This window comes from Streptomyces sp. NPDC013317 (assembly GCF_055563155.1).
The window spans coordinates 172,103-228,025 of record NZ_JBVHDX010000006.1 but is presented as its reverse complement, the minus strand read 5'-3'; the positions used below and the strand labels follow the sequence as shown (position 1 = coordinate 228,025).

The following is a 55,923-nucleotide window of genomic DNA, read 5'->3' as shown; positions in this document are numbered from 1 at the left end:
CCGTACTCCAGGACACCAGAGCGGCGACGAGCGGGCCGGCACCCTCGTACGACGCGGAGCAGTACCGCCCGGGCCGGCCGATCACCGACTGGGAGCCGGAGAACGAGCTCTTCTGGAAGTCGATCGGGAAGCGCGTCGCGAGCCGCAATCTGTGGATCGCGGTCCCGGCGCTCCTGGTGGCCTTCGTCGTCTGGCAGGTGTGGAGCGTCACCGCCACCAACCTGCAGGACGTCGGCTTCGGCTTCTCCACCTCGCAGCTGTTCTGGCTGACCGCCGTTCCCGGTCTGACGGGCGGCACCGCCCGGATCCTCTACACCTTCCTCGGCCCGAGGATCGGTCAGCGCCGCTTCACGGCGCTGTCGACCGTCGTGCTGATCGTGCCGCTGATCTGGCTGGGCGTCGCGATCCAGGACCCGACGACCCCGTACGTCGTCATGGTGGCCATCGCGGCCCTGTGCGGCATCGGCGGCGCGAACTTCGCCTCCTCGCTCGCGAACATCGGCTTCTTCTTCCCGAAGGCGAAGAAGGGCAGCGCGACCGGTATCAACGGGGGCCTGGGCAACCTGGGCGTCTCGGCGGTGCAGCTGCTGACGCCGATCGTCATCACCTGGTCGACGATCGCGATCGGCTCGGCCCAGCACAGGGCCGACGGAACCACGGTCCACCTGCAGAACGCCGCCTTCATCTGGGTCCCCGTGCTGCTCGTCCTCGCGGCGGTGGCCTGGTTCGGCCAGAACGACCTGAAGGTCGCCTCCACCCCCTTCAGCCGGCAGAAGATCATCTTCAAGCGCAAGCACAACTGGCTGATGACCTGGCTGTACGTCGGCACCTTCGGCTCCTTCATCGGCTTCGCGGCCGCCCTGCCGATGCTGATCAAGACCACGTTCCCGGACTACTCCGTCGCCACCTACGCCTGGATGGGCCCGGCCGTGGGCGCCCTGGCCCGGTGGGCGGGCGGCTGGATCGCGGACAAGCTGGGCGGCGCACGGGTGACGATCCTGTCCTTCGTGGGCATGGCGGCCTCGATCATCGGCGTCATCTCCTTCCTCCCGTCGGGGTCGGACACGGGCGGGTTCTACGGTTTCTTCTTCTGCTTCCTGGCGGCGTTCTTCTTCTCGGGCATCGGCAACGGCTCGACCTTCCGCCAGATCCCGGTGATCTTCCGCGCCACCCATCTGACGGGGCTGACGGAGGGCACCCCGGAGTACGCACGCGCGCTGAAGCAGTCGGAGATGGAGTCCGGTGCGGTCACCGGCTTCACCTCGGCGATCGCCGCCTACGGCTTCTTCTTCATCCCGGCCCTCTTCGGCTCGGTGGCCGTGACCAGCGCGATGTGGGGATTCGTCGCCTTCTACGCCAGCTGCACGGTCGTGACCTGGTGGTTCTACGCCCGCAAGGGCGCGGAGGCGCCCAGCTGACCGGCGTACCGACCGTGCTGTCCCGCACGGTCACCGCGCTCTCCGACAGGTCACCGAGCTCCCGGAAGACCCCGCTCCGGCGGGGTCTTTCCGCATGCCCGGAACGGGACCAAAGACCGTCGACCGGTGACCATCGCCGACCCGGGCGGCCGGTCGGGAGGAGTGCAATGGAGACAGGCAACGACGCGATCGAACGAATCGAAGAAGGCGGTGCGGGCCATGACGGCGACCCCTGCTGAGGCAACGGTGAACGAGCGGGCCTGGAAGGGCTTCCGGGGCGGACTCTGGCGCGACGCCGTCGACGTCCGCGACTTCATCCAGCAGAACTACACGCCGTACGAGGGCGACGGCTCCTTCCTCACCGGTCCCACCGAGCGCACCACCTCGGTGTGGAAGGCCGTCACCGACCGCTTCCCCGAGGAGCGCGCCAGGGGCGTCCTCGACGTCGCGTACGACATCCCCTCCAGCATCACCGCCCACGCCCCGGGCTGGATCGACCGCGACAAGGACCTGATCGTCGGCCTCCAGACCGACGCCCCGCTGAAGCGCGCGATCATGCCGTACGGCGGCTGGCGCATGGTCGCCGGCGCCCTGGAGACCTACGGCTACCCGGTCTCGGCCGAGCTGGAGAAGGTCTTCACCGAGTACCGCAAGACCCACAACGCCGGTGTCTTCGACGCCTACACCCCCGAGATCCGCGCCGCCCGCAAGGCCGGCGTCGTCACCGGGCTCCCCGACGCGTACGGCCGCGGCCGCATCATCGGCGACTACCGCCGTGTCGCCCTCTACGGGGTCGACCGGTTGATCGCGGTCAAGCGGGAGGAGAGGGCGGAGCTCGACTCCCTCCCCGCCGGCGGCCGTTCGCTGGAGGAGACGATCCGACTGCGGGAGGAGCTGGCCGAGCAGATCCGCGCGCTCGGCGAGCTGAAGGCGATGGCGCGCTCCTACGGCCACGACGTCTCGGGCCCCGCGACGACCGGCCGCGAGGCCGTCCAGTGGGTGTACTTCGCCTATCTCGCCGCCGTGAAGGAGCAGAACGGCGCCGCGATGTCGCTGGGGCGGACCTCCACCTTCCTGGACGTCTATCTCCAGCGCGACATCGAGGCCGGACTTCTCACCGAGGAGCAGGCGCAGGAGCTCGTCGACGACTTCATCATCAAGCTCCGCATCGTCCGCTTCCTGCGCACCCCCGAGTACGACGAGCTGTTCTCCGGAGACCCGACCTGGGTCACCGAGTCCATCGCCGGCAGGGGCGAGGACGGCCGTCCGCTGGTCACCAGGACCTCCTTCCGCTATCTCCAGACCCTCTACAACCTCGGCCCGGCGCCCGAGCCCAACATGACCGTCTTCTGGTCGCCCCGCCTTCCCCAGGGCTTCAAGGAGTTCTGCGCGAAGGTCTCCATCGACACCTCGTCCGTGCAGTACGAGTCGGACGAGCTGATGCGGCCCCGCTTCGGGGACGACACCGCCATCGCCTGCTGCGTCTCGGCGATGCCCGTCGGCCGGCAGATGCAGTTCTTCGGTGCCCGGGTGAACCTCGCCAAGACCCTCCTCTACGCGATCAACGGCGGTCGCGACGAGAGGTCCGGCGTCCAGGTCGGCCCGGCCACCGGGGCGATCACCTCCGACGTCCTGGACTACGACGAGGTGATGGCCCGGTTCGACGAGCAGATGGAGTGGCTCGCCGCCACCTACGTCCACGCGCTGAACGTCATCCACTACATGCACGACAAGTACGCCTACGAGCGCGTCGAGATGGCGCTCCACGACCGCGACGTGCGCCGCACCATGGCCTGCGGGATCGCCGGCCTGGCGGTCGCCGTCGACTCGCTGGCCGCCGTCAAGTACGCCAAGGTCACCCCGGTGCGGGACGAGACCGGCCTCGCGACCGACTACCTGATCGAGGGCGCCTACCCGGCGTACGGCAACAACGACGACCGTGCCGACGAGATCGCGGTCCGGCTGGTCGAGGAGTTCATGCGGAAGGTGCGCAGGCACCCGACCTACCGCGACGCCGAGCACACCCAGTCCGTCCTGACCATCACCTCCAACGTCGTCTACGGGAAGAAGACCGGCAACACCCCCGACGGGCGCCGGGCCGGCGAGCCGTTCTCCCCAGGCGCCAACCCGATGAACGGCCGCGACACCCATGGCTGGGTGGCCTCGGCGCTGTCGGTCGCCAAGCTGCCGTACGAGGATGCCGAGGACGGCATCTCGCTGACCAGCACCGTCACCCCCGACGGTCTGGGCCGGACCCCGGAGGAGCGGATCAGGAACCTGGCCGGTGTCCTCGACGGCTACATGACGAGCGACGGCTTCCACATGAACGTCAACGTGCTCGACAGGGAGGTGCTGATGGACGCCATGGAGCACCCGGAGAACCACCCGCAGCTGACCATCCGGGTCTCCGGATACGCGGTCAACTTCGTCCGACTCACCCGCGACCAGCAGCTGGACGTCCTCAACCGCACCTTCCACGGCTCGCTGTAGGAGCCCCGGACGGAGAGGTCCCGCCATGACCACGATCATGCCCGCGCCCGTGACACCGGCCGCCGCGGTCACCCGCCGCCCCTCGGAGGGCTCGGTGCACTCCTGGGACCTGTCGACCGGCGTCGACGGCCCCGGCACCCGCTTCGTCACCTTCCTCTCCGGCTGCCCGCTGACCTGCCTCTACTGCCACAACCCCGACACCTGGCGGATGCGGAGCGGCACGCGCACCTCCGCCGACGACGTGATCGCCGAAGCGCGGAAGTACACCCGCTTCATCTCCGCCGCCGGAGGCGGGGCCACCGTCTCCGGCGGCGAACCCCTCCTCCAGCCCGTCTTTACCGGGGAGCTGCTCCACCGGATGAAGCACGAGCTCGGACTCCACACCGCGCTCGACACCTCCGGCTTCCTGGGCGCCCGCGCCACCGACGCCCTGCTGCGCGACACCGACCTCGTCCTCCTCGACATCAAGGCCTGGGAGCCGGAGACGTACAGGAAGGTCACCGGCCGCCCGCTGCGGCCGACCCTGGACTTCGCCCGCCGCCTCGCCGACCTCGGCCAGGAGGTCCACGTCCGCTTCGTGCTCGTCCCCGGTCTGACCGACGACCCCGCCGACATCGAGGGAGTCGCCTCCTTCGCCGCCGGGCTGGGCAATGTCTCGCGCGTCGACATCCTCCCCTTCCACCGGCTCGGCGAAGCGAAGTGGCAAGCACTCGCCATGCCCTTCACGCTCCACGAGACCCCCTCGCCGACAGCGCATCAGCTCGACGAGGCCCGTGCCGTCTTCCGCGCCCACGGCCTGAACGCCATCTGAGCGACACGCTCACCCGCCCGGCCCGCAAAACAGGTTGAATTCCGGCATATCGCCCTAGCGTGTGCGCGTGACCGAGCCACCCGTGACCGAGCAACCGCAGGGCCCCGCGCCCGTCGTCCAGACACCCGCCGACGTACGCCGCCGCGCCGCGCTCGCCGGCACCGCGGTCTCCGTGCTGCTGATCGTCGCGATCGTCCTCGGCAGCCGGCTGCTGCGCGACTTCGACTCGGCGCTCCTCCCGTACGCCGTCGCCACCGTCTTCCTGGCCTTCGGCGTGGCCTACCGCTACACGGTCTGGATCTCCGCGCCCGGTGCGCGCCGTCTCTTCAAGCAGGGCTGGCGCTCGTTCTTCTCGGCCGCCAACTTCCGCAGGGCGCCCACCGCGCTGCCGAAGATGATCGCCACCTACCTCGGCTTCCAGAAGTTCCTCGGCGCCCGGTCCCACGCCCGCTGGGCGGCACACCAGCTGATCTTCTGGGGCTGCGTCCTGGCCGCCCTGATCACCTTCCCGCTCACCTGGGGCTGGTTCACCTTCACCTCGTCCACCGGGTCCGGGCCCGGCTACGAGATGCGCATCTGGGGCTTCAAGGTCCTCGGCTTCGACTCCCTGAACATCGTCGGCTGGCTGATGTTCCACGGGCTCGACATCGCCGCCGCCCTCGTCATCCCCGGCGCCTCCTACTTCCTCTGGCGCCGGATGAAGGACCGCGGGGCCATCACCGGCCAGCGCTTCGCCTACGACCTCGTCCCGTTGATCGCCCTCATCGTCATCTCCGTGACCGGGCTCCTGCTCACCTTCTCGTCGATCTTCCTGCACGGCGGCGGTTACGAGTTCCTGGCGATCCTGCACATGGTGTCGGTGGTCTTCACCCTCATCTACATCCCGTTCGGGAAGTTCTTCCACATCGTGCAGCGGCCCGCCGCCGTCGGCATGCAGCTCTTCAAGTACACCTCCCGGCGCAAGGACGGCGACGAGGTCCTCGCCTGCCGCCGCTGCGAGGAGCCCATCGACACCGCCCCCTACGTCGAGAACCTCCAGGGCACCATGCGCGACCTCAGGCTCGGCTTCGACCAGGGGCCCGAGTACTGCCCCCGCTGCAAGCGCGTGATGCGCGGCAACGCCTACCTGACCCACGTCAAGAAGGGCTTCAAGTGACCCAGCAGCACGTGGGCCGCGACCACCAGCTTCCGCTCGACCCCTCGATCGCCCCGCCCGGCACCCGTAACTTCCGCGACGCCGGCGGCATCCCCGCCGACCGCTGGCACGCCGACCAGAACGGCGAGACGCTCGTCCCCACCCACTGCTGCTTCTGCGGCGTCCAGTGCGGCATGTACCTGCGCGTCGACCAGGCGGGCAAGGTCTTCGGCGTCGAACCCCGCAACCACGACATCAACCGGATGCGGCTCTGCCCCAAGGGCATCAACGCCTACCAGCAGGTCAACCACCCCGACCGGCTCACCGCCCCGCTCATGCGCCGCAGCCGCGACGAGGAGTTCCGCGAGGTGAGCTGGGAGGAGGCGCTCGACCACACCGTCGCCGAGATCCGCCGCATCCAGGCCGAGCACGGCCACGACTCCTTCGGCCTGCTCGGCGGGGCCAGCCTCTACTCCGAGAAGACCTACCTCGTCGGCAAGTTCGCCCGCGTGGCCCTGAAGTCCCGGCACGTCGACTACAACGGGCGCCTGTGCATGGTCTCCGCCGCCGGAGCCAACAAGCTGGCCTTCGGCATCGACCGGGCCGGCAACCCGTTCTCCGACATCCTCCTCACCGACTGCCTCCTCATCGCCGGCTCCAACGTCGGCGAGTGCTTCCCCGTGATGACCCAGTACCTGTGGGGAGCCCGGGACCGCGGCGCGTCCCTGATCGTCGTCGACCCCCGCGAGACGGCCATCGCCCGCACCGCCGACCTGCATGTCGCCCTCAAGCCCGGCACCGACTCGGCGTTCTTCAACGCCGTCCTGCACGTGGTCGTCGCCGAGGGCCTCACCGACGAGGCCTATCTCGCCGCACACACCACCGGCTGGGACGAGGTCAGGAGGACCGTCCAGGAGTACCCGCCGTCCCGCTCCGCCGAGATCTGCGGCGTGCCCGAGGAACAGATCGTGCGCACGGCCCGGATGTTCGCCGGCGCCGAGCGGGCCATGGCCTGGCACGCCCGCGGCGTCGAGCACCACTCCCAGGGCGTCGAGAACTGCCTGACCATCATCAACCTGTGCACCGCCACCGGGAACATCGGCAGGCCGGGCGCCGGCTACGGCACCATCACCGGCCAGGGCAACGGTCAGGGCGGCCGGGAGCACGGCCAGAAGTCCGACCTGCTGCCCGGCGGCCGCTCCATCACCCACCCCGAGCACCGCCGTCAGATCTGCGAGATCTGGGGCATCGACGAGTCCGAACTCCCGCCCGCCGGAACCTCCATGATGGAGATGGTCTGGCAGATGCAGCGCGAGGAGATCCGCGGACTGATCGGCATCTGCAACAACCCCTTCGTCTCCCTCCCCAACTACGCGACCGTCAAGAACGGCTACGACACCCTCCAGTTCCACGCCCAGTTCGACTTCTTCCTGTCGGAGACCGCCGCCAACGCGCACGTGGTCTTCCCGGTCACCGTCTGGGCCGAGGACGAAGGCGTGATGGCCAACGCCGAGGCCCGGGTCGTCAAGCACAACAAGGCGCAGGAGCCGCCCGCCGGGGTCCGCACCGACACCTGGGTGATCTGCGAACTCGCCAGGCGCCTCGGCGCCGGGGACAAGTTCGACTTCCCCGACTCCCGGTCCGTGTTCGAGGAGCTCCGCGTCGCGTCCGCCGGAACGGTCAACGACTACTACGGCATCACCTACGAACGCCTGGAGGAGACCGGCGGCATCGCGTGGCCCTGCCCCTCCACCGACCACCCGGGCACCCCCCGCCTCTTCGAGGACGGCAGGACCTACCACCCGGACGGCAAGATCCACATGCAGGTCGTCGAATGGCACCCGCCCATGGACCCGTACAGCGAGGAGTACCCCCTCTCGCTCACCACCGGCCGCACCGTCGCCCACTTCCTCTCCGGCAACCAGACCCGGCGCCTGGGCGCCCTCGTCGAACAGACCCCGAGGCCCTGGGTCGAGGTCCACCCCTCGCACGGCTTCCGCAACGGCGAACCCGTCCGCGTCGTCACCCGCCGCGGCAGCGAGGTCTTCCCCGCCCTGGTCACCGAGGCGATCCGCCCGGACACCGTCTTCGTGCCGTACCACTGGCCGGTCCCCACCGCCGCCAACGCCCTCACCGTCGACGCCCTCGACCCCCGCTCCAAGATCCCCGAGTACAAGGTCTGCGCGGCACGCATCGAGGCCGCGGAACGGATCGACGAGGTGCCCGAACCCCCGACCGCCCCCGGGCAGCACGCCTACCCCGAGACGCAGGTCTCCCGTACCGATCCCCTGCCGCCCACGTCCCCGCAGGGCCGTGGCACCGCGGAGAGGAGCTGACGCCGCTCATGATGGGCCGCACGATCTTCATCGACCCCGGGCGCTGCATCGGCTGCCAGGCGTGCGTCTCGGCCTGCCGCGAGTGCGACTCGCACCGCGGCAAGTCGATGATCCACCTCGACTACCCCGACGAGGGGCACTCCGTCGCCTCCCTTCCCACGGTCTGCATGCACTGCGAGGACCCGGTCGCGCCCTGCGCCGAGGTCTGCCCGGCCGACGCCATCCTCGTCACCGCCGACGGTGTGGTGCAGCAGGCCGACACCACCCGTTGCATCGGCTGCGCCAACTGCGTCAACGCCTGCCCCTTCGGCGTCCCGAAGATCGACCTCCAGGCGAAGCTGCAGATGAAGTGCAACCTCTGCTACGACCGCACCGCCTACGGACTCGCCCCGATGTGCGCCACGGTCTGCCCCACCGGCGCCCTCTTCTACGGAACCCTCGAGGAGCTCCAGAGCGAACGCCCCGGCGTCCAGGTCGCCGACTCCTTCACCTTCGGCTCGACGACCGTCTCCACCGGAGTGGCGATGGTCGTCCCCGCCGACAAGGTCCAGTGGCCGGTCCCCGGCGGGCTCCCCGTCGTGGAGATCAACGGGAAGGCGGTCCGATGAGCGTCACCGAGCAGCCGCCCGCCGACGGCCAGGACGCGGCCGACGCCGCCCAGGAGGCGCTGCACGACCGGATCGCCGCCGACTCGCTCACCACCCGGCGCGACTACCTCCGGATCGTCGCCACCGTCTCCGGCGGCCTGGCCATCGGCGGCATCGGCGTCGCCTCCGGGATCCTGCACCGCCACGGCGACACCGACGGGACACCCGAGCCGAAGAAGATCGCCGACCAGCTGCTGCCCGGCGAGTCCCTCGCCTTCCGCTACCCCGAGCAGGCGGACCGCGCGGTCGCCGTCCGCCTGGAGGACGGCACCCTCGTCGGCTACTCGGCCGTCTGCACCCACCTCGCCTGCGCCGTGCTCTGGCGGCAGGACCGCGGCACCGAGGGTGAGCTGTACTGCCCCTGCCACGAGGGGGTCTTCGACGCCCGTACGGGAGAGGTGACCGCGGGCCCGCCGCCGCGGGCGCTGCCGAAGGTCCTCCTGGTGGAGGAGGCCGACGGCAGCGTCTGGGCCGTCGGCACCACCCGCTCCGGCGAGAGCGTCCAGGAGAGCCTGTGCCGGCAGCTCGGCGCCGAGCGCCCCGACCTGGCCGAGCGCCTCAACTGCCCGGGCGCCTCCGCGGGCGGGGCCGTCACGAGGAGCGAGCGCACATGACCGACGCACCCTTCCCCCGGGACCCCGAGGTCCCCGGCCGGGCCCCGGGCGCCCCCGACGGGAGTCCCGCCCCGCCGCCCGAGGCGCCGCCGCGCCCCGCCTACACCGCGGGGAGCGCGCAGCCCCGGCTGAACCGGCCGGTGCACGAGCGCTACCCGCAGATCCGGCCCACCAGCGGCTACGGCGACCCCCGGGTCCGCCACACGGGCCCGGGCCCCGGTGCCGGTACGGAGCAGGAGCCCGAACGCTCGTCGAAGCTGAGCGCGCGCCTGGCCCTGGCCCTCACGGTCGTCATCGGGCAGCTCTGGGGGCTGACGATCGTGGTCGACGAGTGGATGGCCGGGGACACCGGCACGGCCTGGTGGGGGGCCGGCTTCCTCGTCCTGTCGTTCCTCGTCGTCCTGGGCCTGTGGCTGCTCGACCCGAAGGACCGCTGACGTCCCGCACCCGGCGTAGGCTGGTGGGATGAGCACCGCCCCCGCCCACGGACCGCGAGACCCGAAGCAGCCCGGCAGTCAGTCGATCCCCGAGAACACCACGAAGCCGAAGCTGATCTTCGATGATCCGCTGGACCAGCAGTCCGCGGACGATACGGACCGCGGGTGGGGAGAGCGGCCTCAGAGTGGCGGCGACAGTGCCGCCGATCTTGCGCGCTTCCTCGAAGAGAAGCCGCCGCACCACCTCTGACGCCGGTGCGAGTCGCCGGCTAGGGGGTGGGGTGCGACCCGGTACCGCCCGTACCGCTCCCGCCGGAGCCCGCACCCGGGCCCGTACCGCTTCCCGTACCCGTACCGCTTCCCGTGCTCGGCCCGCGCTGGGCGACGAGCAGGTCCCGGATCTCCTTCAGGACCTCCAGCTCGCTGATCTCCAGCGTCTCCTGGACGCTCTCCTTCGCCTTGTCGTGGGCGGCCCGCCTGGCCAGGTACTTCGCCATGGGAAGCACCATCAGGAAATAGACGACGGCCGCCGTGATCAGGAAGCTGAGGACGGCGCTGAGCACCAGGCCCCACATGATCGGGATGCCGGAGACCGCGTTCCCCGCGTCGTCGACGACACACGGACCCTTGAGGCAGGACCGGTAGCTCTCCAGGTCCTTCGTACCGAAGGCGCCGACCAGCGGGTTGATGACACCCTTCACCACGGAGTTCACGATGTTGGTGAACGCGGCACCGATGACGACCGCCACCGCGAGGTCGATCACGTTGCCTCGCATGAGGAAGGCCTTGAAGCCCGCCATCACGCTTTCCTTCTTCGGGGTCACCCGGTCGCCTTTCGTCGCTGGTGCACGTAGCGCTGCCATTAGGCCGCGAACGGCGCAGAGGCGTCCAATCCGTACACACGGAACGGTTACTTGACAGGCAGTCCGTGCGAATCAGCACAGGATCACCGCCAGTTGGGACGTGACACCCGCGCCCGCCAGAGCCGTCGCCGTCGACCGTGGAACGGAGAGTACGAGCAACGCCCCGCCGTCCGCACGAGTCTCACCCGTGCGCGGCACCTCGTCCACTCGGGCGCCCTCGGCCACCAGGCGCGGCTCACCACCCCCGCCCATCGACGCGTGGGGCGCGGCGATCACATCGACCCGGTCACCGGGCCGCAGCAGCCGTACCGCGCCGGCGTCGGCGATCCGTACCGGCGCGGACACCATGCGCACCACGGGCGCCCGCGGGGACTCCCGGGCCGCCGCGGGTGTCGGCGGCTCCGCGGAGACCTCGCCCCCGCCGGCCACCGCGACCGCCAGCGCGGCCGCGCTCATGGCGAGGATCGCCGCCGGGGCCCGGCGCCGGCGCCGCAGCGCCCGTCGCAGCCGCTGCCGCCCTCCCCGCACCCGCAACGGTTCGAACGGCGGGACCGTGCACGGCGCGGGCACGGGGGAGTGGCCGGGGTACGGAAGAGAGTCCGAGGTGGGTGAGGCAGAAAGGGAGGGAGTCGAGGCAGATGAAGTCGGGGTCGTCATGGCGGCACCGCCTGTCCGGAGGGGAGTAGGGAGTCGTACCGTCCTCCGGCCGTCCGGAGAACCGCTCCCACCATCCCGCCTCCGCGAACTTCCCGCCGAAGCCTGTGGATCACCCGTCGCCTGTGGACAACTCCCTCACCCGTCAGGGGGATTCACACCGCGGCTTCAGGGAAGCTCGATCCCCAGGTCCCAGCCGTCGTGCGCGTGCGTGCACAGGCAGTCCCGGTCCGCCGTGTCCGGCAGCGCGCCCACCGCGTCGAAGAGCACCTCCCGCAGCCGCCCCACGTTCGCGCGGAACACCTGGAGGACCTCGGTGTGGGTGACGCCCTCGCCCGTCTCCGCGCCCGCGTCCAGGTCGGTGACGAGGGCGAGCGAGGTGTAGCAGAGGCCCAGTTCGCGGGCGAGGATCGCCTCCGGGTGCCCGGTCATGCCCACGACCGACCAGCCGGCCGCCGCGTGCCAGCGCGACTCCGCGCGCGTGGAGAACCGAGGCCCTTCGACGACGACCATCGTTCCGCCGTCCACCGGCTCCCAGCCGTGCGCCCGCGCAGCCTTCAGGGCCACCCGCCGCCCGTCCGGGCAGTAGGGGTCGGCGAAGGTCGTGTGCACGACGTTCGGCACCGCCCCGCCCCAGGCCTCAGGCAGCGGCTCCCCGTCGAAGTACGTCTGAGTCCGCGACTTCGTACGGTCGACCAGCTGGTCCGGTACGACGAGGGTGCCGGGCCCGTACTCCTCCCGCAGGCCGCCCACCGCGCACGGCCCGAGCACCTGCCGTACACCCACCGAGCGCAGCGCCCACAGGTTGGCGCGGTAGTTGATCCGGTGCGGTGGCAGCGTATGGCTCCGGCCGTGCCGGGGCAGGAACGCGACCCGCCGTCCCGCGACCTCGCCGAGGAAGAGGCGGTCGCTGGGGCTGCCGTACGGGGTGTCGACGGACACCTCCGTCACGTCCTCCAGGAAGGAGTAGAAGCCCGAGCCGCCGATCACACCGATGTCCGCAAAAGCGTTGGTCGCCATGCCGGTCACATTATCGGCCCGAGAAACGGCGGAAGCCCCACCGCGCACAGCGGTGAGGCTTCCGTGAGAACAAGGGTCGGGAGACCCGGATCAGGCGGCCGAGGTGGAGCTCGACGCGCTCGACGCCGAGGACGTCGACGAGCTCGACGAAGCCGCCGGCTTCGCGTCCGAGGACGCCGACGACGAGGAGGCCGACGACGAAGCGGACTTCGACGACGACGCGGGCGAGCTGGAGCTCGACGAGCCGCGGCTGTCGTTCCGGTAGAAGCCGGAACCCTTGAAGACGATGCCGACCGCCGAGAACACCTTCTTCAGGCGTCCCTCGCAGCTCGGGCACTCGGTCAGCGCGTCATCGGTGAACTTCTGCACCGCCTCGAGGCCCTCGCCGCACTCGGTGCACTGGTACTGGTAGGTCGGCACTTGTCTTCCTCCTGGCACTCACACTCATCGAGTGCTAACGACGATCCATAGTGACGTATTCCGCGGGATCAGTCCACCGTCACCGGCACTCGGTGACCGATACCACGTGCGCGGACCCGGCCCGACGCCCGGGGGGTCAGCCGCGAGCGCAGCGCCAGGAGCGTGGCCAGCGCGAGCGCCGTGCCCGCCAGCGGCACCAGGAATCCGGTGCTCGCGCCGTGCTCGTCGGCGAGGCGGCCGGCGACCGTCACGGCCGCCGCCTGCCCCAGCGCCACGGCGCCGGTGAGCCAGGTGAAGGCCTCGGTCCTGGCGGAGGCCGGGACCAGGGTCTCGACGATGGTGTAGCCGGTGATCAGGGCCGGGGCGATGCACAGACCCACGATCAGGCCGAGCGCGCCGAGCAGCACCACGGAGTGCGCCGACCAGAGCAGCGAGGCCGCCACGGTCAGTCCGGCGTAGCCCAGGATCAGACGCTTGCGCGGGCCGATCTTCCAGGCGATCGCGCCGCACGCGATGCCCGCGAGCATGTTGCCCGCGGCGAAGATCCCGTACAGCAGACCGTTGGCGCCGGGGTTGCCGATCTCCTCGGAGAACGCGGTCAGCGAGACCTGCATACCGCCGAAGACCGAGCCGATGCCCAGGAAGGCGACGGCCAGAACCCGTACGCCGGGGATCGACAGGGCCGAGACGCGCGCCTCACCGCCGGCGGCGGCGGCGACGAGGCCGTGGGCGGGCTGGGTGCTGCGCTGGGCGGCGAAGAACAGGCCGCCGAAGAGCGTGAGCGCCGCCTCGGCGATCAGACCGGCAGCGGGGTGCACGCCGGTGCAGAGCGCGGTGGCGAGGACGGGACCGACGACGAAGGTGAACTCGTCCGTGACCGACTCGAAGGCCGCGGCCGTCGGCATCAGCGGGGAGTTCTCCAGCTTCGCCGCCCAGCGGGCACGGACCATGGGCCCGACCTGCGGGACGGAGGCGCCGGCCGGTACGGCGGCGAGGAAGAGGGCCCACATCGGGGCGCCCGCCAGGGCGAGCACCACGAGCAGGGAGACGGCGGTGGAGTGGACCAGCACCCCGGGGACCAGGACGGCGCGCTGGCCGAAGCGGTCGGCGAGCTTGCCGCTCTGCGGGGCGAACAGCGCCATCGAGACGCCGGTGACGGCGGCGACGGCGCCGGCGCTGCCGTACGAGCCGGTGGTGTGCTGGACGAGCAGGACGATGCCGATCGTCAGCATCGCGAAGGGCTGCCGGGCGGCGAACCCGGGGAGCAGGAAGGACAGCGCTCCGGGGGTGCGGAGGAGCTGTCCGTACCCGGCGCGCTTGGCGGCGGCCTTCCCGGCCGCCTTGCCCGGCTCCGTGACGGACGCGCCGGCCGTGCGGGATGCGCCGGCCGTACGGGACGTTCCCGAGGTGCGGTGCGAGCCCGAAGCGCCGGTCGTGCCGGCCGTACGAGGCGTGCCCGAGGTGCCGAGCGTGCCCGAGGTGCCGGGCGCCGTAGGCGTGTCAGAAGTGACCGTGGACACCACGGTCCTTGCCTTTCTGCCGCCTGGTAGCGCGCCCCTGCACGGTGGTGCGGGCGCTGCCGAGAGCTGTCCTCATGCGCGGAACTGCGGTAGATACCGGGCCTCACTGCGGAGGGCGTCTCGGCCGCCATACGGTCGCGCCAGCTCTGCGTCAGGCAGAGTTGGTTCGATCAAGTGTGCCTTCATGGTACAGGGAAGGGCGTCCTCCCGCCTGGGAAAACGCCCTTCCGTTCGAAACTACGCCTGTGATTAACCGGACGTTCTCTTTCCGAACGGAATGTGCGGCAGCGCCCGCTGCCGATGGCCCCGCTCGGAGACGGCCGTCGAGCCCGCCGTACCCAGCCAGCCGGCCAGTTTTCCGCCCTGTCCGACGGCCCGCAGCCGCCGCTCGGTGGCGTCCCGCACCGGGTCGGTCGCGACGACGAGGAGCTCGTCCTTGTACCGCAGCACGGTCGCCGGGCCCGGTACGAAGCTCTTCTCGTCGCGTACGACGAGGGTGACGGCGGCCCCGGGCGGCAGGCGCAGCTCCGCGACCTCCACGCCGTGCATCCTGGAGCCCTCCGGGATGGCGATGGAGAGCAGATGTCCGCGCAGCCGCTCCAGCGGCGCCGACTCGACGCCCAGGTCGGCGGCCTCGTCGGAGCCGCCCAGTCGCAGCGCCTTCGCCAGCCAGGGCAGCGTCGGACCCTGGACGAGGGTGTAGACGACCACGAGCACGAAGACGATGTTGAAGACCCGCTCGCTGCCCTCGATCCCGGACACCATCGGGATCGTGGCGAGAATGATGGGGACGGCTCCGCGCAGGCCGGCCCAGGACATCAGGGCCTTCTCCTGCCAGGGGATGCGGAACGGCAGCAGGCTGACCCAGACCTCCATGGGCCGCGCCACCACCGTCAGGACGAGGCCGATGACGACGGCGGGCCAGAAGTCGTCGCCCAGCTTGGTCGGGGTGACCAGCAGGCCGAGCAGGACGAACATGCCGATCTGGGCGATCCAGCCGAGCCCCTCGGCGAAGCCGCGGTTGGCGGGGGCGTGCGGCAGCTTCGCGTTGCCGAGGACCATCGCGGCCAGATAGACGGCGAGGAAGCCGGAGCCGTGGGCCAGGGCGCCCGCCGCGTACGCCGTGACGGCGATGGCCATGACGGCGATCGGGTACAGGCCGGAGGCGGGCAGGGCGATGTGGCGCAGCCCGAAGGCGCCGAGGAAGCCGACGCCGAGGCCGACGGCGGCGCCGATGGCCAGCTCCATGGCGATCGTGCCGACCAGGACGTACCAGCTGTCGATCGGACCGACCGTGGAGAAGGCGACGACGAGGATGACGACCGGGGCGTCGTTGAAGCCGGACTCGGCCTCCAGGACACCGGTCACGCGCGAGGGCAGCGGCACCTTGCGCAGCACGGAGAAGACGGCGGCGGCGTCGGTCGAGGAGACGACCGCGCCGATGATCAGCGCCTGGCGCCAGTCCAGGCCGACCAGGTAGTGGGCGGCCGCGGCCGTGACGCCCACGCTCACCGCGACGCCGACGGTCGACAGCACGACCGCCGCGGGCAACGCGGGTTTGATCTCCTTCCACTTGGTGCCCAGGCCACCCTCGGCCAGGATCACCACAAGTGCGGCATAGCCGATCACCTGGGTCAGCTCGGCGTTGTCGAAGGCGACGTTGCCGATCCCGTCCTGCCCGATCGCGACGCCGATCCCGAGATACAGCAGCAGGCTGGGGAGCCCGCTCCGGGACGAGATCCGCACCGCCGCGACAGCGATGAGCAGCACGAGCGAGCAGATGAGCAGGAGTTCATTGAGCTCGTGGACAGTCAGTGGCCGATCCTTCCCCTCGCGTGCGGCCGGATCGTTCCTCCAGCAGCCGGTACTTCGTTACCTTACCTAATCTTTAACGCTTTCTTGACGCGCTTCCCGCTTGTCCTCGATCGTCAGTGCGATCTTGGGTGGCCTTCTTGGTGACACCGCGTCCGGGCCGTCCGGACGCTGCGCCTAAGGTTGCTCCCGTACTCCAGGACCACCCTGCCCCTCGAAGGACAGCGATGCCCTCCAACACGACCGCGCCTCCCGCCAAGAAGAAGGGGCGGCGCGCCCGCCTGATCGTCCTCGTCCTGGCCCTCGCACTGGTCGCGGGCGTCGGCTTCGGCGGGTACTGGGGCGTCAGCACCGTCCGCGCCTCCTTCCCGCAGACGACGGGCGAACTCCGGCTCGACGGCCTCTCCGGCGAGGTCGAGGTCAAGCGTGACGCCTACGGGGTGCCGCAGATCTACGCCGACACCGAGGCCGACCTCTTCCGGGCGCAGGGCTTCGTCCAGGCGCAGGACCGCTTCTACGAGATGGACGTGCGCCGTCACATGACGGCCGGCCGCCTCTCGGAGATGTTCGGCAAGAGCCAGGTCGACACCGACGCGTTCCTGCGCACCCTGGGCTGGCGTCAGGTCGCGCAGGACGAGTACGACAAGGTCCTGTCGGCGGAGACGAAGAAGAACCTCCAGGCCTACGCCGAGGGCGTCAACGCCTACCTCAAGGGCAAGGACTCCGCCGACGTCTCCGTCGAGTACGCGGCGCTCGCCTTCTCCAACGACTACGCGATCGAGCCCTGGACCCCCGTCGACTCGGTGGCCTGGCTCAAGGCCATGGCCTGGGACCTGCGCGGCAACATGCAGGACGAGATCGACCGTTCCCTGCTGACGAGCCGGCTCAGCGCGCGGCAGATCCAGGACCTCTACCCGGGGTACCCGTACGAGCTGCACCAGCCGATCGTGCAGAACGGCGCGGTCGACAAGGCGACCGACGTGTTCGACCCGAAGGGCAAGGCGAAGAAGAACGACGACGGCACCGGGACCACGCCGGGCGGCGCCCTGGAGGGCATGCAGTCCCAGCTGGGCGCGCTCTCCGACTCCCTCGACGACATCCCCGCGCTGCTCGGCCCCAACGGCAACGGCATCGGATCGAACTCGTGGGTCGTCTCCGGCCGCTACACGACCTCCGGCAAGCCGCTCCTCGCCAACGACCCGCACCTCGCCCCGATGCTGCCGTCCCTCTGGTACCAGATGGGCCTGCACTGCCGCTCCGTCTCGGCGACCTGCCGCTACGACGTCGCCGGCTACACCTTCTCCGGCATGCCGGGCGTGATCATCGGCCACAACGACAACATCGCCTGGGGCTTCACCAACCTGGGCGCCGACGTCACCGACCTGTACCTGGAGAAGGTCGGGGACGACGGCTACGTCGTGGACGGCAGGACCAAGCCGTTCACGACCCGCGAGGAGACCATCAAGGTCGCGGGCGGCGGCAGCCGGAAGATCACGGTCCGCTCGACCGAGCACGGCCCGCTGGTCTCCGACCGCTCCTCCGAGCTGGAGAAGGTCGGCCAGAAGGCACCCGTCGGCAACGTCGCTCCGGACCGGGGCACCGGCTACGGCGTCTCCCTCCAGTGGACCGCCCTGCAGCCCGGCAAGTCCATGGACGCCGTCTTCCGGCTCAACCGCGCGAAGAACTTCAAGGAGTTCCGCGCCGCGGCCGAGGACTTCACGGTCCCCTCGCAGAACCTGATCTACGCGGACGCGGAGAACATCGGCTACCAGGCGCCGGGCAAGATCCCGCGGCGCGCCAAGGGCGACGGCACCGTCCCGGCGCCCGGCTGGGACTCCTCGTACCGGTGGAAGGGCTACATCCCGTACGACGAGCTGCCGTACGAGCAGAACCCCGACCGCGGCTACATCGTCACCGCCAACCAGGCCGTCGTCGACGCCGCCAAGTACCCCTACCTCCTGACGGAGGACTGGGGCTACGGCTCGCGGAGCCAGCGGATAAACGACCTCATCGAGTCGAAGCTCAAGGACGGCGGGAAGATCTCGCCCGACGACATGCGGACCATGCAGATGGACAACCGCAGCGAGATCGCGACCCTGCTCAACCCGCTCCTGCTGAAGATCGACATCTCGGACCCGTACGTCCGCGAGGCGCAGAAGCTCCTGGAGGGCTGGGACTACACCCAGGAGCCCGACTCGGCCGCCGCCGCGTACTTCAACGCGGTCTGGCGCAACGTCCTCAAGCTCGCCTTCGGCGACAAGCTGCCCAAGGAGCTGCGGGCCGAGGGCGACTGCATCAGCGTCCGCCCGGCCGACTCCACCGGCCTCCCGGTCGACGAGCAGAACAAGCGCGTACGGGAGTGCGGCGAGCGCGACGGGGACACGGCGCAGCCGGACGGCGGCGACCGCTGGTACGAGGTGGTCCGCCCGCTGCTGAAGCAGGAGGACAGCGCGTGGTGGAAGACCGAGGCCAACCGCACCGACCAGGCCACCGAGAACCGTGACCAGCTCCTCGCCCGCGCCATGGAGGACGCCCGCTGGGAGCTGACCGCCGAGCTCGGCAAGGACGTCTCCACCTGGAGCTGGGGCCGGCTGCACCAGCTGACCCTGCAGAACCAGACGCTCGGCACGGCCGGACCCGGCTTCGTCCAGTCCATGCTCAACCGCGGCCCGTGGAACCTGGGCGGCGGCGAGGCCGCGGTCAACGCGACCGGCTGGAACGCGGCCGGCGGCTACGAGGTCGTCTGGGTGCCGTCGATGCGGATGGTCGTCAACGTCGGCGACTGGGACAGGTCCCGCTGGATCAACCTGTCCGGCGCCTCGGGGCACGCGTACCACGACCACTACACCGACCAGACCGACAAGTGGGTCAAGGGCGAGCTGCTCGACTGGTCCTTCGGCAAGGCGGCGGTCGACGCCTCGACGAAGGAGACCCTGACCCTCAAGCCGTAGAAGGCTCCTGAGGGCGCTCGAAGCGCCTGACCCCCTCGGGGGTCACCACCGCGTGCACGGGGTGGTCGTGCGGTTCCTCCGGGACCCGCGCGACCACCTCGTTCGCGTACAGGAGCACCACGAGAGCAGGGTCAGCGCCGGCGCGCGCGAGCCGCGCGAGGACCCGGTCGTACGAGCCGCCGCCGCGCCCGAGCCGCATACCGCGGCCGTCGACCGCGAGGCCCGGCAGCAGGACCGCGTCCGCCGCGCACACGGCATCGGGACCGAGCCGCCGGCCTGTCGGCTCCAGGAGGCCCCGGCCGGCCTTCGCCAGGTGCTCCGCGCCCTCGTAGGCCGCCCAGTCGAGATCGTTGTCGGGCAGCAGGACGGGGAGCAGGACACGGGTGCCGCCCGCGCGCAGGGTGTCCAGCAACGCGCGCGTGCCCGGCTCGCGGCCCACCGACACGTACGCGGCGACGGTCGAGGCCTCCGCCAGCTCGGCCAGCTCCCGCGCACCCCGCGCGAGCAGCTCGCCCGCGGTTTCGACATCATGGCTGGTCAGCCGGGCGCGAGCGGCGAGTAGTTGGCTGCGCAGCGCCGCCTTGTCGGACATGTCGTCGGTCATCGGGACATCATGGGGGCGTACCAACCCTCTCGTACCAGTCGTTATGCACAGGAAGTTAATCGGAGCCCCATCTTCCTCTCATTCCGAGCGGCTATGGTGCTCCGCATGACTCAGTCGCCTTCCAGGATCACCAAGGCTGTCATCCCGGCCGCCGGTCTCGGCACGCGCTTCCTCCCGGCCACCAAGGCCACCCCGAAGGAAATGCTGCCGGTCGTCGACAAGCCCGCGATCCAGTACGTCGTCGAGGAGGCCGTAGCGGCCGGACTCTCCGACGTCCTCATGATCACCGGTCGGAACAAGCGTCCCCTGGAGGACCACTTCGACCGGAACTATGAGCTGGAGGAGGCGCTCGCCCGCAAGGGAGACGAGGACCGCCTCTCCAAGGTCCAGGAGTCCAGCGACCTCGCCACCATGCACTACGTGCGTCAGGGCGCTCCCCGCGGCCTCGGGCACGCCGTGCTCTGCGCCGCCCCGCACGTCGGTGACCAGCCCTTCGCCGTGCTGCTCGGCGACGACCTGATCGACCCGCGCGACCCGCTGCTCGCCCGGATGGTGGACGTCCAGGAGCATGAGGGCGGCAGCGTCATCGCGCTCATGGAGGTCGAGCCCGAACAGATCCATCTCTACGGCTGCGCGGCGGTGGAGGCGACGGCCGACTCCGACGTCGTGAAGGTGACGGACCTCGTCGAGAAGCCGGACGCGCACGAGGCGCCCAGCAACTACGCGATCATCGGCCGCTATGTACTGGATCCGGCCATCTTCGCCATACTGCGTGAGACCGAGCCGGGGCGCGGTGGTGAGATCCAGCTGACCGACGCCCTCCAGAAGCTGGCCAAGACGTACCAGTCGGCGCCGAGCGGCGAGGGGAAGATCGGGGGTCCGGTCCACGGCGTGGTCTTCAAGGGCCGGCGCTATGACACCGGCGACCGCGGGGACTATCTGCGTGCCATTGTCAGACTGGCGTGCGAACGTGAAGACCTGGGCCCGGACTTCCGGACCTGGCTCCGCAGTTACGTCAGCGAGGAGATGTAGCACCTTGAGCAGCAGCACGGGCACGGCACCGGTGTCAGGCGATCCGGCCGACGGCGGGTCCGGCGATCCGGCCGGCGGCGGGTCCGGCGACCCCTGCGCGGGTCCTTCGCGTGGCCTGTGGTCGGTGGACGAGCACCTGGAGGACGTCCTCGGGGCGATCACCCCGCTCGAACCCATCGAGCTGCAACTGCCCGACGCCCAGGGCTGCGTCCTCGTCGAGGACGTCACGGTGCCGGTCGCGCTGCCCCCGTTCGACAACAGCTCCATGGACGGCTACGCGGTCCGCGTCGCCGATGTCGCCGGTGCCACGGAGGAGTTCCCCGCCGTCCTGACCGTGATCGGCGACGTGGCCGCGGGCGCCGGCGGCCTGCCGGTCGTCGGCCCCGGCCAGGCCGCCCGGATCATGACCGGCGCCCCGCTGCCGCCCGGCGCCGAGGCCGTCGTCCCGGTCGAATGGACCGACGGCGGTACGGGCGAGGGCGCGGCGAGCGGGATGCGCGCCGCCAGCGCCGACCCCGAGGGCGCGGGCGGCGAGGTCCGCGTCCACCGGGCCGCCGAGGCCCGCGCGCACGTCCGCGCCCGGGGCAGCGACGTCCAGGCCGGCGACCTGGCCCTGGAGGCGGGCACGGTCCTCGGGCCGCCGCAGATCGGACTGCTCGCCGCGATCGGCCGGGCCACCGTCCGCGTCCGCCCCCGACCGCGGGTCGTCGTGATCTCCACCGGCAGCGAACTGACCCAGCCCGGCGAGGAGTTGGGTGAGGGCCAGATCTACGACTCCAACAGCTTCGCGCTCGCGGCCGCCGCGCGCGACGCCGGCGCCATCGCCTACCGGGTCGGCGCCGTCACCGACGAGGCGGACACCCTCCGGGCCACCATCGAGGACCAGCTGATCCGCGCCGACCTCCTCGTCACCACGGGCGGGGTGAGCGTCGGTGCGTACGACGTGGTCAAGGAGGCGCTGACGACGGACGGACAGTTCGAGGGCCAGGTCGACTTCCGCAAGCTGGCCATGCAGCCCGGGAAGCCGCAGGGCTTCGGCACGATCGGACCCGACCACACCCCGCTGCTCGCCCTGCCGGGCAACCCGGTCTCCTCGTACGTCTCCTTCGAGCTCTTCGTACGGCCCGCGATCCGGGCCCTGATGGGCCTCGCCGACCTCCACCGGCCGAAGGTCCGGGCCGCGCTCGCCGCCGACAAGCCGCTGCGCTCCCCGTCGGGCCGCCGCCAGTTCCTGCGCGGGACGTACGACGCCGAGTCCGGCACCGTCACTCCTGTGGGCGGCGCGGGCTCCCACCTGATCGCGGCGCTCGCGCACGCCGACGCGCTGCTCGTCGTGCCGGAGGAGACGATGGAGGTGGCGCCCGGCGCCGAGCTGGACGTGGTCCTCCTCGGCTGAAGAGGGCCTGGTGGCGGTACCGTGGCGTCCCACACAGCGACCGGGAGTGTCACGGCCATGAGCACGCAGCAAGGACTCACCCACATCGACGAGGCGGGGGCGGCCCGCATGGTCGACGTCTCCGCGAAGGACGTCACGGCGCGGACCGCGCGCGCCAGTGGCCGCGTCCTGGTCTCGCCGCGCGTGATCGAGCTGCTGCGGGGCGAGGGCGTACCGAAGGGCGACGCGCTCGCCACCGCCCGGATCGCCGGGATCATGGGGGCCAAGAGAACCCCGGACCTGATCCCGCTCTGCCACCCGCTGGCGGTCTCGGGCGTCAAGCTGGACCTCACGGTCGCGGACGACGCGGTGGAGATCCTGGCGACCGTCAAGACGACGGACCGCACGGGCGTCGAGATGGAGGCCCTGACGGCGGTCTCGGTCGCGGCGCTGACGGTGGTCGACATGATCAAGGCGGTCGACAAGGGCGCGGTCATCTCCGACGTGCGGGTGGAGGAGAAGACGGGCGGCAAGTCGGGCGACTGGAACCGGGAAGGGGCCGGGTCGTGACGCGCGGCGGCCGGGTGACCGGGGTGCACGGGCACGGGGACCACGGCACGGCGGACGGCGCGGGCGACGGCGCGGCCGCCGGGGCGCCCGCTGTGGCGGACGACGGAGCTCTTACCTCCCCCTACTCCGCCCTCGTCGTCACCGCCTCCAACCGGGCCGCGGCCGGGGTGTACGAGGACAAGGGCGGTCCGCTGATCGCCGAGGGCCTGTCCCGGATGGGCTTCGCGGTCGACGGCCCGCAGGTCGTGCCGGACGGCGCACCCGTCGAGGCGGCGCTGCGGGCCGCGATCGCGGCCGGATACGACGTCGTCCTCACCACCGGCGGCACGGGCATCTCGCCCACCGACGCCACACCGGAGGCCACCCGCAAGCTCCTCGACCACGAGATCCCCGGCATCCCCGAGGCGATCCGCGCGTACGGCCGGGAGAAGGTGCCCACGGCGGCGCTCTCCCGTGGGCTCGCCGGGGTCGCGGGAGGGACGCTGATCGTGAACCTGCCGGGTTCGGCGGGCGGGGTCCGTGACGGCCTCGCCGTCCTGGAGCCGCTCCTCGTGCACGCGGTCGACCAGATCCGCGGCGGCGACCATCCGAGACCGTCATGATCCCGACCTGGCCCGTGGTCCTCGCCGACGGCGACGTCGTGCTGCGGCCCATAAAGATGCGCGACCAGCGGGTCTGGCGTGAGGTGAACCGGCGCAACCGGGACTGGCTGCGGCCCTGGGAGGCGACGATTCCGCCCCCGGCGCCCGGCGGCCCGGTCGCGCAGCGGCCGACGTACCGCCAGATGGTCCGCCATCTGCGAGCCGAGGCGAACGCGGGCCGGATGCTCCCGTTCGTGATCGAGTACCGCGGGGAGCTGGTGGGCCAGCTGACGGTGGCGGGGATCACCTGGGGCTCGATGTGCTCGGGGCACGTCGGGTACTGGGTGGACAGCGCGGTCGCGGGCCGGGGTGTGATGCCGACGGCGGTCGCGCTCGTGGTCGACCACTGCTTCCGTACGGTCGGGATGCACCGGATGGAGGTCTGCATTCGGCCGGAGAACGGCCCCTCGCGCCGGGTCGTGGAGAAATTGGGATTCCGGGAGGAGGGGCTGCGGCCGCGCTACCTCCACATCGACGGGGCGTGGCGGGACCATCTCGTCTTCGCCCTCACGGCGGAGGAAGTCCCCGACGGACTGCTGAACCGCTGGCACCAGGCACGTCCCGCCCACCCCGCCCAATGAAATAAATGTTCGAATTCAATCAGCAGTTGATCGCCAATCGATCTGAACAATCACAAAAAAGTTCAGTGATATCAGCCAGATCGTGCGACACACCGGGCCAATTGGCCGATCCCCGGAACGGAACCCCTCTACGGTGTGAGGCGTGAGCAGCAGCGGCCTCATCTACGCAGTCATCGTCGGGGCCTGGGCCGCCTACTTGGTGCCGATGTGGCTCCGCAGGCAGGACGAGCTCAACGAGGCCCGCCCGACGGAACGCTTCAGCACCGCCATCCGGCTGCTGTCCGGACGGGCGGGAATGGAGCGCCGGTACGCCAAGGAGCTGAAGGACCGGGAGCCCGACGCGGACCCGGACGTGGAGACCGAGCATCTCAGCTCGGTCGACGTCCGGGCCTTCTCCGCGCCCGCGGCCAGGACGGAAGCCCGCCTGGAGGTCCCGGAACCGGACCCCGAACCGGATCGCAAGCGTGAACCGGCTCCCGCGCGGCGCCCCTCGAAGGCGGCCGCCGAGCGCGCCCGCCGGGGGAAGGTCCTCGCCCGGCGCCGCCGGACGACGGTCGTCCTCTTCCTCGCCTTCACCCTCGGCGCGGTCGTCGCCGCCGTCGGAGGCCTGGCGTTCCTGTGGGCGCCGGGCGTTCCCGCGGTGCTGCTGAGCGCGTACATCGTGCATCTGCGGACGACGGAGCGTCGGCGCTTCGTGTACGTGATGGACCGCCGGCGCGCCGAGGCCGCGGCGGCGCGGCTGCGCGAGAGCCGCCCGCGCCGCCCGGCGGCGCCCGCCGAGCCGGAAGAGGAGCAGCCGGCCCGACCCGAACCCGAGCCGGCCCCCACGGTCTCCCCCCAGGAAGCCGGCCGCCGCGCACTCGTCGAGCAGACGGACCACGCGGAGTGGGTGGACCAGCAGCGCGAGCGCGGCCCGGCCCGCGGCGACAGCTGGGAACCGGTCCCGGTCCCGCTCCCCACGTACGTCACCGCCCCGGTCGCCCCGCGCGCCACGAGCGGCATCGACATCACGGACCCGGAGACATGGAGTTCGGCACGCTCGTCCACGGCGGCCACCGAGTCGGCACCGCCCGCCGCCCCGGACCCGGCGCCGCGCCAGCGCACGGCCCCGCCCCGCGGCGCCCGCCGCGACCACGGCCGCACGCCGCTCTTCGACCAGTACGCGGACGACGACCGCCCGCGCGCGGCCAACGAGTGACCCCCGGCCGGGTGCTCTCCGGAGCCCTCGGCTGACCTGCGGGGGAACGGATTTCCTTGCACCCCGATCGGGATGCTAATGTTTCACACGTCGCAAGGGCCTGTGGCGCAGTCTGGTAGCGCACCTCGTTCGCATCGAGGGGGTCTGGGGTTCAAATCCCCACAGGTCCACAAACGACAGTTCTTGAGTAGCTCTCAGGAATGTTGACGAGATCCCGTCCGATCGCAAGATCGGGCGGGATCTCGTCGTTTCAAGGAGTGTCTGTGATCAGCACGTCCGAGTACGCGAGGCTGTCCGCGCTGGATATCGCTCGGCTGGTGGGGAATGGCCGACGGACGGCCGTCGATGTCGTCGGTGCCGCGCTCGGCAGTATCGGGGAGCGTGATGCCGGCGTGCGGGCGTTCACCGAGGTGTGGGGCGAGCGGGCCCTCGCCCAGGCCGCCTGGGTGGATGCGCGAGTCGCTCAGGGCGTACGGCTGCCGCTCGCGGGGGTGCCGATCGGGGTCAAGGCCGGGGAAGGGCCCGGCTCGTACCAGAACACCCGCCTGGCGGCCGCCGGATGCGTGCCGGTCGGTGCCACGTCGATGCCGCGCGGCGGGCCCGGCTGGCAGACCTACGGGCACACCGACCGGGGGCCCACGCTCAACCCGTTCAACCCGGCGTGGTCTCCCGGGGGTTCCTCCGCCGGTTCGGCGGCCGCGGTCGCCGCGGGCATGGTGCCCCTCGCGAGCGGGTCCGACGGCGCCGGGTCGGTACGCATCCCCGCCGCCTGGTGCGGTGTCGTCGGGTTCAAGCCCACCAACGGTCTTCTGCCCGCCAGGGACCGCGCGGGGCTGAACTCGCCCGGCGTCCTGGCCCGCACCGTCTCCGACGCCCGCGCCTACCTCGACGCCGTCGTGGACGGAGCGCCCCGGGTGGCCGTCTCCGGCCCGGTGGCACCGCCCGTCGCGGTCTGGTCGGCCACTCTGGGCCACGCGGACACCGACCGCGCCGTCGTCGCCGTCGCCCGCCGCGCCGCGGACAGACTCGCCGAGGACGGGCTGATCACCCTGGACGAGGGCGTCCACGTGGACCTCGTCGACGTGGCGCCGGCGTGGACGGCCCTGCGCGCAGGGTCCGCCGACGCCGAAGGCATCGAGGCCGTCACCGCCGTCAACGACGCACGGCTCGCCGACTGCTTCGAGCGGGCCGCCGTGATCCTCACGCCCACCACGCCGTATCCACCGCACGGCCACGACGGCCCGGGCGCGCGGATGAACGTGGCGCTGACCTGGGCGTTCAACATCAGCGGGCATCCCGCCCTCAGCGTTCCGGCCGGAACCACCCGCCAGGGGCAGCCCGTCGGCCTCCAACTCGTGGCCCGGCCCCACCGCGAAAGGGAACTCCTGGACCTCGCAGAGCTCGCCGACCTCGCCGTCCGCGCCAACCGGTCCGCTCCGTGAGCGACAGTCGCTGCCGGTAGCCTTGCCCCGCCTGGATCCAGCGCGCGACGGGCAGGCCACTCCCCATCTCCGTACACGCACCACGAGGACGCCCATGTTCAAGGTCAACGAATACTTCGACGGCGCGGTCAAGTCGATCACCTTCGCCCAGGAGGAAGGCCCGGCGAGCATCGGCGTCATGGCGCCCGGCGCGTACGAGTTCGGCACCGCGGCCCCGGAGGTCATGCACGTGATCAGCGGCGCCCTGACCGTCAGGCTTCCCGGCGCCGACGACTGGCAGACCTTCTCCGCCGGCACCCGGTTCGACGTGCCGGGCGACAGCACGTTCCAGCTCGAGGTCGCGGTCGAGACCGCGTACCTCTGCGAGTACCGCTGACGCTCGCGGCCGCAGGCGCGTCTCCCTGACCGCTGGTCGACCCCGCCCGTGCGCACGAAGGCCCCGCCCGGGCGGGAGGTGCCGGGCGGGGCTTCGTGGGTGTCAGGACGCCTGGGCCCGGTCGTACAGTGCCTTGGCGTCGTTGCCGAAGTACGGGCCGAACATGCGGTTGGGCAGGAACGTGTAGCCGAAGCTGTTCACCGAGACCTGGAGGCCCGTGCCTGTGGCCTCGCTGAAGCCGGAGAACCACGGGCCGCCGCTGGAGCCGCCCGTCATGTTGCAGCCGAGGCTGTGGTCCTGGGAGAACAGCCAGTCCTTCGAGGAGTTGCCCGCGCAGTGGACGAGCTTCGAGCCGTCGTACGGGGACGCCGCCGGGAAGCCGAAGGCGTACATCGGCTTGTTGTAGCCGCCGTTGAACTGGATGCCCTGGGCACCGGTGACCGAGGTGAGGGTGCGGCCGTTCAGCGGGGCCACGACCGCCGCGCCCACGTCGTAGTTGATGTCCTCGCTCGCCTCCCACTGCGGGGTGGTGAGCGTCTTCGTCGCCGTCCACTGGCCGTACGGCGCGTTGCCGTTGTCGTACGCCGGGACGAAGACCCAGTTCGTGTGCCACGCGCCCTGGTACTTCACGCAGTGGCCGGCCGTGATCACCGTGCTCTGGTTCTGGCTGGTGACGGCGTTGCCGGAGCAGGAGGCCGTACGGCCCTGGAAGGTGAAGAAGACCCGGCCGGAGGTCTTCACGACCGCGCCGCCGCCCGTCCAGGGGCCGCCCGGCTGCGGGAAGGCCGTGGGGGCGATCGTGGTGGGGGTGGCCGAGCCGGCGACCCGCTTGAGGGTCTTGAGGGCTCCCGGGGTGACCTCCAGGTCCAGCGGGACCGCCGAGCGCATCCGCTCAGCGGTCCAGAAGGGGGGCTTCTCCGCGGCTTGTGCCGTGGTCGCGGTCAGTGCTCCGGTCAGCAGGGCTCCGACGGACAACAGGACCGCTGCGACTGTGCGATGGCGTCTCACGCATGTCTCCTTCTGCCGAGGCAGGTGGGGGATGAGAACGGTGCGGATCGACGTGCGTGGGCAGCGTGCCAGACGGTGCGGAGAATGTCAGGGGCGCGTCAGAGATTTTCGGTCAGCGGCTTCGCGAAGCAACGGCTGCTGTCGTAGTCCCGGTAGTAGCCGAACTTCGGGCAGAGCTCGTAACCGCTGGAGGCGTACAGCGCCATCGCCTCGGGCTGCGCCGTGCCCGTCTCCAGGACCATCCGCGTCCGCCCGGCCGCCCGCGCGTCCTCCTCGAGGGCCGCCAGGATGCGGCGGGCGAGGCCCAGGCCGCGCGCCTCGGAGGCCACGAACATGCGCTTGAGCTCGGCGTCGCCGTCCGCGTACCCCATGTCGTTCTTGTCCTGGGTGCGCCAGCCGCCGGACGCGACGGGGCGGTCGTCGGCGTCGTACGCCAGGAGGTAGAGGCCACGCGGCGGTACGAACATCCCGGGGTCGAGCGGTGTGTCGTCGCCCTCGCCGTAGCGGGCGGCGTACTCCAGCTGGACGGCGGCGTCGAGCTTGGCCGCATCGGGGTGGTCGTATGGTACGGATCGTATAAGCATGTCAGTCATTGTATGTGTATGCGGCCTTGGGGTGTCGGTATTCTCCCCGGATGCTCACTGTCACGACCGTCAATGTCAATGGACTCCGAGCCGCCGCCAAGAAGGGGTTCGTGGAGTGGCTCGCCGGCACGTCCGCCGACGCCGTCTGCCTGCAGGAGGTGCGCGCCGAGGAGGCCCAGCTCCCGGCCGAGGTGCGGGCGCCCGAGGGCTGGTTCACCGCCCACGCGCCCGCCACCGCCAAGGGGCGCGCCGGCGTCTCGCTCTACACCCGGCGCGAGCCCGACGCCGTGCGCGTCGGCTTCGGGTCGAGCGAGTTCGACGGCAGCGGCCGGTACATCGAGGCCGACCTGCCCGGCGTCACCGTCGCCAGCCTCTACCTCCCCTCCGGCGAGGTGGGCACCGAGCGGCAGGACGAGAAGATCCGCTTCATGGACGAGTTCCTGCCGTATCTGAAGGAGCTCAAGGAGCGCGCCGCCGCCGACGGTCGCGAGGTAGTCGTCTGCGGCGACTGGAACATCGCCCACCGCGAGGCCGACCTCAGGAACTGGAAGGCCAACCGGAAGAACGCCGGCTTCCTCCCCGAGGAGCGGGAGTGGCTGGGCCGCGTCTTCGACGAGGCCGGGTACGTCGACGTCGTCCGCGAGTTCCACCCCGACCAGGAGGGCCCGTACTCCTGGTGGTCCTACCGCGGGCGCGCCTTCGACAACGACAGCGGCTGGCGCATCGACTACCAGGTGGCCACCCCGCGACTGGCCGGGAAGACCGTGAAGGCGTTCGTCGAGCGGGCCGCCACGCACGCCGAACGGTGGAGCGACCACGCGCCCGTCACCGCGGTCTACGAACTGTAGGCGCCGCCGGTGGATGGCGGCCGGGCGGACATCGCCCGGTCGCTGTCATGCGGTGCGGAGGAATTCCGCGAGCGCCGTGGGAGCCCGGCGGCGGTCGGAGGGAGCCCGGACGGGAGACCAGGGGGAGACGGGGGCGGGATCAGGGCTCGCGCAGGCGGCGGTCCAGGGCCATCGAGAGCTCGGCCTCGACCACGCTCTTGGCGAGCGGGCGCAGCCGCTGGATGTCCTTCTCCTCCGCGTGGGCGCGCAGGAGCTCGGTGAAGAGTCCCGCCAGCGCGTCCGCGTGTTCGCGGACCGCCCGCCCGGCCTCCAGGACGGCGGCGAGCGGGATGCCCTCCTTGACCAGGGCCGCGGAGACGTCGAGCAGCCGGCGGCTGATGTGGACGATGGCGTCGCCGTCGGTGGCGAGATAGCCGAGGTCGAGGGCGGCGAGCAGGTTCTCGGGGGTGACCTCGTCCGTGAAGTAGTCGGCCAGCTCCTGGGGGGTGAGCCGGATCGGCTCCTCCTCGGTCGGTTCGCCGAGGCCGAGGACCTCGCTGACGTCCTTGCCGCTCTCGAAGGCGGTGTTGAGGTCGGCGATGCCGTTGAGGGTGTGGCCGCGTTCGAGCAGGGCGCTGATCGTGCGGAGTTTGGCCAGGTGGTGGTCGTCGTACCAGGCGATGCGGCCCTCGCGGCGGGGCGGGGCGATCAGTCCGCGCTCGCGGTAGAAGCGCAGGGTGCGCACGGTGATGCCGGCCGCCGCCGCGAGCTCGTCCATGCGGTACTCGCGTACGCCCTTCACGTCTTCCGATCGGTCTGCCACGCCCGCCAGCCTATGTTGTACCGCCGGTAACTTTCCCTCGTCCGCCCCCTACCGCTCGGTATGCCGCTGCTCTACAGTCCCGACTGTGCCAGTGATTGCTGGCGGAATCTTGGTCGTAGGCACGGGCCGGGCGCACAGGAGGCGGCATGGCGAAGCACGAGCACGTACGCGTGGTGGTGATCGGATCGGGATTCGGTGGACTCGGGGCGGCCGTCCGGCTGCGCCGCGAGGGGATCACCGACTTCGTCGTCCTGGAGCGGGCCGACTCCGTGGGCGGCACCTGGCGCGACAACAGCTACCCCGGCTGCGCCTGCGACGTCCCGTCCCACCTGTACTCCTTCTCCTTCGCGCCCAACCCCGACTGGCCCCGCACCTTCTCCGGACAGCGCCACATCCGCGCGTACCTGGAGCACGTCACCGACACCTTCCGGCTCCGCCCGCACCTGCGGCTGAACCACGAGGTGACGGAGATGCGCTGGGACGCCGACCAACTGCGCTGGGAGATCGAGACCAGCCAGGGCGCCTTCACCGCCGACGTGATCGTCTCGGCGACCGGCCCGCTCTCCGACCCGAAGATCCCCGACATCCCGGGACTCGCGGACTTCCCCGGCAAGGTCTTCCACTCCGCGCAGTGGGACCACGACTACGACCTCGCCGGCAAGCGCGTCGCGATGGTCGGCACCGGTGCCTCCGCCATCCAGATCGTCCCCGCGATCCAGCCCCAGGTCGGCAGGCTGACGCTCTTCCAGCGCACCCCGCCGTGGGTCATGCCCCGCATGGACCGCGCCATCACGGGCGCCGAGCGCTGGCTCCACCGCACGCTCCCCTTCACCGGGACCGCGCGCCGCGGGCTGCTCTGGGGCATCCGTGAGCTCCAGGTCAGCGCCTTCACCAAGCGCCCGGGCGAGCTCGGCCTCGTCGAGTCCCTCGCCAAGGCCAACATGGCCAAGTCGATCAAGGATCCGGCGCTGCGGGCCAAGCTGACCCCCTCGTACCGCATCGGCTGCAAGCGCATCCTGCTCTCCAACACGTACTACCCGGCGCTCGCCGAGCCCAACGTGGACGTCGTCGCCTCCGGGCTGCGCGAGGTGCGCGGCTCGACCGTCGTGGCCGCCGACGGGACGGAGACCGAGGTCGACGCCATCGTCTTCGGTACGGGCTTCCACGTGACCGACATGCCGATCGCCGACCGGGTCGTCGGCGCGGACGGCGTCCGGCTCTCCGAGGCATGGAAGGACGGGGTGCAGTCGCTGCGCGGCGCGACCGTCGACGGCTTCCCCAACTGGATGACGATCATCGGGCCCAACACGGGCCTGGGGAACTCCTCCATGATCCTCATGATCGAGTCCCAGCTGAACTACATGGCCGACTATCTGCGCCAGCTCGACGTCCTCGGAGGGCGCGCCGCCCTCGCCGCCCGGCCGTCCGCCGTCGGCGCCTGGAACCGCCGGGTGCAGGACCGGATGGAGCGGACCGTGTGGAAGTCGGGCGGCTGCGACAGCTGGTACCTGGACGCCAACGGCCGCAACACGACGCTCTGGCCGGGCACGACCGGTGAGTTCCGGCGCGAGACGCGTCGGGTGGACCTCGCGGAGTACGAGGTGCTGAGGCCGGCGGTCGCGGAGAAGGCTCCGGCGGGGCGCCGCGGCGCGCCCGCGTCCGCGTCGCGGAAGAAGGAGACGGTGAAGTGAGCCGCCTCTTCGGGTCCCGTACGGGATCGCTGCCGCATCCGCGCGAGGTCGTCGCCGTCTCGGCCGACGGCGCCCGTGTCCATGCCGAGGTGTACGGCCCCGAGGGCGCCCCGGCCGTCGTCCTCTCCCACGGCTGGACCTGCTCGATCGGCTTCTGGGCCGAGCAGATACGGGACCTCGCCCGGGATCACAGGGTCATCGCCTACGACCAGCGCGGCCACGGCCGCACCCCCGCCCCGGCCGGCCCGTCCGGCTACTCGACGCGGGCGCTCGCCGACGACCTGGAGGCCGTGCTCGGCGCGACCCTCCGCCCCGGCGAGCGTGCGGTCCTGGCAGGGCACTCCATGGGCGGCATGACCCTGATGGCGGCCGCCACGCGCCCCGCCTTTCGGGAACACGCGGCCGCGGCCCTGCTCTGCTCCACCGGGCCGTCCCGGCTGGTGGCGGAGTCCCTCGTCGTCCCGCTGCGGGCCGGCGGACTGCGGACCAGGCTGACCGGGTGGATCCTGGGAGCGAGGGCGCCGCTCGGACCGGTCACTCCGGTCTCCCGGAAGATCCTCAAGTACGCGACGATGGGCCCGGGTTCCGCGCCCGAGCGGGTCGACACCTGTGCCCGGATCGTGCACGCCTGCCCGCGCCGTCCGCGGGTGGCCTGGTCGCAGGTCCTCGCCGAGCTCGATCTCGACGCGGACGTACGGGAGTTGGAGCTGCCCGTGGCGGTGATCGCCGGAACGGCCGACCGGCTCACGCCGCCCGTGCACTCCCGTGCCCTGGCCGCCGCGCTGCCGCGGTGCGTGGGGCTCGACGAGCTGGCCGGGATAGGCCACATGACCCCGGTGGAGGCGCCGGAGGTCGTGACGGCCCGGATCAGGGAACTCGTCAGCACGTACGTACAGGAACAGACGCGGGAACAGGTACCGGCTCAGGATCAGGTACCTGCCCAGGAACAGGCGCAGCGACAGGTCCAGGTCCCGGCTCAGGCGCACGGGGACCAGAAGGAGGGTGCGGCATGAGCAGGGTCAGTCTGGAGGGCCAGGTCGCCGTCGTGACCGGAGCGGCCCGGGGCGTCGGCGAACTCCTCGCCCGCAAGCTCTCCGCGCGCGGCGCGAAGATCGCGCTGGTCGGCCTGGAGCCGGAGGAGCTGAAGCAGGTCGCCGGCCGGCTGCACACCGAGGCCGACTGGTGGCACGCGGACGTCACCGACCACGAGGCGATGGCCACGGTCGCGGCCGAGGTCAAGGAGCGCTTCGGCAAGGTCGACATCGTGGTCGCCAACGCGGGGGTCGCCGCGGGCGGTCCGTTCGTGGACTCCGACCCCGTCGCCTGGCGGCGGGTCATCGAGGTCAACCTCATCGGCGGTGCGGTGACGGGGCGGGCGTTCCTGCCGGTCCTCATGGAGTCGCGTGGCTACTTCCTGCAGATCGCCTCGCTCGCGGCGATGACCCCGGCGCCGATGATGACCGCGTACTGCGCCTCCAAGTCGGGCGTCGAGGCCTTCGCGCACAGCCTGCGCGCCGAGGTCGCCCACAAGGGGGTGAGGGTCGGCGTCGGCTACCTCTCCTGGACCGACACGGACATGGTGCGGGGCGCGGACCAGGACGACGTGATGAAGGAGCTCCGGCAGCGGCTGCCCTGGCCGTCGAACCGCACGTACCCCCTGGGCCCGGCCGTGGACCGGATCGTGGCGGGCATCGAGCGCCGCTCGGCGCACGTGTACGCCCAGTGGTGGCTGCGCGGGATGCAGTCCACGCGCGGCTACCTGCCCGGGATCATCGCCACGGTCGGGCAGCGCGAGATGAAGCACTTCGAACCCCGCCTCGCGGGGGTCTCCAAGGGCCTTGTCGGGGCAGGTGGCGCGGCGGACGAACAGGCCCGCTCCGGACGGGTGTGACGGTCCGTAACTGATCGAAATGCGCGGAATGTTCCGTCATGCCACGCTGGTCGAGGCCCAAGGGGCGAGCCGCCCCGTTCCCCTCACACCCTTCTAGGAGTGAACCTTCATGGGCATGCGAGACCAGTACGAGGACAAGGCGAAGCAGGCCGCCGAGCAGGCGAAGCAGAAGATGGGCAGGGCGAGGGACGAAGCGTCCGAGCGCGCCTCCCGGGCCAAGGGCCGCCCCTCCGAGGAGGAGCAGCGCCGGGCCCAGCAGGAGGGCCAGGACCGCCTCGACATGGACTACGACGCCTGACGTCCGTCCTCCGAAGGCGCACCCGGGACGCCGGGTGCGCCTTTCGCGTGCCCATATTCCCGGCCGCCGCGCGGACCCGCACCGTACGGTGATCCCATGCCCTTACTGCAGCTGCTCCGAGCCGACCACGCGCCCGCGCTCCTCGCCTTCGAGCGGGAGAACCGCGCGTACTTCGCCGCCCATGTGCCCGACCGGGGCGACGCGTACTTCGAGGAGTTCGCCGCGCGCCACCAGGCACTCCTGGACGAGCAGCGGACCGGGGGAATCCTCTTCCATGTGCTCGTGGGGGACGGCGGCGAGGTTCTCGGACGGTTCAACCTCGCCGACGTGGCCGACGGCGGCGCCGAACTCGGCTACCGGGTGGCCGAGAAGGCGGCCGGGCGCGGGCTCGCCACCCGGGGCGTACGGGAGGTGTGCCGACTGGCCGCCGAGGAGTACGGGCTGCGGCGGCTGATCGCCACGGCCGCGCTCGACAACGTGCCGTCCCGGGCGGTGCTCGCCCGGGTCGGCTTCGGTGCCGTGGGAGGCGTGACGCTCGACGGCGGCCTGCGGGGCATCGCCTACGAGCTGGACCTGGGCGTGCTGGTTCCCTCCCCGTCCCTGGATGCGTCCCCGTCCCCGTCCCCGCCCCGGTCCCTGTCCCCGGCCCCGGGCCTGCCCCCGGCCCCGGCGTCCCTCGGGGGGAGCTTCGGGCGGGAGCGGTCGGGCACGTCGTCGTAGCCGGGCGGGGTCGCGGCCGGGGTCTCCGCCAGCAGCGCGAGCGCCACCTCGACCGCGTCGTCGAGCTGGGCGTGCCGCCCCTCGGCCCAGTCCAGCGGGGTCCGCAGGATCGCCAGGTCCGGGGCCACGCCCTGGTTCTCCACCGACCAGCCGTACTCGGGGAACCAGGCCGCGTTCATCGGCACCGTGATCTGCGTGCCGTCGCCCAGCCGGTGCCGGCCCGTCATGCCGACCACTCCGCCCCACGTCCGCTGGCCGATCACCGGCCCCAGCCCGAGCAGCTTGAACGCGGCCGTGATCATGTCGCCGTCCGAGGACGTCGCCTCGTCCGCGAGCGCGACGACCGGACCGCGCGGGGCGTTCGAGGAGTACGACACCGGCTGGGCGTTGCGCGTCAGGTCCCAGCCCAGGATCTTGCGGGTGAGCTTCTCCACGACGAGTTCGCTGATGTGGCCGCCGGCGTTGCCGCGCACGTCCACGATCAGCGCGGGCCGTGAGACCTCCATCCGCAGGTCGCGGTTGAACTGCGCCCAGCCCGAGCCGCCCATGTCGGGGATGTGCAGGTAGCCGCACCTGCCGCCGCTGACCTCCCGTACCACCGCACGCCGCTTGGCCACCCAGTCCTGGTAGCGCAGCGGGCGGTCGTCGATCAGCGGCACGATCGCCACACGGCGCGCGCGCCCCTCGCCCTCCGCGGGCCGGAACGTCAGCTCGACGGTCGTACCGCCCGAGGAGGACAGCAGGGGGTACGGTCCCGTCACCGGATCCACCGGGCGGCCGTCCACATGGGTGAGGACCGCGCCCTCCCGGATTCCCGTGCCCGCGAGCGGCGACCGGGCCTTGGAGTCCGACGAGTCGCCCGGCAGGATCCGCTTGACCATCCAACCGCCGTCCCGGGGGACGAGGTTGGCGCCGAGCAGACCCATCGGCCGCTGGTAGTGCGGCGGTCCCTCGTTGCGGCGCGCGGGTGTCACGTAGGCGTGCGAGGTGCCCAGCTCGCCCATCACCTCGCGCAGCAGATCGGTGAAGTCGTCGGGGGAGGCGACCCGTTCGACGAGCGGACGGTACTGGTCGAGCACGCCCGGCCAGTCCACGCCGCACATGTCCGGGTCCCAGAAGTAGGCCTGGACGATCCGGCCCGCCTCGTCGTACGCGCCCCGCCACTCGGCCTCCGGGTCGACCTCGTGCAGGATCCGCCGCAGGTCGATGTAGACGGTCGAGTCGCCGTCCCCGGGCTCCGTCGCCGGCACCGCCCGCAGCTCGCCCTCGTCGACCACGACGAGCCGTGAGTCGTCGCCGCTGACCGCGAACCAGTCCAGGTGCTGCACCAGTTCGGTCTTGCGGGCCTTGGTGATGTTGAAGTACTCCAGCGTCGGCCGGCCCGTGGTGTCGGCGGGATTGGCGAAGGTCTCGCCGAGCGCGCCCGAGATGGGCCAGCGCAGCCAGACGAGGCCGCCGCCGCTGACCGGGTGCATCGCCGAGTACTTGGACGCGGAGACGGGGAAGGGCGTGACCCGGTCCGCGAGCCCCTCGACCTCCACGATCGTGGTGCCCTCGCCGTCCGTGACCTCGGCGTCGGTCTCGGCAGGGTCGAGCCCGCCTGCCGCAGGCCGGCCGTCCGGCAGCAGCGCGAAGGGGGAGGGCGTGGCGGAGGAGAGCGGTACGAGATAGGGGCGGCAGCCCAGCGGGAAGGAGAGGTCGCCGGTGTGCACGTCGTACACCGGGTCGAAGCCCCGCCAGGAGAGGAAGGCGAGGTAGCGGCCGTCGCGGGTGAAGACCGGATTCTCGTCCTCGAAGCGGCCGTTGGTGACGTCGACGATCGTCCGGGGGCCCGGGCCGGCGATCCGGGCCATCTTGATCTGCCGCAGCGAACGGCCGATCCCCGGGTGGGCCCAGGTCAGCCAGGACCCGTCGGGGGAGAAGGCGAGATCGCGCACCGGTCCGTTGATCGAGCGGATCAGCTCGGTGACCTCACCGGTGGACTCCTCGGTCGTGTCGAGCAGCAGCAGCCGGCCGTCGTGGGACGCGATCGCGAGGCGCTCGCCCTCCGGGTCGGAGATCATCTCCTCGATCCGACCCAGCTCGCCCGAGGCCAGCCGGCGCGGCTCCCGCTCCCCGCTCGCGCGCGGCAGGTACGCGATCTCGACGGCGTCCTCGCCCTCGGCGTCGGTGACGTACGCGACCTGGCCGCTGCTGCCCAGCATCTCGGGCAGCCTGACCCGTACGCCCGGGGTGTCGGTGATGGTGCGGGCCGGGCCGTCGCGGTGGGTGAGCCAGTACAGGCTGCCGCGGACCGAGACCGCGCTCGCCCGCCCCGTCTCGTCGACGGAGAGGGCGTCCACGTGGTTGGCGGCCGGGACCTGGTAGTGCCGCCGGCCGGCGCGCGGGCCGCCGAGCCGTACCTCCAGCCTGCGCGGGACGGAGTCGGGGGCGGTCACGTCGTCGACGATCCACAGGTCGCCGGCGCACTGGTAGACCACGCGCCGTCCGTCGCTGGAGGCGTGCCGGGCGTAGAAGGCGTCGTGGTCGGTGTGGCGGCGCAGGTCGGTGCCGTCGGGCAGGCAGGAGTAGAGGTTGCCGACGCCCTCGTGGTCGGAGAGGAAGGCGATCCGGCCGTCGACGAACATCGGCGCGTCGAGGTGTCCGCCGATGTCCGGCAGCAGTTGCTCGCCGTGCAGCCAGAGCCGGCCGGTGGCTCCGCCGCGGTAGCGCTTCCAGGAGGCCGGCTCGTGCGGCGGCTTGCCGGTGAGGAGGAGCGTGCGGCGCTCGCCGTCGAGGTCGGCCACGGCGATGTCGGAGACCGGGCCCCAGGGCATCCGGCCGCCGGGGGAGCCGTCGGTGGGGACGGTGTAGGCCCAGGAGAAGTACGAGAAGGGCTGGCCGTGCGAGGAGACGGCGAGGATGTCGCCCTCCGGGGACCAGGAGCAGACCCGGGTGTCGGTGGAACCCCAGTAGCTGAGCCGTCGTGAGGGGCCGCCCTCGACCGGCGCGAGGTGGATCTCGGGGTCGAGGCTGCGCCAGGTCGTGTACGCGATGTGGCGGCCGTCGGGCGAGAAGCGGGGGTGGCCGACCCGGGTCCGGTCGACGGTGACCCGCCAGGCCCGGCCGGGGTGGTGGCCGTCGGGCACGAGGGGTGCGACCCAGAGGTCGTCCTCGGCCGCGAAGCACAGCAGGTCGTCGTGGAGGTGCGGGTAGCGGAGATACGCGGCGTCGTCACTCACCCCCCAATGCTTTCCACCCTGATGGGGTGCGGCAACTCGTACGGGCTTTCGCCTCCCGGTCGGCTTCGTTCGCGCGGTCCGGGGCAGGTGGCCCCGGGCGCTGTGGTGCAGGACACGTACGAAACGGTTTCGTTTCGCTGAGGGTCGGGGTACCTTTCGAGGTGTACGAAACCGTTTCGTTCGGATGGAGACCGGTCATGGCAGGCAGCAGGCTCACCCCGGAGCGTGAGTCCGAGCTGTACGGAGCCGTGCTCGACCTCCTGCGCGAGGTCGGCTACGACGCCCTCACCATGGACGCCGTCGCCGCCCGCACCCGCTCCAGCAAGGCCACCCTCTACCGCCAGTGGGGGAGCAAGCCCGAGCTGGTCGCCACGGCACTGCGCGACAACAAGCCCATCAAGCTCGCCCAGATCGACACGGGCACCCTGCGCGGCGACTTCCAGGCGATCATGGAGCTGACCGACGACTGCCAGATGGAGAAGGACACCGCGCTGATGCGCGGCCTCGCCCAGGCGGTCCACGCCAACCCCGACCTGCACCAGGCGCTGCGCGAACTGCTCATCGAACCCGAGATGAGCAATCTGCGCGTCACTCTGGAGCGAGCGGTGGCGCGGGGCGAGATCAGGGCCGACAACCCGGCGCTGAAGTTCGTCCCGCACATGATCATCGGGGCGTTCGTCGCCCGTCCGCTGATCGAGGACCAGCCGATCGACCGCGCCTTCATCACCGACTACGTCAACGCCGTCGTGCTCCCCTCACTCGGCGTCTGACTCCCCACAGCACCACCCGCACGCCCGCACCACCTGACGTCGAACCGCTCACGCCGTCGGGCCGGCTCCCCATGCCCTGTCCCACCACGAAATGGGAGTAAGCCCCCGTGGCCACGTTCCTCTACAAGCTGGGTCGCTCCGCCTTCCGGCGCCGACGGCTCGTCGCCCTGCTCTGGGTGGCGCTGCTCGCGCTCGCCGGAGTCGGCGCGGCCACCGCGCCCGCCGCGACCTCCAGCTCCTTCTCGATTCCCGGTACCGAGGCCCAGAAGGCCTTCGACCTTCTTGAGCAGCGCTTCCCCGGCGGCAACGCCGACGGGGCCACCGCCCGCGTCGTCTTCAAGGCCCCCGAGGGCCAGAAGATGACCGACGCGGCCAACAAGGCCAAGGTCCAGGACGTCGTCGACGAGCTGAAGGCCGGCTCCGACGAGATCGCCTCCGTGGCCGACCCGTACACCGCCCAGGCGGTCTCGAAGGACGGCTCGACCGCCTACGTCTCCGTCAGCTACAAGGTCTCCGGCATGGAGCTGAGCGACGCGACGCGCGAGGCGCTGCAGAAGACCGGGCACGACGCGCAGGGGGAGGGGCTGACCGTCGAGATCGGCGGTGACGCCCTCCAGACCATGCCGGAGACCGGCGCGGGCGAGATCGTCGGCGTGGTCATCGCCGGCATCGTGCTCGTCATCACCTTCGGTTCGCTGGTCGCCGCGGGACTTCCGCTGCTCACCGCGATCATCGGCGTCGGCATCGGCGTCTCCTCGATCACGGCGCTCGCGAACGTCCTCGACCTCGGCTCCACCACCTCCACCCTCGCGATGATGATCGGCCTCGCGGTCGGCATCGACTACGCCCTCTTCATCGTCTCCCGCTACCGCGCGGAGCTCGCCGAGGGCCGGGAGCGCGAGGACGCCGCGGGCCGTGCGGTCGGCACGGCCGGCTCGGCCGTGGTCTTCGCCGGTCTCACCGTGGTGATCGCCCTGGTCGGCCTCGCCGTCGTCAACATCCCGATGCTCACGAAGATGGGCTTCGCCGCGGCCGGCACGGTCGTGATCGCGGTCCTCATCGCGCTCACGCTGATCCCGGCGCTGCTCGGCTTCGCGGGCACCAAGGTCGTGGGCCGCAAGGAGCGCAAGGGGCTGAAGAAGGCCGACGACAAGCCCAACATGGGCACCCGCTGGGCCCGGTTCGTCATCCGCCGCCCGGTCATGGTCCTGCTCGTCGGTGTCCTCGGCCTCGGGGCGGTCGCCGTGCCGGCCGCCTCCCTGGAGATGGGCCTGCCGGACGACGGCGCGAAGCCGGTCTCCGCCACCGAGCGCCGGGCGTACGACCTGCTGTCGGACGGGTTCGGCCCCGGGTTCAACGGGCCGCTGATGGTCGTCGTCGACGGGGACAAGGCCGCGGCCGAGTCCACCGTGAAGGAGATCAAGGGCCTGGACGGGGTCGTGGCGGTAACGAAGCCGACGCCCAACAAGGCCGGCGACACCGCGATGATCACCGTCATCCCGAAGGACCGCCCCTCCTCGGTCGAGACCGAGACCCTGGTCCACGACATCCGGGACGCGACCGGCGACGACGTCCTGGTCACCGGCGCCACCGCGATGAACGTCGACTTCTCGCAGAAGATGAACGACGCCCTCGTGCCCTACCTGGCGCTGGTCGTCGGACTCGCCTTCCTGCTCCTCATGGTGGTCTTCCGCTCGATCCTCGTTCCGCTGAAGGCGGCCCTCGGCTTCCTGCTCTCGGTGGTCGCCGCCCTCGGCGCGGTCGTCGCGGTCTTCCAGTGGGGCTGGCTCGGCTCGCTGTTCGGGGTCGAGCAGACCGGCCCGATCATGTCGATGATGCCGATCTTCATGGTCGGCGTGGTCTTCGGTCTGGCCATGGACTACGAGGTCTTCCTCGTCACCCGGATGCGCGAGGCGTACGTCCACGGGGAGCGGCCCGGCGAGACGATCGTGACCGGCTTCCGGCACAGCGCCCGGGTGGTCACCGCCGCCGCGGTGATCATGATCGCGGTCTTCTCCGGCTTCATCGGCATGACCGACCAGATGATCAAGATGATCGGCTTCGGTCTCGCCGTCGCCGTCCTCTTCGACGCGTTCGTGGTCCGCATGGCGATCGTGCCGGCGGTGCTCGCACTGCTCGGTCACAAGGCGTGGTGGCTGCCCAAGTGGCTGGACAGGGCGCTGCCCAACGTGGACGTGGAGGGCGAGGGCCTGGCGGCGAAGGACGCCGAGGGGCCGCAGGACCCGGAGCGCGAGCTCGTGAGGGTCTGAGCCCCCTGAGGAACTCCGGGGCGACTCCCTGAGCGGGGGAGTACGCCTCGGATCCGCGCCGGGACCTGTGGGGACGGGGAGCCGACGCGGCACCGCGCCGTCACCGTGTCGAGACCGACACGGTGACGGCGCGGTTGCGTGCGGGGTTCTGCGGACCGGGTCTCAGGCCGCCGGGGGAGTGATCGTCACGCTCTCGACGAGGACGTGGTGGTCCGAGCGCGGGGTGTCGGCGACCAGGCACCAGCGGCGCGCCTCGCTGCTGAACAGGTGGTCGAGCTTCCAGCCGCCGTCGTGGGTGTCGCGGCCGTCGCGGACCGCCCCCTGCTGGTCGCACTCCCGGTAGCCCGGGGTGCCCTCACCCTGGGAGTAGAGGTCGGCCGGCCAGATCCAGACGTCCGGGTTGCCCGGCCGGTCCGGCGGGCTGGCGTTGAAGTCGCCGCCGAAGACCACCTTCGGGAAGCCGGAGACGACCTGCTTGATCTCCGCGAGCTGGTCGTCGCGGTAGTCCCAGTCGGGGTGGTCGGGGTTGGCGTTCTTCGTCGACACGTGCACGGTGCAGAGCCGTACGCCGAAGTACGTCGCCGTCGCGCACTGGAACGGCCGGGTCAGACCGGTCCACGGTTGGGTCGTCGGGTACTGCTGGGCGTCGGTGAGACCGGCCTTGGCCACGATCGCGGTCCCGACGAGGTCGTTCGGGTCGGAGCCGGCGCCGGTCGCGCAGGGACTCGGGGTCCGCACGCCGTTCTGCGACCAGTGGTACGGCGCGAAGCTCTTGCTCCACCCCGGGCCGAGCTTGGTCATCAGGTCGTCGAGGCCGCTCGCGCAGACCTCCTGGAGCAGGACGGCCTGCACGTAGTGGCTCTGCACGTACTGCTTGACCACGTCGGACTTCTCCGCGGCGGTGCCGGTGCCGGTGCATCCCCACCGCTCGACGCCGCACATGTTCCAGCTCATGACCTGCAGGTTGGTTCCCGGCGGTGGTGTCGCCGCGGCGGGCGCGGCCTGCGCCGTGGTGCCGGACACCGATGCCCCGGACAGGGCGAGAAGGGCGGCGCCGAGCGCACCCCACAGTCGCTTCCTCAAGTGGATCCCCCATGATCGTCAGGAATGACGACCGAACTCTACGGGGCTATCGAGGCGGTGACCGCGTAGGTGTGCTTCAGGAAGCGGAGCAGGGCGGTGGTGTCGAACTGGACGACCGCGACCCCGTCGGCGGTGTGGAACTCGACGACCGTCTGCACCCGGCCGCAGGGCCAGACGCTCACGTCGCCGAGGCGGGCCGGGGCCCGCATGCCCGTTTCGAGCAGCTCGCGCGGGAAGGACCACTCGATGTTGCCGGGGAAGACGAAGCGCACGGTGGCGGGGCCGGATCCGGGGTCGTAGCGGAGGGCGACCGGGACGGGGCGGGAGAGGGGGGCGTCGCTGATGATCCGGCCCTTGGCATGGTCCTGGATCTCATGGCCTTCCGCGGTGGGGGACATCGAGCCACTCCTCACACTCGTCTTATTTATCCCCTAATGTCCCATATTCTCACTCATCTGCGCGGGGGAGCTGCGCTTCTGTGACCTGTGCGCTCTTGCAAGTCCTTTGCAGGAACGCTCATCATTCGGGACGTGCATGTACCTGACGGATTCATCAACGCCCCCGTATCGGCCGTCGCCGGTGTCGTCGCCGCCGGCGCCGTAGCCGTCAGCCTGCGCGGAGCGCGACGCGAACTGGACGACCGCGCGGCCCCGCTGGCCGGGCTGGTCGCCGCGTTCATCTTCGCCGTACAGATGCTGAACTTCCCGGTCGCGGCCGGGACCAGCGGGCATCTGCTCGGCGGCGCCCTCGCCGCGATACTCGTCGGTCCGTACACCGGTGTGCTCTGCATCGCCGTCGTCCTGCTGATGCAGGGCATCCTCTTCGCGGACGGCGGACTCACCGCGCTCGGCGTCAACATCACCGTCATGGGCGTGGTCACGGTCGTCGTCGCGTACGCGCTCTTCCGCGGACTCGTCCTCGTCCTGCCCCGCACCCGCCGCTCGGTGACCGTCGCCTCCTTCGTGGCCGCGCTCGTCTCCGTACCCGCCGCGGCCGCCGCGTTCACGCTCGTCTACGCGATCGGCGGCACCACCGACGTACCGCTGGGCAAGGTGTTCACCGCCATGGTCGGCGTGCACACCCTCATCGGCATCGGCGAGGCCGCCATCACCATGCTCACCGTCGGCGCGGTCGTCGCCGTCCGCCCCGACCTCGTGTACGGCGCCCGCGGGCTCACCGCCCCGCTCAAGCTGCGCGTCGGCGGCGAGCTGGTCGACGCGCCGGCCCGCGACTTCGCGCCGGTCGCCGCCCGCTCGCCGAAGAGGTTCTGGCTCGGCGGCGTGGCCGCCGCGCTGCTCCTCGCCGGCGTCGTCTCCTTCTACGCCTCCGCGAGCCCGGACGGCCTGGAGAAGGTCGCCGCCGACAAGGGCTTCGACAAGAACGTCGAGGAGCACGCGGCCGCCGACTCCCCGCTCGCCGACTACGGCGTCAAGGGCATCGAGACCGCCCGGCTGTCCGGCGGCCTGGCAGGCGTGATCGGCGTCGGCGTGACGCTCGCGGTCGGCACCGGAGCCTTCTGGGCCGTGCGCCGCCGCAGGAACTCCTCGGGAGCCCAGGTCTGACATGGGAGCGGGGCACACGCACAAGCTGTACCGGCGGGGGGTCTCGCCGGTGCACGGGCTGCCCCCGCACACCAAGCTCGCCGCCGTCCTCGCCTTCGTGGTGGTCGTGGTCTCCACGCCCCGCGAGGCGGTCTGGGCCTTCGGGGTCTACGCCGTCCTGCTCGGCGGCGTGGCGGCGTACGCCCGTATCCCGGCCGGGTTCGTCCTGCGCCGCCTCCTCATCGAGATCCCGTTCGTGGCCTTCGCCTTCCTGATGCCCTTCGTGGTCCCGGGCGAGCAGACCGAGGTCCTTGGGATCTCCGTCTCCGTCCCCGGCCTGTGGGGCGCCTGGAACGTCCTCGCCAAGGGCACTCTCGGCGTCGCCGCCTCCGTGCTCCTCGCCGCCACCACCGAACTGCGCGAGCTGCTGCTGGGCCTCCAGCGGCTGAAGCTCCCGCCGCTGCTCGTCCAGATCGCCTCCTTCATGATCCGCTACGGCGACGTCATCACGGACGAGATGCGCCGGATGTCCGTCGCCCGCCGCTCGCGCGGCTTCGAGGCGAAGGGGGTACGACAGTGGGGCGTCCTCGCCAAGTCCGCCGGCGCGCTCTTCATCCGCTCGTACGAGCGCGGTGAGCGCGTCCACCTGGCGATGGTCAGCCGGGGGTACGCGGGCTCCATGCCGGTCATCGACGAGGTGACCGCCACCCGGACCCAGTGGGCGCGGGCGGCCGCCCTGCCCGCCGTCGCACTCGTGATCTGCCTGTTGGGATGGACCCTCCGATGACCACCGCCCCCTCCCTCGACGTCCGTGGCCTCGCGTACGCGTACCCCGACGGCCACCAGGCCCTCTTCGGTGTCGACCTGACCGTCGAACGCGGTGAGCGGGTCGCGCTGCTCGGCCCCAACGGCGCGGGCAAGACGACCCTCGTCCTCCACCTCAACGGCATCCTCACCGGCGGCGCGGGCACGGTCGCCGTCGCCGGGCTGCCGGTCGAGAAGCGGAACCTCGCCGAGATCCGGCGCCGGGTCGGGATCGTCTTCCAGGACCCGGACGACCAGCTCTTCATGCCGACCGTCCGCGAGGACGTCGCGTTCGGCCCGGCGGCCGCGGGGCTGCGGGGCGCCGACCTCGAGGCGGTGGTGGTCAGGGCCCTGGAGCGCGTCGGCATGGCGGAGTTCGCCGACCGCCCGCCGCACCATCTGTCGTTCGGCCAGCGGCGGCGGGTGGCGGTCGCGACCGTCCTCGCGATGGAGCCCGAGATCCTCGTCCTGGACGAGCCCTCCTCCAACCTCGACCCGGCCTCCCGGCGCGAGCTCGCGGACGTCCTGCGCTCCCTGGACGTCACCGTCCTCATGGTCACCCACGACCTGCCGTACGCCCTGGAGCTCTGCCCGCGCTCGGTGATCCTCAGCGAGGGCGTGATCGCCGGGGACGGCCCCACGGCCGACGTCCTCGCCGACGAGGAGCTGATGGCGCGCAACCGCCTGGAACTCCCGTACGGCTTCGTGCCCCGCTCCGTCGCCTGACCGTCCCACCCCCGGAATCGGCGGCCTGGGACCGACGTTGCACCATGGGGGTACGAGCGAGAAGGAGTGTGGGACGTGGACGTCCGGGGCACGGTGGCGGCGGGATTCGAGCCGGTCAGGGACGCGTTCCTGCGCAACTTCGAGCAGCGCGGCGAGCGGGGCGCGGCGGTCGCCGTCTACCGCGACGGTGTCAAGGTCGTCGACCTGTGGGCGGGGGCCCGCGACGTCGACGGCGAGGTCCCGTGGGCCGTCGACACCGCGCAGGTCGTCCGCTCGGCCACCAAGGGCGTCGCCGCTGCCGTACCGCTCCTGCTCCACCAGCGCGGCCAGCTCGACCTGGACGCGCCGGTCGGCACGTACTGGCCGGAGTTCAAGGCCGCCGGCAAGGAGCGGGTGAGCGTACGGCAGCTGCTCGCGCACCGGGCGGGCGTACCGGTCCTGGACCGGTCGCTGACGCTCGCCGAGGCGATCGACCCGGCCGTCGCCCAGGCGGCGATCGCCGCACAGGCGCCGGCCTGGCAGCCGGGCACGGCCCACGGCTACCACGCGCACACCTTCAGCTGGCTGCTCTCCGGTCTCGTCCACCGGGTCACCGGCCGCACCATCGGCCGCTGGGTCGCCGAGGAGATGGCCCGCCCCCTCGGCCTCGACCTCTGGATAGGCCTGCCGCCCGAGGAGGCGGCGCGGGTCGGCCGCATCGGCCCGGTGGAGGAGCGGGAACCCGCCGACAGCGGCGCCCTGAAGCTCCGCCCCAAGCGCGCCGTCACCGAGGCCTACCGCGACCCCGACTCCCTGACCCGGCGCGCCTTCGGGGCGATCGACCCCAAGCCCGACGAGAACGACCCGGTGTACCGCGCGGCCGAACTGCCCGGCTCGGCCGGGGTCTCCACGGCCCGCGCGCTGGCCCGCTTCTACGCCTCGACCCTCGGCCCGGTCGACGGCGGCCGCCGCCTCTTCGCTCCGGCGACCCTCACCCTCGCCCGCACCGAGGAGTCCGCGGGCCCCGACCGGGTCCTGATGGTGGGCACCCGCTTCGGCCTCGGCCACATGCTCCACGGCCCGGCCTCCCCGCTCCTCGGCCCCACCTCCTTCGGCCACCCGGGCCGGGGCGGCTCCCTGGCCTTCGCCGATCCGGAGTCCTCGATCGCGTTCGGCTACGTCACGAACGGCATGCGCAAGACCGTCACGGCCGACCCCCGGGCCCAGGCCCTGGTCCGCGCGGTCCGCACGGCCCTCGACCAGGGGGCCTGAGCCGCCCTCGGCCAGGGGGCCCTGAGCCGTCCCGGGGCGGTACGCGCCACCCCGGCGCGTGCACCGTGCCATCGTGGAGGCATGAGCATCGACGTTCGTCCGGCGTCCGTCTTCGAGGACGTCCGGGCACTGCTCGGTCCGAAGTCGCCCGGGTCCAACGTCTGCTGGTGCCTGAGCTACCGGATCCCGTCCAAGCTCAACAACGAGCTGCGCGGGCCGGCCCGGGGCGAGTACGTCGCCGGGCTGTGCCGCGACAAGGTTCCCCCCGGGGTCGTCGCCTACGACGGAGACGAGCCGGTCGGCTGGGCCGCCGTGGCGCCACGGGCGGACACCTCGTTCGCGCGCAGCCGGAAGATCCCGCACGTCGACGATCTGCCGGTCTGGTCGATCTGGTGCGTGCGGGTACGCCCCGGCCACCGGAAGAAGGGCATCTCCCACGCCCTCATCGCCGGGGCGGTCGACTTCGCCCGCGCCCAGGGCGCGCCGGCGGTCGAGGCGTACCCCCTCGACAACGGGAACGCCAGGGTCGATCTGACCATGGCGTACGCCGGGCTGCGGAAGAACTTCGAGCGGGCCGGGTTCGTCCACGCCGCCGACACCACCTCGGTGCTGGCCGGCCATCCCCGGATCCTGATGCGGCGCGACCTGCGCTGACAGCCGGCGTCAGGCCGTGGCCAGCATCAGCCCGATGCCCACCACCATCAGCCCGGCCGCCGCGATCCTCGGACCCCCGAAGCGCTCCTTGAGGAAGACCGCCCCGATCGCCGCCCCGACGATGATCGAGGACTCCCGCAGCGCCGCGATCGGGGCGAGCGGCGCCTTCGTCTGGGCCCACAGGACCAGTCCGTACGCGGCGACCGACAGGCCCGCGCCGAGGAGCCCCCGCGCGGCGTACGGGCGGAGCTGGGGGAGCAGTGCGGCGCGCCGGGTCCACAGGGCGTACGCCGGGATGGCCAGGCCCTCCAGGAGCATCAGCCAGGCGATGTAGCCGAGCGGGGTTCCCGAGGCGCGCACCCCGACGCCGTCGACGACGGTGTAGCCGGCGATGGCCAGGCCCGTCGCCCCGGCCGCGAGCAGCGCCGCCCAGTCCGGGCGCCGACCGGAGCCCCGGATGCCCCAGAGGGCCAGGCCCGTCAGGCCCGCGCAGGCGACGGCCACGCCGGTGAGCTGCCACGTGTCGGGGATCTCGTCGACGAAGACCGCCGCGAGCACGGTCACGGCCAGTGGGGCCGTCCCGCGGGCGATCGGGTACATCTGCCCGAAGTCGCCCAGGGTGAACGACCGCATGAGCAGGACCATGTAGCCGACGTGCAGCGCCGCGGAGGCGATCAGGTACGGCCACGCCCCGGCCGCCGGCAGCGGTACGAAGAAGGCCGCGACACCGCCGATCAGCGCGCCGCCGCCGGATATCAGCGTGAAGGAGAGCAGCTGGTCGCGGATGGTGTGGGCCATCGCGTTCCAGGCGGCGTGCGTCACGGCGGCCAGCAGGACGGCCGCGACGACCAGCGGGGTCACGCGGCCGGCCTCTCGCGCACGTCCACCACCGCCCCGCCCGCGTGGGCGATCAGGGACTTCGGGTCCAGCGCGAAGACGGTGTGCGGGGTGCCCGCGGCCGCCCACACCACCCCGTGGTCGAGCAGCCCCCGGTCGGCCAGCACCCGCGTCCGGGTGAGGTGCCCGAACGGCGGGACGCCGCCGATCGCGTACCCGGTCGTCTCCCGTACGACCTTCGCGTCGGCCCGCGTCACCGCCCCGGCGCCCAGCTCCGCGCGCACGCGTTCCACGTCGACCCGCGAGGAGCCGTCCATCAGCACGAGCACCGGGACTCCGTCCGCCGCGAAGATCAGCGACTTGACGATCTCGGACACCTCGCAGCCGATCGCCTCGGCCGCCTGGGCGGCCGTGCGGGTCTCGTCCGGGAAACCACGGATCTCCACGTCGAGGCCCAGCTCCCGCAGGGCGTCGGCGAACCGGGGGTGCGCTTGGGGTTCCTGAGAGCTCATGGCCCGCACGCTAGCGTTCGGTGTAGGGGCCACGCGACTGCATTCCCCGAGGGGTGTGCAGTCTCACCCCGCCCGCAGCACGCTCGCCACCACCGTCCCCGCCGCGTCGCCGCCGTGGCCGCCGGACTGGACGACGGCCGCGGCCGCGAGGTCGTCCGAGTAGCCGGAGAACCAGCTGTTCGAGGTGGCCTGGCCGTCGACCTCCGCCGAGCCCGTCTTCGCCCCCTTGGCCCCGCCGACCGAGGCCATCGCCTTCGCGGCCGTCCCCTCACCGGTCGCCGCCGCCCGCATCATGGCGCGCAGCTGGCTCGAGACCGACTCCGGCAGCGAGCGCGAGGCCTGGGCGAAGGTCCGCCCGTCCAGCTCCTTCGACACCAGGTACGGCTGCTTGAAGGTGCCGTACTTCGCGGTGGCGGTGATCGAGGCGATGTTGAGGGCGTTCATCTGCACGGTGCCCTGACCGATGTACTGCTCCGCCGCCGCGCCCTGTGTCTCCTCCGGGACCGACCCGTCGGCGGTCACGACGCCGGTCTTCCAGTCGAGGCCGATCCCGAAGACGTCCCGGGCCTCCTTGCCGAGCGCGGAGTCGTCGTCCACGTCGTCGATCAGCTTGATGAAGGCCGTGTTGCAGGACTTGGCGAAGCTCCGCTTGAAGGGGACGGTCCCGAGTGCGAAGTTGTCGAGGTTGTGGAACGTACGGGTGTAGTAGCGGGCCTCCGGCGGGCACGGCGCGGGCCCGTCCGCCGTCACGAGCCCCTTCTCCAGGAGCATCGCCGCGGTGAGGATCTTCAGGGTGGAACCGGGGGCCTGCTTACCCTCGAAGGCCGCGTTGAAGCCGGTCGCCGGGTTGTTGGCCACCGCCCGGATCTCGCCCGTGGACGGCTGGACCGCCACCACCGACGCCTGCTCGTACTGCTTCACGCTCCGCTCGGCCGCCGCCTGCGCCGCGGCGTCGATGGTCGTCTCCAGGCGCCCGGGCCTGCCCTTCACATGGGTGACGAGGGTGATGTCCGGGACGTTCTCCGTCTCCGACTCGATCCAGGTCTCCACACCCGGCTCCCCACCGGTCCGCGCCGCGTACTTCTCGCGGAGCTGCTCCAGGACGGGCCCGAGCGAGGGGTACTTCTCCGCCGTCAGCTCGACGCCCTTGCGATCGACGGCCTGGATCGCGCCGGTCTTCGCGGGGCCGGTGCGCAGGGTCCCGCCCTTGGTGAGCCTGGGGTGGATGACGGCCGGCTTCCAGTCCACGAGCGGCCGCCCGGTGGAGAGCCCGCGCACCACGGTCAGTTCGGAGGTGTACGTCCAGGGCCTGGACTGCCCGTCGTACGTGACGGTCGCCTTCACCGTGAACGGCACCTTCGGGCCGACGGGAGCGCCGGGCGTGATCTCGGCCTCGGAGACCTTCGCGCCCTCCGCGAAGCCGGCCACGACGGGCCCGGCGTCGACGGGGTTGTTGGTCAGCTGCCCGGCCCGCTCGGACTCCCCCGCAGCCCACGCGGCCAGGAAGTCCCCGGCCGTGCCGGTGACTTCGTCTTTCGTGACGGGACCGGAGCGTCTCTCCTCCGACGAGGCGGCGGAAACACCCCCGCCGGTCCCTCCGTTGACGCCCTGCCAGAGGTTGTAGCCCCCGTAGCCGACACCGCCCGCCACGACGACGAAGACTCCGCCGACGATCGCGAATTTCGCACCGCTGCGCATCTCTGTGGTCCCCTCCCCAGAAGCCCCAGTAGCCCCACAGGTTCATTCAGTCAAGCACTCGCTCCGAGCGCTGTCACTCGACATCCGCCGAACGCGCGTGCGCGTCGCGAGAGGATGGCGCCATGAGCCGAGAGAAGAGGGAAGCCAATGAGCGGGCCGGCCGGAAGTGGGCCGCCCGTGAGGCCGCGCTGGACTTCTACAGCGTGACGACGCCCGCACCACCGCATCCGCACACGGCACTCGGCGTTGTGGCGGGAGAGTGGCGCAGTAGTGCGATGGAAGCGGTGGTGAGCATGCAGGACGAGGCGCGCGCGCTCGGTGCCGACGGTGTGCTCGGCGTATCGATCACACCCGCCGGGAGCGACCTCAGGTTCTTCTTCGCTTACGGAACAGCGGTGAAATGGACGCAACCGGAATAGAAGAAGGGCGCGGCCGACCGGCCGCGCCCTTTCCTCACTTCCGCCCCGCTACACCCACGTGTCCAGCCACATCCGGTTGCGCCACTGCTCCAGCGGAATCGCCGTTCCCGTGTACAGCGGCCAGAAGTAGATGAAGTTCCAGACGATGAGGAGAACCAGAACTCCCGCCGCCACCGCCCCGAACGTCCGGCGCCTTTCCGAGGAACCCGCGGGGCCGATCATCGCGCCGATCATCATCGTGACCGCGAGACAGAGGAACGGGACGAAGACCACCGCGTAGAACAGGAAGATGGTGCGTTCCTGGTAGAGGAACCACGGCAGCCAGCCCGCCGCGATCCCGCACGCGATCGCGCCCGCGCGCCAGTCCCGGCGGAAGAACCAGCGCCACAGGACGTACAGGATCGCGAAACACGCCGCCCACCACAGCAGGGGCGTGCCCAGGGCCAGGACCTCCTGGGCGCACTTCTCCGTCGCCGACGCCGGGCAGCCGGCCTGGCCGGGGGCGGGGGACTCGTAGAAGTACGAGACCGGGCGGCCCAGGACGATCCAGCTCCAGGGGTTCGACTCGTACGTGTGCGGCGAGTTCAGGCCCACGTGGAACGTGTAGACCTCGCTCTCGTAGTGCCACAGGCTCCGCAGCCAGTCCGGCAGCCACGACCAGAAGCCGCCGCCGTTCACCTTGTCCTGCTCCGCCGCCCAGTTGCGGAAGTACCCCTTGTCCGTGACGATCCAGCCCGTCCACGTGACGAGGTACGTGGCGATCGCGACCGGCACCACCGAGACGAACGCCGGCACCAGGTCGCGCCTCAGCACCGCCGCGTACGGGCGGAACGCGCCCGCCGTGCGCCGGGCGCCCACGTCCCACAGCACCGTGAGGAGCCCGAAGGCCACCATCACGTACAGACCGTTCCACTTGGTCCCCGCCGCGAGCCCCAGCGACACCCCCGCCGCGATCCGCCACGGCCGCCAGCCGAGCCGCAGGGTCTCCGCGACCGCCGCGTCCGGCCTGAGGACACCCTCCCCGTCCACGGGCAGGGCCCCCGCCAGCTTCCGGCGCGCCCAGTCGCGGTCCACGACGAGACAGCCGAACGAGGCGAGCACGAAGAACATCAGGACCTGGTCGAGCAGCGCCGTCCGGCTCATCACGAAGTGCAGGCCGTCGACCGCGAGCAGCAGGCCGGCCAGACACCCCAGGAACGTCGAGCGGAACAGCCGCCGCCCGATCCGGCACAGCATCAGCACGGACAGCGTGCCGAGCAGCGCCACCATGAACCGCCAGCCGAACGGCGTGAAGTCGAAGATCCTCTCGCCGAGGCCGATGACCCACTTGCCCATCGGCGGATGGACCACATAGCCCGGCTCGGTGGGGATCAGGACCGAGTCGGGGTCGGCCAGGATCGACTTGTCGATGTCCTTCGGCCAGGCCCCCTCGTAGCCCTGGTTGATCAGCGCCCAGGAGTCCTTGGCGTAGTACGTCTCGTCGAATATCACCGCGTGCGGCTTGCCCAGGTTCCAGAACCGCAGGACCCCCGCGAGCAGCGCGACGAGCAGCGGACCGCCCCAGGCGGCCAGCCGCCACAGCCGGTCACCGGCGCCCCGCGACAGCCCGAGCAGCGACCACATCCGCTGCGAGGGGCGCGTGTACGGCGGTACAAGACGCTCCCGCAGCCCCGGTCCGGCGGCGCGCCCGGCGGGGGGTGCGTAGCCGAAGCGCCGCAGACGCTGCTGCCACGACGGAGGCTCTTCCACGGCGCGCTGACCCTGCAGGGTCTCGGGTGCGGTACTGGTCACCGCGCCATCGTAGGGAACGCGCCTGTGCGCGTCGCCTCTCCGGGCTGCGAGGATGACCCATGTGACAGGAACGCTGGTACTTGCAGGGACCCCCATCGGGGACATCGCGGACGCCCCGCCGCGGCTCGCGGCCGAGCTGGAGACCGCCGACATCGTCGCGGCGGAGGACACCCGGCGGCTGCGCGGTCTGACCCGCGCCCTCGGCGTACACACCTCGGGCCGGGTCGTGTCGTACTTCGAGGGCAACGAGTCCGCCCGTACGCCGGAGCTGGTCGAGGCGCTCGCCGGCGGCGCGCGGGTGCTGCTGGTCACCGACGCGGGCATGCCGTCCGTCTCCGACCCCGGCTACCGGCTGGTCGCCGCCGCCGTCGAGCAGGACATCAAGGTCACCGTCGTTCCCGGCCCCTCCGCCGTGCTGACCGCGCTCGCCCTCTCCGGGCTGCCCGTGGACCGCTTCTGCTTCGAGGGCTTCCTGCCGCGCAAGGCCGGTGAGCGGCTCGGGCGGCTGCGCGAGGTCGCCGGCGAGCGCAGGACCCTCGTCTACTTCGAGGCCCCGCACCGGCTCGACGACACGCTCGCCGCGATGGCGGAGGTCTTCGGCGCCGAGCGCCGCGCCGCCGTCTGCCGCGAGCTGACCAAGACGTACGAGGAGGTCAAGCGCGGCGGCCTCGGCGAACTGGCGGCGTGGGCCGCCGAGGGCGTACGGGGCGAGATCACCGTCGTCGTCGAGGGAGCCCCCGAGGCAGGGCCCGCCGAACTCGACGCCGAGGAACTGGTGCGCAGGGTGCGGGTGCGCGAGGAGGCGGGGGAGCGGCGCAAGGAGGCCATCGCGGCGGTCGCCGCCGACGCGGGCCTGCCCAAGCGCGAGGTGTTCGATGCCGTCGTCGCGGCAAAGAACGCGGCTGGGACAGGCCCCGCAAAAGGTAAAGAGCTATCGTGAAAAGCAAAGCCGAACCCGCGCGGCGGGCCTCCTGAGGGCCTGAGGGCAAGGGAACGCAAAAGGACGTTCCATGGTTCGTCCGGCGCTGATGCGCTCCGGCCCGAAAAGGCGTCCACTGGTCGGTGGAGAGGAGCTGGCATGAGCGAGATCACCGGCACCGGCATACCCGTCGCCCACGAGGCGTACGCCTTTGCCTGCATGCGCTGCGGGTACGGCTGGGAGCAGGCGTACGACATCGAGCACCACGTCGACGCCGCCGGCCATGAATTCATCGTCTACAAGGCCGGTGGTGAGCGGGTTCCCTCACCGCTGTCCAGTCCGACCTGCATGAACTGCGGCGGACACGTCGTGCGCATCATGCGCGCGGGGCAGGTCTCCTCGGTCCTGGACTCGTGGGAGCAGGCCCAGCACCGGAACGTACCCGGAACGCCGCACAGGCCCCCCACCCCGGCCGGACCGATCGGCCTCGCGGGTCCGATCGGACAGGACCTGGAGCGCGAGGAGGGTCCGGCGCCCGGCGCGGCGGACGTTCCCGGCCCGGTGCACGTGACGGCGGAGTCCCGGGGGTGGCTGTCGAGCTTCATGCAGCGGTTCCGGCGCGAGCACTGACCCGGCGGGCAGGCCGTCCCGCCGCAGCACCGACCCGCGCCGGTCGCCCCCCGCGCGCACCGGCCGTCCGCCCGTGAACCCATGGCCCCTCGTACGATCGGGGCCATGAGTTCGAAGGACGCCCCGCCGCCGCTGCCCGAACCGCTCCCGGTCCCGGTGGCGGATTCCCACACGCACCTGGACATGCAGTCCGGCACCGTCGAGGAGGCCCTCACCAAGGCCGCCGCCGTCGGGGTCACGACCGTCGTCCAGGTCGGCTGCGACATCAAGGGCTCCCAGTGGGCCGCCGAGACCGCGGCCGCACACGACAACGTGCACGCCGCCGTCGCCCTGCACCCCAACGAGGCGCCCCGGATCGTCCTCGGGGACCCCGACGGCTGGTCGCGGCAGGGCGCCCGCGAGGCGGGCGGGGACGCCGCCCTGGACGACGCGCTCGCCGAGATCGACCGCCTCGCCTCCCTGCCGTACGTGCGGGCCGTCGGCGAGACCGGCCTCGACCACTTCCGCACCGGCCCCGAGGGCATGGCCGCCCAGGAGCGCTCCTTCCGCGCGCACATCGAGATCGCCAAGCGCCACGGCAAGGCGCTCGTGATCCACGACCGCGACGCCCACGCCGACGTCCTGCGGGTCCTCGACGAGGAGGGCGCGCCGGAGCGGACCGTCTTCCACTGCTACTCCGGCGACGCCGAGATGGCGGAGATCTGCGCCGCGAAGGGCTACTACATGTCCTTCGCCGGCAACATGACCTTCAAGAACGCGCAGCCCCTGCGCGACGCCCTCGCCGTCGCCCCGCTGGAGCTCGTCCTGGTCGAGACGGACGCCCCGTTCCTGACCCCCGCGCCGTACCGGGGCCGGCCCAACGCGCCGTACCTCATCCCGGTCACCGTCCGGGCGATGGCGGCCGTGCGCGGGATCACGGAGGAGGAGCTCTGCGAGGCGATCGCCGTGAACACGGCGACCGCCTTCGACTACTGATTTCGGTCACCGATGCATAACGGTTACGTGTAGTAGTCGGGTCGTTTTGGAGAGTGATCACCGCCGGGGCTAGGGTCCCGGCCTCGTGAGCACTTCCCAGGGCAGTCACCGAGCCGGGCGGAGGTCGGCGCCCAGCGGGCCGCCGCCCGTGCCCGTCCACGAGCAGCCGACGCAGGCGGCCGTACTCGTACCGGGCCAGGGCCCGCGCGCCGAGGCCCGGCGCGCGGCCCGCCGCCGCAAGGCCAGGCCCGGCCCCGGCGAGAGCCTGCGGCGCATCGTCCCGCAGGCCCTCGTCGTCGCCTTCCTGGCGGGCGGTACCAGCGCCTTCGTCGCCAACGACAAGGCGATCCGGCTCTCCGTCGACGGTGTCCCGCGCACCCTGCACACCTTCGCCGACGACGTCGACGAGCTGCTCGCGGACGAGGGCCTCGCCGTCGGCTCGCACGACATCGTGGCCCCCGCCCCGGGCGCGGACCTGACCAGCGGCGACGAGGTCGTCGTCCGCTACGGCCGGCCCGTCGCCCTCACCCTCGACGGGCAGCGCCGCCAGGTGTGGACCACCGCCAGGACCGTCGACGGCGCGCTGCGCCAGCTCGGCGTACGGGCCGAGGGCGCCTACCTCTCCGTCTCCCGCACGGCCCCCATCTCCCGGCGGGGCCTCGCCCTCGACGTCCGCACCGAACGGACCGTCACCCTCCTCGCCGACGGCCGCGAACGGACCCTGCGCACCAACGCCGCCACCGTCCGCGAGGCCGTCGAGGAGGCCGGGATCACCCTCTCCGGCCAGGACACCACCTCCGTGCCGCCCGGCTCCTTCCCGCGCGACGGCCAGACGATCACCGTCCTGCGGATCACCGGCACCCGGCAGATCCGCGAGGAGCCGATCCCGTACGCGGTCGAGCGGAGCCGTGACCCCGAGCTCTTCGCCGGCATGGAGGTCGTCGAGCGGCAGGGCGTCCAGGGCGTGCGCCGCGTCACGTACAGCCTGCGGACCGTCAACGGCGTCCGGCAGAAGCCGAGGAAGACCGCCGAG

At 71.7% G+C, this 55,923-nt stretch carries 51 protein-coding genes, 1 tRNA gene and 2 pseudogenes (2 of these 54 only partly in view); 37 read left to right on the top strand and 17 right to left on the bottom strand.

Annotation, left to right across the window (positions count from 1 at the left end):
* From ACZ3IJ_RS18555 to ACZ3IJ_RS18515, 9 genes and pseudogenes are all read left to right on the top strand, one after another.
* Positions 1–1,418: the 3' portion of an MFS transporter gene (locus tag ACZ3IJ_RS18555; protein WP_467469423.1), read on the top strand. Its footprint begins 7 nt before the window's first position; the window shows 1,418 of its 1,425 coding nt (coding positions 8–1,425); its start codon lies beyond the left edge, outside the window; the stop codon is at positions 1,416–1,418.
* Between the two features lie 219 nt (positions 1,419–1,637).
* Positions 1,638–3,908, top strand: coding sequence for a formate C-acetyltransferase (pflB, locus tag ACZ3IJ_RS18550; protein ID WP_467469421.1), 2,271 nt, complete (start codon positions 1,638–1,640; stop codon positions 3,906–3,908).
* A 25-nt stretch (positions 3,909–3,933) separates the two neighbouring features.
* Positions 3,934–4,719, top strand: a complete 786-nt coding sequence (gene pflA, locus ACZ3IJ_RS18545; RefSeq protein WP_467469419.1) for a pyruvate formate-lyase-activating protein — start codon at positions 3,934–3,936, stop codon at positions 4,717–4,719.
* 82 nt (positions 4,720–4,801) lie between these two features.
* The gene (locus tag ACZ3IJ_RS18540; RefSeq protein ID WP_467469706.1) at positions 4,802–5,875 is read left to right on the top strand and encodes an MFS transporter; all 1,074 of its coding nucleotides are present in this window, start codon (positions 4,802–4,804) and stop codon (positions 5,873–5,875) included.
* Positions 5,872–8,190 (top strand): molybdopterin oxidoreductase family protein, encoded by a 2,319-nt coding sequence (locus ACZ3IJ_RS18535; RefSeq protein WP_467469417.1) that lies wholly within the window; start codon positions 5,872–5,874, stop codon positions 8,188–8,190. Before ACZ3IJ_RS18540 ends, ACZ3IJ_RS18535 begins: the two co-directional genes overlap by 4 nt.
* Positions 8,191–8,198: 8 nt before the next feature.
* The gene (locus tag ACZ3IJ_RS18530) at positions 8,199–8,798 is read left to right on the top strand and encodes a 4Fe-4S dicluster domain-containing protein (RefSeq protein ID WP_352187176.1); all 600 of its coding nucleotides are present in this window, start codon (positions 8,199–8,201) and stop codon (positions 8,796–8,798) included.
* Positions 8,795–9,421 (top strand): annotated as a pseudogene (locus ACZ3IJ_RS18525) (Rieske (2Fe-2S) protein); the annotation flags it as partial. The gene ACZ3IJ_RS18530 and the pseudogene ACZ3IJ_RS18525, both read left to right, overlap by 4 nt.
* 26 nt (positions 9,422–9,447) lie before the next feature.
* The gene (locus tag ACZ3IJ_RS18520) at positions 9,448–9,888 is read left to right on the top strand and encodes a hypothetical protein (RefSeq protein ID WP_467469415.1); all 441 of its coding nucleotides are present in this window, start codon (positions 9,448–9,450) and stop codon (positions 9,886–9,888) included.
* A gap of 28 nt (positions 9,889–9,916) precedes the next feature.
* The gene (locus ACZ3IJ_RS18515) at positions 9,917–10,138 is read left to right on the top strand and encodes a hypothetical protein (RefSeq protein ID WP_467469413.1); all 222 of its coding nucleotides are present in this window, start codon (positions 9,917–9,919) and stop codon (positions 10,136–10,138) included.
* A 19-nt stretch (positions 10,139–10,157) separates the two neighbouring features.
* On the opposite strand, the gene mscL is transcribed toward ACZ3IJ_RS18515, so the two are convergent.
* From mscL to ACZ3IJ_RS18485, 6 genes are all read right to left on the bottom strand, one after another.
* On the bottom strand, positions 10,158–10,712 hold the full coding sequence (mscL, locus tag ACZ3IJ_RS18510) for a large conductance mechanosensitive channel protein MscL (RefSeq protein ID WP_467469411.1): 555 nt from the start codon (positions 10,710–10,712) through the stop codon (positions 10,158–10,160).
* Positions 10,713–10,823: 111 nt separating this feature from the next.
* Positions 10,824–11,207 carry a hypothetical protein gene (locus ACZ3IJ_RS18505; protein WP_467469409.1) on the bottom strand — a complete coding sequence of 128 codons (384 nt, stop codon included), beginning with the start codon at positions 11,205–11,207 and terminating at the stop codon, positions 10,824–10,826.
* 366 nt (positions 11,208–11,573) lie between these two features.
* A complete protein-coding gene (locus ACZ3IJ_RS18500) occupies positions 11,574–12,425 on the bottom strand; it encodes an S-methyl-5'-thioadenosine phosphorylase (RefSeq protein WP_391800931.1) in 852 nt (283 codons plus the stop codon).
* Between the two features lie 90 nt (positions 12,426–12,515).
* The gene (locus ACZ3IJ_RS18495; protein WP_467469406.1) at positions 12,516–12,845 is read right to left on the bottom strand and encodes an FmdB family zinc ribbon protein; all 330 of its coding nucleotides are present in this window, start codon (positions 12,843–12,845) and stop codon (positions 12,516–12,518) included.
* A gap of 68 nt (positions 12,846–12,913) precedes the next feature.
* A complete protein-coding gene (locus ACZ3IJ_RS18490; protein ID WP_467469704.1) occupies positions 12,914–14,122 on the bottom strand; it encodes an MFS transporter in 1,209 nt (402 codons plus the stop codon).
* A gap of 492 nt (positions 14,123–14,614) precedes the next feature.
* On the bottom strand, positions 14,615–16,135 hold the full coding sequence (locus tag ACZ3IJ_RS18485) for a potassium/proton antiporter (protein WP_467469404.1): 1,521 nt from the start codon (positions 16,133–16,135) through the stop codon (positions 14,615–14,617).
* A 269-nt stretch (positions 16,136–16,404) separates the two neighbouring features.
* Here ACZ3IJ_RS18485 and ACZ3IJ_RS18480 point away from each other — a divergent pair, with 269 nt between their 5' ends.
* Entirely contained in the window at positions 16,405–19,128 is a 2,724-nt protein-coding gene (locus ACZ3IJ_RS18480; protein WP_467469402.1) for a penicillin acylase family protein, read from the top strand.
* On the opposite strand, the gene ACZ3IJ_RS18475 is transcribed toward ACZ3IJ_RS18480, so the two are convergent.
* Positions 19,118–19,732, bottom strand: coding sequence for a 5-formyltetrahydrofolate cyclo-ligase (locus tag ACZ3IJ_RS18475; protein ID WP_467469400.1), 615 nt, complete (start codon positions 19,730–19,732; stop codon positions 19,118–19,120). The genes ACZ3IJ_RS18480 and ACZ3IJ_RS18475 overlap by 11 nt on opposite strands.
* Before the next feature lie 105 nt (positions 19,733–19,837).
* Between ACZ3IJ_RS18475 and galU the strand changes: the two genes are divergently transcribed.
* From galU to ppnP, 9 genes are all read left to right on the top strand, one after another.
* The gene (gene galU, locus ACZ3IJ_RS18470) at positions 19,838–20,764 is read left to right on the top strand and encodes a UTP--glucose-1-phosphate uridylyltransferase GalU (RefSeq protein ID WP_467469398.1); all 927 of its coding nucleotides are present in this window, start codon (positions 19,838–19,840) and stop codon (positions 20,762–20,764) included.
* Between the two features lie 4 nt (positions 20,765–20,768).
* Positions 20,769–22,160, top strand: coding sequence for a molybdotransferase-like divisome protein Glp (glp, locus tag ACZ3IJ_RS18465; protein WP_467469396.1), 1,392 nt, complete (start codon positions 20,769–20,771; stop codon positions 22,158–22,160).
* 57 nt (positions 22,161–22,217) lie between these two features.
* Positions 22,218–22,709 carry a cyclic pyranopterin monophosphate synthase MoaC gene (gene moaC / locus ACZ3IJ_RS18460; RefSeq protein ID WP_352187188.1) on the top strand — a complete coding sequence of 164 codons (492 nt, stop codon included), beginning with the start codon at positions 22,218–22,220 and terminating at the stop codon, positions 22,707–22,709.
* 92 nt (positions 22,710–22,801) lie between these two features.
* Positions 22,802–23,311: a MogA/MoaB family molybdenum cofactor biosynthesis protein gene (locus ACZ3IJ_RS18455; protein ID WP_467469702.1), complete on the top strand. Its 510-nt coding sequence runs from the start codon at positions 22,802–22,804 to the stop codon at positions 23,309–23,311.
* A complete protein-coding gene (locus tag ACZ3IJ_RS18450) occupies positions 23,308–23,931 on the top strand; it encodes a GNAT family N-acetyltransferase (RefSeq protein ID WP_467469393.1) in 624 nt (207 codons plus the stop codon). Before ACZ3IJ_RS18455 ends, ACZ3IJ_RS18450 begins: the two co-directional genes overlap by 4 nt.
* 142 nt (positions 23,932–24,073) lie before the next feature.
* A complete protein-coding gene (gene sepX / locus ACZ3IJ_RS18445) occupies positions 24,074–25,129 on the top strand; it encodes a divisome protein SepX/GlpR (RefSeq protein WP_467469391.1) in 1,056 nt (351 codons plus the stop codon).
* Positions 25,130–25,225: 96 nt separating this feature from the next.
* Positions 25,226–25,299 (top strand) — tRNA-Ala (locus ACZ3IJ_RS18440).
* Positions 25,300–25,392: 93 nt separating this feature from the next.
* Entirely contained in the window at positions 25,393–26,571 is a 1,179-nt protein-coding gene (locus ACZ3IJ_RS18435; protein ID WP_467469389.1) for an amidase, read from the top strand.
* Between the two features lie 94 nt (positions 26,572–26,665).
* Complete coding sequence (gene ppnP, locus ACZ3IJ_RS18430) at positions 26,666–26,947, top strand: pyrimidine/purine nucleoside phosphorylase (RefSeq protein WP_467469387.1); 282 nt, start codon at positions 26,666–26,668, stop codon at positions 26,945–26,947.
* A 102-nt stretch (positions 26,948–27,049) separates the two neighbouring features.
* Here ppnP and ACZ3IJ_RS18425 read toward each other — a convergent pair whose 3' ends face one another.
* Entirely contained in the window at positions 27,050–27,955 is a 906-nt protein-coding gene (locus ACZ3IJ_RS18425) for a trypsin-like serine peptidase (RefSeq protein WP_467469385.1), read from the bottom strand.
* 98 nt (positions 27,956–28,053) lie between these two features.
* Positions 28,054–28,539, bottom strand: coding sequence for a GNAT family N-acetyltransferase (locus ACZ3IJ_RS18420; protein WP_467469383.1), 486 nt, complete (start codon positions 28,537–28,539; stop codon positions 28,054–28,056).
* 50 nt (positions 28,540–28,589) lie between these two features.
* Here ACZ3IJ_RS18420 and ACZ3IJ_RS18415 point away from each other — a divergent pair, with 50 nt between their 5' ends.
* Positions 28,590–29,387 carry an exodeoxyribonuclease III gene (locus tag ACZ3IJ_RS18415; protein WP_467469381.1) on the top strand — a complete coding sequence of 266 codons (798 nt, stop codon included), beginning with the start codon at positions 28,590–28,592 and terminating at the stop codon, positions 29,385–29,387.
* Between the two features lie 139 nt (positions 29,388–29,526).
* Here ACZ3IJ_RS18415 and ACZ3IJ_RS18410 read toward each other — a convergent pair whose 3' ends face one another.
* On the bottom strand, positions 29,527–30,144 hold the full coding sequence (locus ACZ3IJ_RS18410; protein WP_352188544.1) for a MerR family transcriptional regulator: 618 nt from the start codon (positions 30,142–30,144) through the stop codon (positions 29,527–29,529).
* Positions 30,145–30,335: 191 nt separating this feature from the next.
* Here ACZ3IJ_RS18410 and ACZ3IJ_RS18405 point away from each other — a divergent pair, with 191 nt between their 5' ends.
* From ACZ3IJ_RS18405 to ACZ3IJ_RS18385, 5 genes and pseudogenes are all read left to right on the top strand, one after another.
* Entirely contained in the window at positions 30,336–31,880 is a 1,545-nt protein-coding gene (locus ACZ3IJ_RS18405) for a flavin-containing monooxygenase (protein WP_467469379.1), read from the top strand.
* Positions 31,877–32,893: an alpha/beta fold hydrolase gene (locus tag ACZ3IJ_RS18400; RefSeq protein WP_467469377.1), complete on the top strand. Its 1,017-nt coding sequence runs from the start codon at positions 31,877–31,879 to the stop codon at positions 32,891–32,893. The genes ACZ3IJ_RS18405 and ACZ3IJ_RS18400 overlap by 4 nt, the downstream gene beginning before the upstream one ends.
* On the top strand, positions 32,890–33,771 hold the full coding sequence (locus ACZ3IJ_RS18395; protein ID WP_467469375.1) for an SDR family oxidoreductase: 882 nt from the start codon (positions 32,890–32,892) through the stop codon (positions 33,769–33,771). Before ACZ3IJ_RS18400 ends, ACZ3IJ_RS18395 begins: the two co-directional genes overlap by 4 nt.
* Before the next feature lie 109 nt (positions 33,772–33,880).
* Positions 33,881–34,069 (top strand): hypothetical protein, encoded by a 189-nt coding sequence (locus ACZ3IJ_RS18390; RefSeq protein WP_467469373.1) that lies wholly within the window; start codon positions 33,881–33,883, stop codon positions 34,067–34,069.
* Between the two features lie 96 nt (positions 34,070–34,165).
* Positions 34,166–34,570: pseudogene (locus ACZ3IJ_RS18385) on the top strand (GNAT family N-acetyltransferase); the annotation flags it as partial.
* A 59-nt stretch (positions 34,571–34,629) separates the two neighbouring features.
* Here ACZ3IJ_RS18385 and ACZ3IJ_RS18380 read toward each other — a convergent pair.
* Entirely contained in the window at positions 34,630–38,010 is a 3,381-nt protein-coding gene (locus ACZ3IJ_RS18380) for a S41 family peptidase (RefSeq protein ID WP_467469371.1), read from the bottom strand.
* 197 nt (positions 38,011–38,207) lie between these two features.
* Here ACZ3IJ_RS18380 and ACZ3IJ_RS18375 point away from each other — a divergent pair, with 197 nt between their 5' ends.
* Positions 38,208–38,780 carry a TetR/AcrR family transcriptional regulator gene (locus tag ACZ3IJ_RS18375; protein WP_391800956.1) on the top strand — a complete coding sequence of 191 codons (573 nt, stop codon included), beginning with the start codon at positions 38,208–38,210 and terminating at the stop codon, positions 38,778–38,780.
* Between the two features lie 107 nt (positions 38,781–38,887).
* The gene (locus ACZ3IJ_RS18370) at positions 38,888–41,050 is read left to right on the top strand and encodes an MMPL family transporter (RefSeq protein WP_467469369.1); all 2,163 of its coding nucleotides are present in this window, start codon (positions 38,888–38,890) and stop codon (positions 41,048–41,050) included.
* A 162-nt stretch (positions 41,051–41,212) separates the two neighbouring features.
* On the opposite strand, the gene ACZ3IJ_RS18365 is transcribed toward ACZ3IJ_RS18370, so the two are convergent.
* Both ACZ3IJ_RS18365 and ACZ3IJ_RS18360 read right to left on the bottom strand, forming a co-directional pair.
* A complete protein-coding gene (locus ACZ3IJ_RS18365; RefSeq protein WP_467469367.1) occupies positions 41,213–42,133 on the bottom strand; it encodes an endonuclease/exonuclease/phosphatase family protein in 921 nt (306 codons plus the stop codon).
* 38 nt (positions 42,134–42,171) lie between these two features.
* Entirely contained in the window at positions 42,172–42,531 is a 360-nt protein-coding gene (locus tag ACZ3IJ_RS18360) for an SsgA family sporulation/cell division regulator (RefSeq protein WP_467469365.1), read from the bottom strand.
* A 132-nt stretch (positions 42,532–42,663) separates the two neighbouring features.
* Here ACZ3IJ_RS18360 and ACZ3IJ_RS18355 point away from each other — a divergent pair, with 132 nt between their 5' ends.
* The 5 genes from ACZ3IJ_RS18355 (at position 42,664) to ACZ3IJ_RS18335 (ending at position 47,109) form a co-directional block, all read left to right on the top strand.
* Positions 42,664–43,695, top strand: coding sequence for an energy-coupling factor ABC transporter permease (locus tag ACZ3IJ_RS18355; RefSeq protein ID WP_391800960.1), 1,032 nt, complete (start codon positions 42,664–42,666; stop codon positions 43,693–43,695).
* 1 nt (position 43,696) lies between these two features.
* The gene (gene cbiQ / locus ACZ3IJ_RS18350) at positions 43,697–44,461 is read left to right on the top strand and encodes a cobalt ECF transporter T component CbiQ (RefSeq protein WP_467469363.1); all 765 of its coding nucleotides are present in this window, start codon (positions 43,697–43,699) and stop codon (positions 44,459–44,461) included.
* The gene (locus ACZ3IJ_RS18345; protein ID WP_391800962.1) at positions 44,458–45,204 is read left to right on the top strand and encodes an energy-coupling factor ABC transporter ATP-binding protein; all 747 of its coding nucleotides are present in this window, start codon (positions 44,458–44,460) and stop codon (positions 45,202–45,204) included. Before cbiQ ends, ACZ3IJ_RS18345 begins: the two co-directional genes overlap by 4 nt.
* A 75-nt stretch (positions 45,205–45,279) precedes the next feature.
* The gene (locus ACZ3IJ_RS18340) at positions 45,280–46,455 is read left to right on the top strand and encodes a serine hydrolase domain-containing protein (RefSeq protein WP_467469361.1); all 1,176 of its coding nucleotides are present in this window, start codon (positions 45,280–45,282) and stop codon (positions 46,453–46,455) included.
* A gap of 81 nt (positions 46,456–46,536) precedes the next feature.
* Complete coding sequence (locus ACZ3IJ_RS18335) at positions 46,537–47,109, top strand: GNAT family N-acetyltransferase (RefSeq protein ID WP_467469359.1); 573 nt, start codon at positions 46,537–46,539, stop codon at positions 47,107–47,109.
* Positions 47,110–47,118: 9 nt separating this feature from the next.
* Here the strand turns inward: ACZ3IJ_RS18335 and ACZ3IJ_RS18330 are convergent, their stop codons facing one another.
* The 3 genes from ACZ3IJ_RS18330 to ACZ3IJ_RS18320 form a co-directional block, all read right to left on the bottom strand.
* Positions 47,119–47,970: an EamA family transporter gene (locus tag ACZ3IJ_RS18330; RefSeq protein WP_467469357.1), complete on the bottom strand. Its 852-nt coding sequence runs from the start codon at positions 47,968–47,970 to the stop codon at positions 47,119–47,121.
* The gene (locus ACZ3IJ_RS18325; protein ID WP_467469355.1) at positions 47,967–48,458 is read right to left on the bottom strand and encodes a YbaK/EbsC family protein; all 492 of its coding nucleotides are present in this window, start codon (positions 48,456–48,458) and stop codon (positions 47,967–47,969) included. The genes ACZ3IJ_RS18330 and ACZ3IJ_RS18325 overlap by 4 nt, the downstream gene beginning before the upstream one ends.
* 63 nt (positions 48,459–48,521) lie before the next feature.
* Positions 48,522–50,156 (bottom strand): penicillin-binding transpeptidase domain-containing protein, encoded by a 1,635-nt coding sequence (locus ACZ3IJ_RS18320; protein WP_467469353.1) that lies wholly within the window; start codon positions 50,154–50,156, stop codon positions 48,522–48,524.
* Between the two features lie 122 nt (positions 50,157–50,278).
* On the opposite strand from ACZ3IJ_RS18320, the gene ACZ3IJ_RS18315 reads away from it, so the two are divergent.
* A complete protein-coding gene (locus ACZ3IJ_RS18315; protein WP_467469351.1) occupies positions 50,279–50,575 on the top strand; it encodes a heavy metal-binding domain-containing protein in 297 nt (98 codons plus the stop codon).
* A 48-nt stretch (positions 50,576–50,623) separates the two neighbouring features.
* On the opposite strand, the gene ACZ3IJ_RS18310 is transcribed toward ACZ3IJ_RS18315, so the two are convergent.
* Positions 50,624–52,366, bottom strand: a complete 1,743-nt coding sequence (locus ACZ3IJ_RS18310) for a dolichyl-phosphate-mannose--protein mannosyltransferase (RefSeq protein ID WP_467469349.1) — start codon at positions 52,364–52,366, stop codon at positions 50,624–50,626.
* A gap of 52 nt (positions 52,367–52,418) precedes the next feature.
* Between ACZ3IJ_RS18310 and rsmI the strand changes: the two genes are divergently transcribed.
* From rsmI to ACZ3IJ_RS18290, 4 genes are all read left to right on the top strand, one after another.
* Complete coding sequence (gene rsmI / locus ACZ3IJ_RS18305; protein ID WP_467469347.1) at positions 52,419–53,306, top strand: 16S rRNA (cytidine(1402)-2'-O)-methyltransferase; 888 nt, start codon at positions 52,419–52,421, stop codon at positions 53,304–53,306.
* Positions 53,307–53,444: 138 nt separating this feature from the next.
* Positions 53,445–53,915 carry a hypothetical protein gene (locus ACZ3IJ_RS18300; protein WP_467469345.1) on the top strand — a complete coding sequence of 157 codons (471 nt, stop codon included), beginning with the start codon at positions 53,445–53,447 and terminating at the stop codon, positions 53,913–53,915.
* A 105-nt stretch (positions 53,916–54,020) separates the two neighbouring features.
* Complete coding sequence (locus tag ACZ3IJ_RS18295; RefSeq protein WP_467469343.1) at positions 54,021–54,890, top strand: TatD family hydrolase; 870 nt, start codon at positions 54,021–54,023, stop codon at positions 54,888–54,890.
* Positions 54,891–54,975: 85 nt separating this feature from the next.
* On the top strand, positions 54,976–55,923 hold the 5' portion of the coding sequence (locus tag ACZ3IJ_RS18290; protein ID WP_467469341.1) for a ubiquitin-like domain-containing protein. The gene runs 315 nt beyond the window's last position; the window shows 948 of its 1,263 coding nt (coding positions 1–948); it begins with the start codon at positions 54,976–54,978; its stop codon lies off the right edge, out of view.

What these genes read in the sequence shown, in the direction of transcription:
- ACZ3IJ_RS18450 (WP_467469393.1), top strand. Translation starts at nt 23,308, where the DNA reads ATGATCCCGACCTGGCCCGTGGTCCTCGCCGACGGCGACGTCGTGCTG.
- ACZ3IJ_RS18505 (WP_467469409.1), bottom strand. Translation starts at nt 11,207, where the DNA reads ATGAGCGCGGCCGCGCTGGCGGTCGCGGTGGCCGGCGGGGGCGAGGTC.
- ACZ3IJ_RS18415 (WP_467469381.1), top strand. Translation starts at nt 28,590, where the DNA reads ATGCTCACTGTCACGACCGTCAATGTCAATGGACTCCGAGCCGCCGCC.
- ACZ3IJ_RS18345 (WP_391800962.1), top strand. Translation starts at nt 44,458, where the DNA reads ATGACCACCGCCCCCTCCCTCGACGTCCGTGGCCTCGCGTACGCGTAC.
- pflA (WP_467469419.1), top strand. Translation starts at nt 3,934, where the DNA reads ATGACCACGATCATGCCCGCGCCCGTGACACCGGCCGCCGCGGTCACC.
- galU (WP_467469398.1), top strand. Translation starts at nt 19,838, where the DNA reads ATGACTCAGTCGCCTTCCAGGATCACCAAGGCTGTCATCCCGGCCGCC.
- ACZ3IJ_RS18515 (WP_467469413.1), top strand. Translation starts at nt 9,917, where the DNA reads ATGAGCACCGCCCCCGCCCACGGACCGCGAGACCCGAAGCAGCCCGGC.
- pflB (WP_467469421.1), top strand. Translation starts at nt 1,638, where the DNA reads ATGACGGCGACCCCTGCTGAGGCAACGGTGAACGAGCGGGCCTGGAAG.
- cbiQ (WP_467469363.1), top strand. Translation starts at nt 43,697, where the DNA reads ATGGGAGCGGGGCACACGCACAAGCTGTACCGGCGGGGGGTCTCGCCG.
- ACZ3IJ_RS18375 (WP_391800956.1), top strand. Translation starts at nt 38,208, where the DNA reads ATGGCAGGCAGCAGGCTCACCCCGGAGCGTGAGTCCGAGCTGTACGGA.
- ACZ3IJ_RS18320 (WP_467469353.1), bottom strand. Translation starts at nt 50,156, where the DNA reads ATGCGCAGCGGTGCGAAATTCGCGATCGTCGGCGGAGTCTTCGTCGTC.
- ACZ3IJ_RS18325 (WP_467469355.1), bottom strand. Translation starts at nt 48,458, where the DNA reads ATGAGCTCTCAGGAACCCCAAGCGCACCCCCGGTTCGCCGACGCCCTG.
- ACZ3IJ_RS18530 (WP_352187176.1), top strand. Translation starts at nt 8,199, where the DNA reads ATGATGGGCCGCACGATCTTCATCGACCCCGGGCGCTGCATCGGCTGC.
- ACZ3IJ_RS18315 (WP_467469351.1), top strand. Translation starts at nt 50,279, where the DNA reads ATGAGCCGAGAGAAGAGGGAAGCCAATGAGCGGGCCGGCCGGAAGTGG.
- ACZ3IJ_RS18520 (WP_467469415.1), top strand. Translation starts at nt 9,448, where the DNA reads ATGACCGACGCACCCTTCCCCCGGGACCCCGAGGTCCCCGGCCGGGCC.
- ACZ3IJ_RS18390 (WP_467469373.1), top strand. Translation starts at nt 33,881, where the DNA reads ATGGGCATGCGAGACCAGTACGAGGACAAGGCGAAGCAGGCCGCCGAG.
- ACZ3IJ_RS18360 (WP_467469365.1), bottom strand. Translation starts at nt 42,531, where the DNA reads ATGTCCCCCACCGCGGAAGGCCATGAGATCCAGGACCATGCCAAGGGC.
- ACZ3IJ_RS18420 (WP_467469383.1), bottom strand. Translation starts at nt 28,539, where the DNA reads ATGCTTATACGATCCGTACCATACGACCACCCCGATGCGGCCAAGCTC.
- ACZ3IJ_RS18300 (WP_467469345.1), top strand. Translation starts at nt 53,445, where the DNA reads ATGAGCGAGATCACCGGCACCGGCATACCCGTCGCCCACGAGGCGTAC.
- moaC (WP_352187188.1), top strand. Translation starts at nt 22,218, where the DNA reads ATGAGCACGCAGCAAGGACTCACCCACATCGACGAGGCGGGGGCGGCC.
- ACZ3IJ_RS18410 (WP_352188544.1), bottom strand. Translation starts at nt 30,144, where the DNA reads ATGGACGAGCTCGCGGCGGCGGCCGGCATCACCGTGCGCACCCTGCGC.
- ACZ3IJ_RS18475 (WP_467469400.1), bottom strand. Translation starts at nt 19,732, where the DNA reads ATGACCGACGACATGTCCGACAAGGCGGCGCTGCGCAGCCAACTACTC.
- ACZ3IJ_RS18500 (WP_391800931.1), bottom strand. Translation starts at nt 12,425, where the DNA reads ATGGCGACCAACGCTTTTGCGGACATCGGTGTGATCGGCGGCTCGGGC.
- ACZ3IJ_RS18295 (WP_467469343.1), top strand. Translation starts at nt 54,021, where the DNA reads ATGAGTTCGAAGGACGCCCCGCCGCCGCTGCCCGAACCGCTCCCGGTC.
- ACZ3IJ_RS18395 (WP_467469375.1), top strand. Translation starts at nt 32,890, where the DNA reads ATGAGCAGGGTCAGTCTGGAGGGCCAGGTCGCCGTCGTGACCGGAGCG.
- ppnP (WP_467469387.1), top strand. Translation starts at nt 26,666, where the DNA reads ATGTTCAAGGTCAACGAATACTTCGACGGCGCGGTCAAGTCGATCACC.
- ACZ3IJ_RS18405 (WP_467469379.1), top strand. Translation starts at nt 30,336, where the DNA reads ATGGCGAAGCACGAGCACGTACGCGTGGTGGTGATCGGATCGGGATTC.
- ACZ3IJ_RS18335 (WP_467469359.1), top strand. Translation starts at nt 46,537, where the DNA reads ATGAGCATCGACGTTCGTCCGGCGTCCGTCTTCGAGGACGTCCGGGCA.
- ACZ3IJ_RS18480 (WP_467469402.1), top strand. Translation starts at nt 16,405, where the DNA reads ATGCCCTCCAACACGACCGCGCCTCCCGCCAAGAAGAAGGGGCGGCGC.
- rsmI (WP_467469347.1), top strand. Translation starts at nt 52,419, where the DNA reads ATGACCCATGTGACAGGAACGCTGGTACTTGCAGGGACCCCCATCGGG.